Raw genomic sequence first — 56266 nt, forward strand, 5'->3', positions numbered from 1 at the left:
TTCCCTATAGCGGCCCTGCGTCGGCCTACGGCATCATCGGGAAGATGGAAGAAGCTTACTTCAAGATGATCAACGATCAGGGCGGCATCAACGGCCGCAAGATCAGCTTCATCAGCTATGACGACGCGTACAGCCCGGCCAAGGCCGTGGAACAGACCCGCAAGCTGGTCGAATCCGACGAGGTTCTGTTCGTGTTCGGCCCGCTCGGCACGCCCTCCAACACCGCGATCATGAAATACCTGAACGCGAAGAAAATCCCGCAGCTGTTCGTCGCCACCGGCGCGACCAAGTTCGGCGAATACAAGACCTCGCCATGGACCATGGGCTGGCAGCCGGCCTATCAGAGCGAAGGCCGCATCTTCGCGCAATATGCGATCACCGAAAGGCCGAACGGCAAGATCGCCGTGCTCTATCAGAACGACGATATGGGCAAGGACATGCTGAAGGGCCTGAAGGACGGCCTCGGCGACAAGGCATCGATGATCGTGGCCGAGGACGGCTACGAAGTATCCGAGCCGACCATCGACTCGCACATCGTCAAGCTGAAGGCGTCCGGCGCCGACATTTTCCTCTCGATCTCGACGCCGAAATTCGCCGCCCAGGCGATCAAGAAGGTCGCCGAGATCGGCTGGAAGCCGATGTATTTCCAGAGCAATGTCGGCTCGTCCGTTGGCGCGGTGATGCGTCCGGCAGGCGTCGATAACTCCCAGGGCGTGTTGTCGCTGGCCTATGCCAAGGATGCCATCGATCCGCAGTGGAAGGACGACGAGGGCATGAAGAAGTATCTGGATTTCTTGGCCAAATACGCCCCCTTCGCCAATCCGGCCGAAAGCTCGGCCGCCTATGGCTACGGCCAGGCGCAGACCGTGGTGCAGGTGCTGAAGCAGGCCGGCGACGACCTGACCCGCGCCAACATCATGAAGCAGGCCGCCAGCCTGAAGGACTTCGCACCCGACACGCTGCTGCCGGGCGTCAGGATCAACACCTCGGCGACCGATTTCTACCCGATCGAGCAGCTGCGCATGATGCGCTTCACCGGCGAGAAGTGGGACGTGTTCGGCCCGCCGATCGACAGCAAGCTCGGCGGCTAGAGGCTGGTATCTCGTCATTCCGGGATGCATGCAGGACGGCGAAGCCGGCCGGAGTGCAGACCCGGAAGCTGGATGTGTTCAACCACTGCAAGATTCCGGGTTCGCACGCGCGAAGATGCGCGCCCGCCCCGGAATGACAGCGATTCTGCCCAATAAAACAGCCCCTTGCGACGAAAGTCGTGAGGGGCTTTTTCTTGCTAGTTGCAGGGGAAAAGTATTCAATCCGACGCGCCGCAGCATTCAACAAGAGCAAGAACCCGCGCGGCTTCATCAAATGATCAGGGAGATCAGAAATGCCTTCGTTCAGCTCGCGTGCAATGACGTTCACGGTTGCCGCAGCCCTCAGTGCGGCCCTTGGCAGCACTGCCTTCGCCCAGAAAAAATACGACACCGGCGCCAGCGACACCGAGATCAAGATCGGCAACATCATGCCCTACAGCGGGCCCGCATCCGCCTATGGCGTGATCGGCAAGATGGAAGAAGCCTATTTCAAGATGATCAACGATCAGGGCGGCATCAACGGCCGCAAGATCAATTACATCACCTATGACGATGGCTACAGCCCTCCGAAAGCGGTGGAGCAGGCACGCAAGCTCGTCGAATCCGACGAAGTGCTGTTCATCGCCAGCTCGCTCGGTACCGCATCGAATTCCGCCATCCAGAAATACATGAATGCCAAGAAAGTCCCGCAGCTGTTCGTCGCCACCGGCGCGACCAAGTTCGGCGACTACAAGGACTTCCCCTGGACCATGGGCTGGCAGCCTGCCTATCAGAGCGAATCCAGGATCTATGCGGCCTACCTGCTGAAGGAAAAGCCCGACGCCAAGATCGCGGTCATGTATCAGAACGACGACTTCGGCAAGGATATGCTGAAGGGTCTGAAGGATGGTCTCGGCGCCAAGGCAGCATCGATGATCGTGGCTGAAGACAGCTATGAAGTGTCCGAGCCGACGATCGACTCGCACATCGTCAAGCTGAAGTCGACCAATGCCGACACCTTTGTCAGCTTCACCACGCCGAAATTTGCCGCGCAGGCGATCAAGAAGGTGGCGGAGCTCGGCTGGAAACCAACCTATATCCAGAGCAATGTCGGCGCGTCGGTCGGCGGCGTGATGAAGCCGGCGGGTTACGAGATCGCGCAGGGCATCCTGTCGGCGAACTACGCCAAGGACGGCGCCGATTCCAGCTGGGACAATGACGAGGGCATGAAGAAATTCTACGCTTTCCTCGCCAAATACGCCCCCTCCATGGACAGGAACGACGGCTCGGTCGTCTATGGCTATGGCCAGGCGCAGACCATCGTTCAGGTGCTCAAGCAGGCCGGCGACAACCTGACCCGCGCCAACATCATGAAGGAAGCGGCGAACCTCAAGAACTTCGCGCCAGACACATTGCTGCCCGGCGTGACGATCACGACCTCGCCCACCGACTTCTACCCGATCGAGCAGTTGCAGATGCAGCGCTTCAAGGGCGAGAAGTGGGAGCTGTTCGGCCCGATCATCACCGGCAAGATCGAGGGCTAAGGCTCTGATCTCTCCCCGCCGATTGAAGCCAGGCTTCACCAGGCGGGGAGAGATCGAGATCAGTAATAATCCCGGAACGCATCCGCGAGACTGTCGGGCTGCCAGTCGATCTGGTCCGACGCGATCGGATCGTCTGATAGCAGTGCGCCCGCCTGGGTCTTGTAGTCCGGCGCCACGTCATCCGCCTGCGGCAGGCCGCGGCGCGCGATATCCTGATAGTTCAGGTAATTGTCGCGATTGCCGACAAAGGTGCACACGCATTTGCCGGGATCGGCATAGAGATAGCGCGGGCCGTTCGGCGTATTGTGCACAACGAAGCGATAGGCCGGCAATTTGCTCAAGGCCATCTTGCCCGCCGCATCATTGGCGAAACGCGCCTTGAAGCCGGCGGCCTCCATGTCGAAGCCGACCTTCTGCAGCACCGGCGCGCTCGGCAATTCGCGCGCCACCAGCAGCGTCACATCGAGCAGCGCCAGCACCGCGATGACAGCAAGCGCCGTGCCGCACGGGCGCAAGGCAGGAAGCGTCGTCATTGTCACTGCCCGCATGTCGCAAAACTCCGGCTGCAAGCGCGCATCGCCGCGCTCTGTTGCGCTCGACCATACCGGCCCGCGCGCGTGGTGTCACGGCAGCGCTGCCGCAGCGCGCGGTGCCGGTTAACGCATTCATGCCTTGCCGTCGCTCAGGCGTGTCTTCGTCCACTAGGCACTGCAGCTCGCACAGACTGGACGTTCGATCGCGCTAAATCGACCAAGCGTCACGCCTCCGACGTCCCATATCCTCGCCCTCCCATGTCCTGCGTCTCGCGATGCCTGATCAACGTCGGGCGCATGACCATCGGCCTGATCGCAGCGACTATCATCGCGCTTGGGGCATGGGAGTTCTACTGCAGCTCAGCAGCCGCAGGTCGGGCAAAGGCGCCCATGCGCGCCCGCCACCATCGTCGCGTCGATCGTCTGTTGTGGTGGGCTCGCTTCGCTTGGCCCACCCTGCAGCTGATCCACCCATGGCTATGACTGTCAGCGCCTGAGGCTTTGGACCAATTGCGTCACATGCGCTTTCAGCTCGGGCAGCGCCTCATCGGGACGCGCCACGTCGATGTCATGGACATGCCAATAGGTCACGCGATTTTCCCAGCCCGGAAAGCGCTCGGTGAGCAAAGCACGGTGCTCGGCCTCTTTCACGGCCACGATCATATCGGACGCTTCCAGCGCATCGAGGGTGCAGACCGCCGGCATCCGCGACGCGCCGATGGGCGAGATGCCATCGATGGTCAGAGCGTCGATGGTCTGTCGCGCCATCGGGCCGACATTGTCCCTGCCCCGCTCGATGGCCAGGGCGTGTGACGTCGCCTCCCAGTCCAGACCTGCGCGGCGCGCCAGGTGATTGAAGAGCTCTTCCGCATAGCGGCTGCGATAGTAATTTCCGGTGCAGAGAAAGAGGACGGTCCTGGCCATGGCTCAGTGTGTTTTGTGGAGCTCGCATTTGTCAATTGCAGCGCCGCGCCGCCCGCACAGCGCCGAAGGCCCATGGACCCCGCTATCATTTTGCTGGATTGTGGCCGCCTCGCCTTGCGCCAACGAATCATCCCTCGGAGGACACCCCAATGTCGCGCTCGCTTTTCCGCACCACCCTCGTCGCCGCTCTCGCACTGATCGGCGCCAGCGTTTCTTCTGCCGCTTTCGCCGATAGCGGCACGATCCGCATCAACGTGCTGAAGGGCGGCTGGTTCATCGGCGCATCGGGCGGTTCGGGCACGCTGACCTTTCGCGGGCGGACCTATCCGCTGTCGATCGGCGGCTTGAGCGCGGGCCTCGTCTTCGGCGCATCGCAGACCTATCTGTCCGGGCGCGTCAGCCGCATCAACAGCCCCCGGGATGTGGCCGGCGTCTATGGCGCAGGCGGCGCGGGAGCAGCCGTGGGCCGCGGCGTCAGCGCCATCGTGCTCACCAACGAGAAAGGCGCGCTGCTGGAACTCAGCGGCCGCCAGACCGGCCTGATGGTCAATGCCGATCTCTCCGGCCTCGCCATTGCACTGAAGTAAGCGGCGAACCCATCAGCAGAGCACGGACGCCTTGCTGCAAGGCGCCCGTGCAAGTGCACCCATTCCGTGTGTTCTCTCTTGATCCCCCGCGCTGTTTGCCGCGGCGCGATCACTCACCCGTCCGCAATCGCGCGCATCTGCACGCCACCTCATTGCGGCCTCACACATGTGAAAGATTTTACCGATCTTTTTAATACACTTGCGTGCAGCGCAATGCGCGCGGCGCGATGTCACGCAACACTGCAAAAGGTTCAGCGCCGACACTTCAAAACAATGTCACCGGCTGTCATCGACGTTTCATCGCACGGACTAAGATAGGCCCCAATGCGCCCGCATCGTCCGCGCAGCTCGAGAGTACGGAGTGGATCATGACAATCGACCCGACACCGAAATTCGACGCAAACTATGTGGCCACGCTGCGCCTGGTACTGGACATGGCCGTGGAGCGGATCGCCGTGCAGCATCGCACGCCGGCAACGAAGGCGATGATGGCGGAGACCATCATGCGCCATGCGGCCGGCGGCATCACCGACACCCATGCGCTGATGTCGCATGCCGTGAGCGCAGGCGCGAACGGCGCGCCATAACATTCGTTGCGCAATCTTTCGCCACGCAAAGAGCGGGACCTGCCATGTATTTGATGGTGTCCCGCCACGTCTTCGCCAAACCGGGCAGCGAAGTTCCATCGGAACCGATGGAAAACGATACCCATGATCATGGCGGAAAATTATTTCAAAGACCGCGCCGACGATTGCAACCGCCTCGCCGGTGAGGAGAGCGATCTGGAGATGCGCGGCATGCTCTGCGATCTCGAACTGGATTATCGCGCCAAGGCGCTCCATGCCGCAGCCCATGGCTGGCGCGATGCGCCGCGGTATTTCGAACCGGCGGAAGTGTAAGCGCGCCACGCTGGCGAGGCTTGCAGGGCGCGATCCTGAAACACGACGTCCGCTAACTCGTCATTCCGGCGCGAGGCGACGTTCAAGTGCCGGTCGCGCTCCGGAATGACAGTATGTGGCTTCCTGGAAGTTACTCGCCCCAGGCCGCAAATGCGTCGTTGAAGGCGCGATCGCCGGGCGAGCCCTTTTCGATAGCGATGATGGCGCGGCGCTGGTTGGTATAGACCAGCGGGATGTCGAACCACGACCGCTCCTTCAGGAGCTGCAGGTTGCGGGTCCGGTCGCTTTCGACATTGCTGAGGCCGACCAGGAAGAATCCGTCGGTGACCTTGACCGCGAGACCGGCCAGCGGCGTGCCGCGGGCCTGCTCGTTCGACTTCATCAGCACGCCCGGCACATTGGCGACACCACCACCGGCGAAATCGGGCGGCAGCACGAAAGTGAGTTCGGCCGTGTGGCTGGCGGGCAGCGACGTATCGGTGTTGCGGCGGAACGACATGGTCATCTTGAACTTGCGTTCAGGAATCTCGATGTCCGCGCGCACGGCGATATCGCCGGGCTTGCCGCCCGAGGCCTTGATCTGCTCGGTGCGCCAGACCACCGTGCCGACATATTGCCGGCCCTTCGGCTCGGCCGGATCCTCGTCATACAGAACGACGCGCTGGGCGACTGGCGCGATCTGATCCGACGACGACGGCTGGCCGACGCGATCGGCGATCTTCGGCCGCGGCGCCAGCGGCGCATCCTTGTTGTCGGTGACGACGGGCGCCGAACCGCCGGCGAAACCGCGCACCATCTTGTTGATCGTCGGCCAGCCCAGGATCACGGCACCGATCAGGATCATCACGATGCCGATGAGCAGCGCGGTCTTGAACGGGAAACCGCCGCTGACGCGCTTCGGCTTCGGGGGCTTGGGCGGCTTCTTGGAATCCTTGATGCGCGACGGCGGCACCTGCGGCTCGTCGCCGGCCTGGTCATCGTAAGCCGTCTCGTCATGGCCGAAGACTTCGTTGCGCGTTTCCATGCTGGGTTCGAGACGATCGAATTCCGGCGTGGGCGACGGCACATTGGCGTAGGTCTTGCGGGCCGCGCGATTGGCCTGGGCGGCGGCGCGGCCGAGATCGTCGACATCGGCGGTGACGTCGCGGAAGCCGCGCATGGCGGCATCGCCCTGGTCGCCGCGATCGTTACGGGCGGGCGGCGGTGCTGCCGGATTGTTCTCGAAGCGGCGCGGCGTGCCGTTGCGTTCACGCGTTGGCGGACCGTTTGGATCCTGCGCGCCGGCATTGGGGGACTGCGGCTTCGGAATCGGCGGCGGATCGACGCGCAGCGTGCGCGGCGGACGCGGCTCTTCCGGGACGCGCGGAGACGGCGGTGTCGGCGTGACCGGCTGACGACCGCGCGGCGACGAATCGGCCGGGGCAGCACCGGCACGCGGGCCGGCATTGCGGAAGGCATCGCCGGCGCGTGGCTTGCCCTCGGACGGCGGCCGCGACGCGTCACGGGCACGCTGGGCGGCCTCGGACTCGACCTTGCGGACGGCTTCCTCGAGCGACAGGCGCTCGCGGGTGATTTCGGACTCCGAGAGCGGCGGCTCGACGCTGCGCAACTGGGCGATCAAGGCGGTGCGGGCGCGCTCATAAAGCGCACGCCGCTGCTCACCGGGAGCACTGGGGTCCAGTCCGGCGATGGCGCGGGCGATCAGCGGGTAGTAATCAGCCATCTCGACTCAATGTTGCGGGTGCATCAATTTGGAGGCTATCCGGTAACAGTTCGTTAAGCCTCAAACGGGTTTTGCACGAGAATAGTATCTTCACGTTCCGGGCTCGTGGAAAGCAAAGCAATCGGGCAGCCCACCAGTTCCTCGATCCGGCGCACGTATTTGATGGCCTGCGCCGGCAGATCAGCCCAGGAGCGTGCATTGGCGGTCGGCTCTTTCCAGCCCTCGATGGTCTCGTAGATCGGCTCAATCCGGGCCTGGGCGCCTTCGCCGGCCGGCAGATAGTCGATTTCCTTGCCGTCGAGCTTGTAGCCGACGCAGACCTCGATGGTGTCGAAGCCGTCGAGAATGTCGAGCTTGGTCAGCGCCAGGCCGTTGATGCCGCAGGTGCGGACGGTCTGCCGCACCAGCACCGCATCGAACCAGCCGCAGCGACGCTTGCGGCCGGTGTTGACGCCGAATTCCTTGCCGCGACGGCCGATCTCTTCGCCGATCTCGTTGAGCAGTTCGGTCGGGAACGGGCCCGCCCCCACGCGCGTGGTATAGGCCTTGCAAATGCCGAGCACATAGCCGACCGCGCCCGGGCCCATGCCGGTGCCGGTCGCGGCCTGCGCCGCCACGGTGTTGGACGAGGTCACATAGGGATAGGTGCCGTGATCGACGTCGAGCAGCGCGCCCTGCGCGCCCTCGAACAGGATGCGCTTGCCTTCGCGGCGCTTCTGGTCGAGCAGATTCCACACCGAGTCCGCGAACGGCAGCACGCGCGGCGCGATCTCCGTCAGCTCTTTCAGAATCTCCCCGCCGTCGATCTCAGGCAGGCTGAGCCCGCGGCGCAGCGCGTTGTGATGCGCCAGCAGGCGGTCGATCTTGTGCGGCAGCGTCTGCGGATCGGCGAGATCCATCAGCCGGATCGCGCGGCGGCCGACCTTGTCTTCATATGCCGGGCCGATGCCGCGCTGGGTGGTGCCGATGGCGGTGGCCTTGTTGGCATTCTCGCGCAGCGCATCGAGTTCGCGGTGCAGCGGCAAAATCAGTGTGACGTTTTCGGCGACGCGCAGATTGTGCGGGCCGACATCGACGCCCTGGCCGCGGAGCTTGGCGACTTCATCGACGAAGGCCTGCGGATCGAACACCACGCCATTGCCGATCACCGAGAGCTTGCCGCCGCGCACTACGCCCGACGGCAGCAGCGCCAGCTTGTAGGTCTGACCGTCGATGACCAGCGTATGGCCGGCATTGTGGCCGCCCTGGTAGCGAGCCACGACATCCGCCTGGTCCGACAACCAGTCAACGATCTTGCCCTTACCCTCGTCGCCCCACTGGGCGCCGACGACGACAACATTGGCCATTTGGCGCTAGTCCTCTGAAAATACACGCGTCGAAGCGTGATCAGCGCGGAAAACGGTCTGCCGTTTGCCGGATCACGCCCAGGCATCCGCCCAAGCGCGGCCAATGTTTGCTGAGAGGCCGCCTGTCTGCGATGCAAACCGGGAATAAAGGATGCGCGGGGGGAAAACAAGCGCGAAGGGCCCCAGAATGCCCCTGTCAAGCACGCGCAAACCTTTGATATCCCCTGAAAATCCCCCCATGTGTGGCGAGATTGGGGCAACCAGTACGGGATAACCGGACGGTGCGGCGGATCAGCCCGCCGAGGCGGCGGCAGCAGCACCCGCTACCGTCTTGCCGTTCAGTTCCGGCCGGTAGCGGCCGAGCGACAGGAACAGCACGGCAGGCTCGGCCTTCCGCCCTGCACGCAGCAGATGATGATCGACGAAATCGAAGCCAGCACCGAGGACATGAGCCAGGCTGTGACCTATGCGCGGGGCCGCTCCTTTGCGCTCGGCATCGATCCTGATCGTATCGCCATCGGCGGATTTTCGGCGGGCGCCATCATGGCCATCAATGCAGCCTTCGCCGAACGCGCGCCGGTCGCCGCCGTCGTGGCCCTGTCAGGGCGCATGTCGATGGGGGCGGCCAAGGCTTACGTCACCGGCGCCAGATCCGAGCCGGCGATCCTGATGTTCGTGGGTGAAAACGACCTGCCGGCGATGCTCGATAATCTCGACGGCCCGACCCGTCACATGACCAGCATGGGTCTGCCGCATCACGTGGTGCGGATCGCCGGCGCCACGCACTTCTATCCCCGCACCGCGACTGTCCCCGGTCCCGATGGCACATCGACCGATGTCGAAAGCCTGATGGCAGACTTCCTCTACAATCACCTTCGGCTAACCGACCTTTGATCGCAGAACTTTCAGCACGATGAATTTCGGATAGCGTGCGCTGACGGGCCAGAGGCTGACTGGATAGAGAAAGCCGTTACGAAGCAGCCTGTTCGCCCGCGATGGCGCGATCGATGGCGTCGATCACGCTCTGCATCTCGACGAACTTGCTGCGGGCCCGTTCCGCATTGTCGCGATTGAAGGGCGCAGCCAGAACTTTCGCGTGCGCATCGCGGTCCTCGATCATGCGCATACGCGCCGCCATGAGCGTATCCAGACGTTCACTCATCTCGATCGGTCCTCATATCGGGCGCTGAATCGTGCGTATGACCACGCCTACAGGATGAAGCCCGCCGGTGATGATCACCGACGGGCTTCAGTCATTCCAAATCTATGAGACGCAAAACTTGCCGGTCGAGAAATCCCAGTACATCCGTGGAAATTTCAGGACCTTCAAGCTCAGATAGCGCGCAGATCTTCCGCGCTGGTCTTTCCGCGCATCTTGTCAGCCTTGGCTTCGAAGGAAACCTTCTGGCCTTCATTGAGCGAACCCAATCCAGCGCGCTCGACTGCACTGATGTGAACGAACACATCCTGGCCGCCGTCATCAGGCTGAATGAAACCGAAACCCTTGGTCGCGTTGAACCACTTAACTGTACCGACTGTCATAACTATTCTCCAAGATGCGCGAATGCGCGAACCCTACGCGACATCGCGTGAGCCCGATCCGATTTCAACGATGTCTTGGGGAATGGAGCCGATTACGGCGCGGTCAACAAGCCAGAGCATATATTCGAATAACTGCAATATAGATGATTTCAGCCGAATTACAAGAACAATGATTCCAGAGCGTGTTTAACGAGCATTTACAACGGTGAACTTCAGATCGAAGCTGGCTGCGGAACTCTGATTTACCGTTGCTGCAGCGGACACACGAATGGACAGATCGAGGCGACGCACACCGGTTCTGGCCGAAATTCGCTTCGCCGAAAGGCGGCGTGATTTCGCGGAAGCTGGTGGCGACTATGCCGACAAATCACTGGCGCTGTGGCGCGTGAGCGACCTGCCGGGAGAGGCGTGAAGTCGTGCCAACTGAAAGCAAGGGGCGCATGGCTAGACGTCGATACGCCCCTGCATCACCGGCACGCAGCGACCGGCGATCCGCACGCTTTGTACCTGGTCGTTCGTCTTGCGCACCTCGACCTCGATGAGGCTGCGACGGCCCATCTCGACGCCCTGCTCGATGGTGATGTTGCGGACCGCGTCACGGCGCGGGTCGAGCGTGACGAGATAGGCCGCCAGCGCTGCGGAGGCGCTGCCAGTGGCAGGATCTTCGGGGACGTTGTCGAGCGGCGCGAACATCCGCGCGCGCAGGTGATCGAAACCATCACCGGTGCGGACATAGATGAAGGCCGAGAAACGATCGTCCGGAGACCGGTGTCTCTGCTCGGCCTGCGCGAAGGCCGTTGCGTTCGGCCGCGCGGACGCCAGCGCATCGAGGCCGGCCAGTTCAGCCACCGCGAACGGCAGGCCGACGGACACCATCCGCGGCCCGTGCGTTGACATGGCGATGGCATCGGGCGCGAGCGATATGCAGGCGGCCATCATGTCACGATCGATCTCACCCTGCATCGCGAGTGGCTGCGGTGCGACGAAGCCGGCGCCGACAATCGCGCCGCCATCGCGCAGCAGATCGAGATGGACGAGGCCTGCCTTCTCCTCAAACACCATGCGATCGCCAACAGGCCTGCCGAAGACCGCGCCCTGGCGGCCAAGCACGAAGGCGGTGCCGACATTGGGATGACCGGCGAAAGGGATCTCAGTGGTCGGCGTGAAGATGCGAACGCGTGCGGTGTGCGCGGGATCATCCGGCGGAAACACGAATGTCGTTTCCGAATAATTGAACTCGGTGGCGATCTTCTGCAGCAGCCCCTCGTCGATACCGCGCGCATCCGGAACGACCGCCAGCGGATTTCCGCCGAAGCGCGTATCCGTGAACACATCCACGGTGACATAGTCGATCATCATGCAGCCCTCACCATTGCGTTATTGCAGGGGTCAACGACGTAACATACCAGTCGCCGGACCTCATGCCAGCCTGACACTGCAAGACCGCACGGGAGGTCTCAGGACTTCCCGTGCCTTTCGGCGATCAACCGCCCGCCTGTCCGTCGATTGCGACATCGACGCCTTCATAGTTCTTGCCGCGAAGGCTGACCTTGTCGCCGTCGAATGACAGCGTCCATTTCCGCGATAGCTCGCTCGCGCCGATATTGATCCGCTCGACTTCGAACGCGTGATCATCCAGCCACCGTCCCTTCACGGCAAGCGGCCCATAGGGCGTGTCCTTTCCCTTGCGATACAGTCCGTCGAGCCCGATAGGGCCGCTGATCATCTCGGGCGGCCGCGCCGAATTGCGGCTGTAGAGTTCGAAATCATAATGCGGGTTCGGGCCGACCAGTGTCAGCGTCAGCGATTTCACGCCCAGCGGATTGCGGGCGAACGCATAGGTCTTGCCCGAGATCGTCGATGCGATCTCTGGCGTCGGTCCGACCTCTGACGGCTTCTCTGTCGATATGGCGCGGATGGCGCTCGCCAGTCGTTCTGTGCCGGCCGTGTCCGGCTGTATTGCAGTCTCGGATTTGATAGATGCCGCGATGGACGGCAGGAGAGTCGTCACGGCGCAGCCGTTTCTGCCTGTGGTCACCGCCACGAGATCCAGCGCCGGATAGACCACGATCAACTGACAATGATAGCCGCTCGCCCAATAGAGGTTGCTGTCGGGAAGAGCCCAGAAGAAATTCGAATAACGCCAGGCCGGAGCAAATGAGAGGTGCATGTCCACCGTGGCGTGGTTCACCCTGTCGATCCAGTCCCGTGGCACCAGCGGTTTACCCTCCCACTCGCCATTACGCAGATAGAGATAGCCGAACTTCGCCATATCGCGCGGGTGCAGCGCCAGACCGTATCCGCCGGTCGAGATGCCCTGCGGATCGCGCCGCCATTTCCATGCCGTGATGCCCAGCGGGCCGAACAACCTCGCCCTGGCGTAGTCTTCCGCGCTCATCCCCGTTACCTTGGTGAGGATCGCGGACAACAGATGCGGATTACCGCTGTTGTAGTTGAATCTGTCTCCGGGTGATCCGGCCATCTGTCGATCGAGGATGAACTCGATCCAGTTCCGGCTTCGCTCCATATCGATCACCGAGAGCGGCAGCCCCTCGCCGAGACCTTCCTCCCAGGCCAGTCCGGACGTCATGTCCAACAGGCTCTGAAGCGTGATCGCCTTCTTTTTGTCGTCGAGGTTGATGATGTTGCGGTCGCCAAAGAACGTCGTCATCGGCTGGTCCGTGCCTTTCAGGAGACCGTCCTGCAATGCCATCGATGTCAGCGTGCCGATCACGGCCTTGGTGACGGAATTGACCACGTGCGGCAGATCAGGAGTGTAAGGCGCGTAATAGGCATCCAGAACGATCTTGCCATGCCGCACGATTAGCAGGCTGTCGAAATCATTGCGACTTCCGAGCTCCAACAGTGTGGCGAGCGCTGCCGGGTCCATGCCCTGCTCTTCCGGCGTGGATGTCTGCCAGCCTTGCGTCGGCCACGCCGGAGCCGGACCTTCGCCGGCAACCGCACTGCCGAGCAAGGCCACAAACATGGCTGAGCCAAGCACATGCTTCAGACCGGGGAGTCGTGAATATCCCATGACGGCCTCGTTGCGGGTTTTAACGCTGCGCAAGGACCATATCTGCAGCTACAGATTGTTCAACCGAATTGCTGCTTCATTCCGTCTGCGGACTTGCAGGTGCGCGATCGCCTACACGGCAACAGGAACAAGCTTCGCGACGGCGCTGAGCAAATCGGTCTGGGTGATCAGCCCCTGAATCATGCGGTCCTGATCGACGATGATGACGGCGTGCGTTCGTCCATCGGTCAGCGTCGGCAGCAAGGTCACCGCGGGCGTCTGCATCGTCGCCGTCGCTGCGGGCGACATGGATTTTCCGACATCGCCCGATTCTTTCATCAGCTCGCGCAGGCCGACCGTTCCGACGAGCTGTCCCTGCATGCCCAGGACGGGGAGCGTGCGAACATTGTGCAGGAGCAGCCGCGAGCGGGCCAGTTCGGCACTGTCGCGCGCGCCCACCGTGACGACATCGCGGGACATGATGTCTCCGCAAAGGATCGTGCCGTGCGAGCGCAGCATGGCCTGCAGTTCGACCTGCCGCAGCAGTGTTTCGAGATCATCGGGGTTGATATCAAAGGTCTCGCTCAGCGCTTCCAGCGCCTTGTCGATATCCTCGGCGCGAAAGCCGACCCGCAGCTCCGGGCTGATATCCGATGTCTGATGCGGGTTCGCCGATGGCACCGGCGCCCTGTGCGGATAGGTCCGCCGCGCGATCTTGTGGAACAGATAGCCCAGCCCGACCAGAAGCACCGAGTTCAGACCAACGGGCACGAATGGAAACAGATAGCCCGAAGCGGTCACGACAGGTCCGCCGATGATGGCCGTCAACGCCGTGGCGCCGCCGGGCGGATGCAGGCAGCGCGCAAAGGACATCGCGGCGATGGCCAGCGATACGCCGAAGCCGATCGCCAGAATCTGATCGGGAATGAGATGCGCGACAGCGACGCCGATCAGAGCCGAGATGGTGTTACCGCCGATGATCGCCCAGGGCTGGGCCAGCGGGCTGGCAGGGACCGCAAACAGGAGCACAGCAGATGCGCCAAGCGGGGCCACGATCAGCGGCAGGCTGGAGCTGTTGCCCAGCACAGATCGGCAGATCAATCCCGTGAGCACGATGCCCAGCAATGCACCCAGGCAAGCGATCATGCGCTCGCCGAGCCGTGCTCCCGCCAGGATGGGGACGAACAGCCGAATACCTGTCTTGCGAGGAGAAACGCCCCTTGAGAAGTCGCTCGAAACGTCCTTTGGGTCTTTTCTTTTTGTCATTGAATCGGGACCAACGCACGGCTCTGCCAGAATGGCTGACGCCCCCTTTGATCACTATGTGCAGGCGCCCGCAATGTTGAATACGACACGCGGGCCTGACGATCGCGATCTGGCAGAGCTATCCCTGCTCGGTTACAACATCCCGGCCATTCGCCAGAACGCGCCCCATCAGGAGGGCGCGACGGCGATCTCAAGGGAGGACCCATGGCCCGCATCGACTATAGCGATCCCGCCTCTGCCAGCGAGCGCACCCGCGAGATTCTTGGCAAGAATCGCAATGCCAATATCTTTCGCATGATGGCGCATTCGCCTGCCTATCTCGAACAATATTGCCGGCTCGGCGGGGCGATCCGCAACAAGGGCGAGCTCGATCCCGTGATCCGCGAACTGGCCATCACCCGCACCGGCATTCTCTGCGAGGCGCCCTATGAAGTGGCCGCGCACAAGCGCATCGGCGGTTATGTCGGCGTATCAGACGAACAGAATGCCGCGCTGGACAACTGGCAGGCCGCGACATGTTTCGATGACACGCAGCGCGCGGCGCTGGCCTTCACCGACGAGATCGTCGCACGGCATCGCCCGACGGACGCGACCTTCAAAGCCATCGCAGCAAGACTGACGCCGGGCGCGCTGGTGGAATTGCAGCTCGCGGTCGGCTTTTACATCATGACCTCGAAATTCCTCGAAAGCTTTGCTATCGACATGCAGCCCGTGTCCGAAGTCGTCTGAGTTCACCACCCTCTTGAGCGTTCCAATTCCCTTGAGTCTCACATGTCAAAAACCACCCGCGCAACGCAGGCGCTGAGCAAGCTCGGCGCCGGGTTCACGTTGCATAGCTACGACTACGATCCGAACGCCGACAGCATCGGCCTGCAGGCAGCAGACGCGCTGGGTATTCCGCCGCAGCGCATGCTGAAGACGCTGATGGCCGAAGTAGACGGCAAGCCGGTTTGCGTCGTGGTGCCCTCCGACAAGGAGGTCAGCATGAAGAAGCTCGCCGCAGCATTTCACGGCAAGAGCGCGAAGATGATGCGCCCGGCCGACGCCGAACGCATGACCGGCTATCACGTCGGCGGCATCAGCCCGTTCGGACAGAAGAAGCGCGTGCCGGTCGCGATTGAGCAGGCGGCGTTGTCGGAAAATACGGTCTATCTCAATGGCGGCCAGCGCGGGCTGCAGATCGAGATTGCACCGGAGGCCGCGCGCGCGGCGCTGGATGCGATGGCCGCCACACTGACGGACTGATGCGCATCACCGCTGTTTGAAGCTCGGGCATGCCGGCGTGATCACGACGCGCTGTCGCAGGCGGGAACCGCGATGTAAGCTGCGCATTATCGATCTTGGACCTCAAGGGAGAATCGACATGCGCTCGATCCTGGCAGCAACCGCACTTCTGGTCGTCATGGGCGCAACGCCCAGCATGGCCCGCGAATATCCATGGTGCTCGCGCACCTCGGCGACCGGCTTCAATCCGAGCTGTACGTTCACCTCCTATAACCAGTGCATGGCCACCGTGAGCGGCCAGCGCGGCGACTGCATGCAGAACCCGATGCTGGCCTACGGCGACCAGCGCCGCGGCAGCCGCGCCATGCGCGGTCAGCCGGGCGACTGGGACAATGGATGGAATAACGGCTGGAACAATAATTGGGATCGCCGCTGGTAGCGCGCCGCGCCTGCATCCGTAGCCGTAGGATGGGTAGAGCGAAGCGAAACCCATCACCTCAAATCTTGCCATGATGGGTTTCGCGAAGACGCTCTACCTATCCGGCGATACCCATCTACGATTTCCGCCACCACGCCCATGCCACGACCGCGATCGGAAGCCCGCCCCCGAACCACGCAAAATAGCGGCCGGGATCGCCGGCGAGCAGCGCCGACAACAAGCCTGCGAGCGACAGCACGCCGACGACGATCGGCGCACCGAACACCCGCCACCAGCTCGCTTTGTGCTGCGGCACCTCGCTCATGACGAGGGCCCGAGGGCGGCAGTCGCGCCCGCAGACAGCCGCGCCCCGCGCCTGACCTTGCTGCGCTTGACCGCCCACAGATACAGCCCGCTGCCGAGCACGATGATCGTGAACATGGTCAGCAGCGCCCAGATGATCTTCAGCGGCATGCCGCCATAATCGCCGAAATGCAGCGGTTGCGAGACCAGCACGGCCTTCAGATAGGTCGGCAACTCGCTGGTGTCGGACACCTCACCGGTCTCGCCATCGAGCAGCACGGGTTTCACCAGCCGCGAGGTCAGCGGCGTGTCGCCGCGCAGGAAGACCGCGAAATGATGCGTCGATGTGAACGGCGTGCCGGGGAATGCGATGAAGGCTGGATCCATGCCGGGCGTCGTCTTCACGGCATTGCCGACGACCTTATCCAGCGATGCCAATTGCGTTGGCGTCGGCTTGCCGGCATAGGGCGTGGCCATGGCAGCCAGCTCGTTACGCTGCCAGATGCCGAGCATGACTTCGGCATAGGCGTTGATGACGCCGGTACCGCCGACCACCAGTGCCCACACGATGGTGATCACGCCAAGCAGATTGTGCCAGTCGAGCCACAACACCCGGCGCGATTTCTGTCTGCGGATCGCCGCGAAGTTCAGGCGGCGGGTGAACGGCCAGTACAGCACCACGCCGGACACGACCGCGATCATGAAGAGAAAGCCCATGACGCCCATGAACCACTTGCCGGGAAGACCGAGATACATGTCGGTATGCAGCCGCAGCATCACCAGCATCGGGCCGGTGCCGAGCAGACCCACCGGCTTTGCCGTATAGGCATCGAACGCCTTCACCACCGTGGTCTGTGGATCGGAGGTCACCGACGCATTGGTGAAGGTCGAGACCATGCCGGGCTCGTCCTTGTCCCAGGCCATATACAGCAACACGTTGCCGGGATGATCCGCGATCGCCGCGCGGCCGATGGCGTCCAGACTCAGTTTCGGCGCGCCGGGCGCATGCACATCCATCTTCGGCGCATAACCGAGCGCCTCGTCGATCTCATGATGAAAGATCAACGGCAGGCCGGTGAGGCACAGCAGCAGCAGGAAGACGGTGGAGACAAGGCTGGTCCATTTGTGGATCAGCGACCAGATGCGAGCCGTACGCGCTTTCAGGGGATCGATCCTTCTTCAACTACTGAAAATGTCGTCCCCGGAAAGCCGGGGACGACATCAGCAGATCATTTCGACGTGGCGACCATGCGGCAAGCGGAACGCGCTGCGACCTATTGCCGAGCCGTCTCACTGGCCTGCGCCATTACCACTTGTAGCCAATGCTGCCGGTAATACGGCGGCGATCACCATAGAAGCAGGCATTCGCGGTCGAACAGCTGGCAATATAGATCTCGTCGGTGACGTTGTTCGCGTTCACCGCGAAGCGCCAGTTCTGCCAGTCGTAATGCACGGCGAGATCGCCGAGCGTGCGCGACGGCACCGAAAGGGTGTTGGCCGTATCGGCGTAGGACGCACCGACGTTACGCACGCCACCGCCGAAACCGAAGCCACGCAGGATGCCGTCCTGGAAAGTGTAGTCAGCCCAGCCCGACGCCAGTTGGCGCGGCGTGTTGGTCGGTACCTTGCCGATCAAGGCCGGATCGGCATTCGAACTGTTGAACAGGTTATAGGCGGTGAACGAGCCGACGACCTTGAGGCCCGGAGCCAGATTGGCGACGGCTTCGAGTTCGAGGCCGCGCGACGTCACCTCGGCATTCTGCATCTGCAGGTTCGGCGGGATGCTGTTCGGATCTGTCGTCAGCACATTCTTCCGCTTCAGGTCGAAATAGGCGAAGCCGAAGTGACCATCGAAGCCGGCGGGCTGAAACTTGACGCCGATCTCGGCCTGTTCGCCGGTTTCGGGCAGCAGCAACTGACCGGACGAGTTGGTGCCGATGATCGGATTATAGCTGGTGGCATATGACACGTAAGGCGCGACGCCGCTGTCGAAGTTGTAGATCAGGCCGGCGCGACCCGAGAACTTGCTGTCGCTGCGACCGAGCGGCGCGGTACCGGTGATGCGGCTGACGTCGTTGACGTCGACCCAGTCGTTACGGCCCGACAGCACCAGCGTGAAGCGGTCAAGCTTGATCTGGTCCTGGACATAGACACCAAGCTGCTGCTGCGTCAGCTGCGTATCGCGATAGGGCGCGGCAGTCAGCGGCGGAGCACCAGTATAAATCGGGTTCAGCACGTTGATCGACGGATTTCCGAATGCGAAGGCCTGGGTGTCGCTGATCGAGTAATATTTCAGGTCGAGGCCGAACAGCGTGGTGTGGCTGAGAATGCCGGTGTTGAAGCGATACTCGACCTGGCTGTCCATCTGCGCCTGGTCGGCGATTCCGCGGGTGCCGAACGAATAACGCGCGAAGTCACCCGTGGTCTGGTTGGCGTAGCCGTTGCCGGTGACGCCGGTGTAGTTCACGTCGACATGCGAGAAGCGTGCATTCTGGCGGAATGTGACACTGTCGGACAGCTTGCGCTCGAACTGGTAGCCGAGCATTTCCTGCTCGCGCTTGAACTTGTCGAAATTCGGCTCGCCACCGAAGAAGCTGGTGGGAATGCGGCCGAACGGTCCGTTGGTCACCGTGCCGACATAGGGCAGGAATTGCGCTGCACGGGTCTCGTTATACGACGCCGAACCGAGAATGGTCAGCGTGGTGTCGACGTCCGGCTTCCAGGTCACCGATGGCGCGATGAAATAGTTGTTGTTCGGCGTGAAGTCGGTCTGCGTTCCGCCATTCTGAACCTGGCCGACGATGCGGGTGTAGAGCTCGCCATTGCCCGGCGCCAGCTTGATCGGCGTATTGATATCGAAGCCGAAATAGGCGTTGCCGAAATTATCGACGCCGGTCTCGATGTAGCGGATCGGCTCCGCCTGCGGCATCTTGCTGACGACGTTGACGAGACCGCTGGGGCTCGAACCACCATACAGGATCGCCGAGGGACCGCGCAGAATCTCGACGCGCTCCATGTTGAACGGCTGCAGCTTCCAGCTTGCATAGGACGTGTAGAACAACTGCATGCCGTCGAGAAACACGCTGTTGTCGTCCGACTTGAAGCCGCGGATCAGGAACCAGTCGTTGCGGAAGTCGGAGCCGAATGTGCCGGCCGCCACGCCGGGCACATAGCGCAGCACTTCGTCGAAGCTACGAGGCTTCTGATCGCGGATCTGTTCTGAGCCGATCACCGAGATGGCCTGCGGCGTTTCGTTGATCGGCGTGTTGGTCTTGGTGCCGGTCGAGCTACGATTGGCGACATAGCCCTGAATCGGGCCGCGCGGGCTCTCGACAAATACATTGGTCTGGCGCGGAGCGACCGGACGCGGCGCGACTGCCGTGCGGGCACGCGGCGTGCGGCTCGGCGTCGTCGTGGCACGGCGGCGTTGCTGCGGCTGATTGACGACCACGGGTGGTAGCGGTTGAGCACCGGTCTGCGTGGAACTGGACTGCGCCGACGACGTATCGAGTGTGACGACGCTGAGCGCGCAGACCGACGACAAAAGCGCGAGACGCGACAAACCAATAATATTGTTCAAGGTGATCCCCCGAAATCTCATCCACATCGACATATGCGATGATGGATGGCCTCATATGATGGATCGGGGTTAGAGCGACGGCGGCGTCACCGCCAATAGAAGCGCTCCAAACAACAAGCAATCTGCGGCAGTGTGACATCGCTGCCGCAGATTTTACTGGTTCTAAATTGAGCGGATATCTTTCTCAGCCGGATATCGTTCCCGGCGCCCATTCGACACTCGTACCGAAGCTTGCTCCCCGCGCGTGCATAGACGCTGCGCGCCAGCATGGCTTGTGCCGCCCTGCGAACTGCCGCCTATGGAAGGCTGCATTGACCCCCGAGCCGATGACCCCTTCCGCTGCGCCGCGACAAACGATCGTCGGCTGGTTCGCCAACCAGCCCTATCTCCTGCTCAGCCTCACCTCGCTGTTCTGGGCCGGCAATCTCGTGCTTGGCCGTTATGTCGCCGGCCATGTGCCACCGGTGACACTGGCCTGCGTCCGCTGGATCGGCGCCTTCTTCCTGCTGCTGCCCTTCGCCTGGACGCATCTGCGCACCGACTGGCCGGTGCTGCGTGCCCATCTGCCGATGATGTGGATGCTGGCCCTGACGGGCTTTGCCGCCAATACGGCGCTGGCCTATTGGGGCCTGAAATACACGCAGGCCCTGAACGCGCTGCTGATCCAGTCGTCCGGCCCGCTCTGCGTTGCGCTGTGGACGCTGATCCTGTTCGGCGTGCGGCTGACGCTGGCGCAATTGCTCGGCATCGTCGTCTCCATGGCCGGCGTGCTCATTATCATCCTGCGCGGCGATGTCACTGCGCTGGCCAGCATCCAGATCAACAAGGGCGACGCGATGCTGTTCGCGGCGCTGCTGGTGTTCGGCATCTATTCGGCGCTGATGCTGCGGCGACCGGTGACCCACCCGATGTCGCTGGTTGCTTTCACCACAGCCGGCGGCGCGATTCTAACCGTGCCGGTCAGCATCTGGGAACTCAACTCCGGCTCACCGCTGATTTTCGACACCGTGACGCTGCTGACGCTTGCCTATGCCATGATCTTTCCGTCCGCGCTGGCCTATCTGTGCTTCAATCGCGGCATCGCGCTGATCGGCCCGAACCGGGCCGCACCATTTCTGCATCTGATGCCGGTGTTCGGCTCGGTATTGGCCATCGCGTTTCTCGGCGAGCAGCCGCAACTGTTTCACCTCATCGGCTACGCGCTGGTGCTGTCGGGCGTATTCATCGCATCACGGCGATGACTCTCACGCGCCTCCGATCAATATTCCCACCGCCAGAACGATGACGCCGCCAAGCACCACCTGAAAGACGGCCTGCAGGAACGGCGTATCCATATAGCGTGCCCTGATATAGGCGATGGCCCAGAGTTCGAAGAAAACGACAACACCCGCGATGGCCGTCGCGATCCAGAATGCATTCGGCCAGCTGTCCGGCACGAGATAAGGCAGGGTATGGCCGAGACCGCCCAGCGTGGTCATCAGCCCGCAGATGCCGCCGCGCAGCCACGGCGAGCCGCGTCCGGTCATGGAGCCATCGTCCGACAGTGCTTCGGCGAAACCCATGCTGATGCCGGCGCCGATCGATGCCGCAAGGCCGACAAGAAACGTCTGCCAGTTGTGGTGTGTCGCAAACGCGGCGGCAAACAGCGGCGCCAGCGTGGACACCGAGCCATCCATCAAGCCCGCAAGACCTGGCTGGACATATTGCAGGACGAACATCCGGTGGCGGGTTTTGTCCTCCATCGTGCGAACGTCGGACGTCAGGATTGCATCCGACAGTTTGGACGCAAGATGCTCGTGTCCTTTTTCCAGCTCGGCCAGATCGCCGAGCAACTTGCGGACGCCGACATCCGTCGCCTGCTCGGCCGCCTTGACGTAAAAGCGCCCGGCCTCGAACTCCATCCTCTCGGCCTCCTTGCGGATGGTGTCGAGCGACAGGTTACGTGTGAGCCAAATCGGTCGGCGGCGGATGAAGCCCTTGACGTCTTCACGCCGGATCGGCGGAAGGTTCGGTCCGAAGCGCTCCTCATACATCTGCAACAGCAGATGCCGATGGCCTTTTTCTTCCTCGGCCATCTCGCTGAAGACTTTCGCCGAATCGGGATAGCGCGCTGCCAGATCCTCGGCGAAGCTGAGATAGATCCGGCTGTCCTCTTCCTCGCTGGAAATCGCAACCGCCAGCACCTCACGTTCGGTGAGCTCCGAAAACGCCTTCATATCAACGCCTTAATTAGTTTAGAATTATTCTAATCTATATAGGACCTGCATTGCGTTTGTCAAAGAGCTTTGCGCCTGCGCAGGCGCTGAATCTTGCGCTGGCCGGGAAGCAATAACGGCGACGCGAAGGACGGCGATGAAACAACCCTGCGTGCTCCGGACGTCGCCCCGGCATTCGCACCACCCTCGACGCGGAGCTGCGGATCAGCCACCGCCTGCGCGTGTTCTCGCTAACGAACGCGATAACGTCGGCACGGTGCTACAGAAGTCGATGCATGGCCTGCACCGTCGACAGTGCGCCAACCTGAACCGCATAGCTTTCCGCTTCCGTGCGTCACCGACCTCGGCTAGCGTGCCCGCAACAAATACGGGCCACCAAGGCCGACTCAGGGAGAAAAGCGGAATGCACGGACTTTCAGTTCTTCGCGGTGTGGCGAGCGCATCGTTTATCGGAGCGCTGCTGTTGGCGAGCCCCAATGCCATCGCACAGACTGCGAACTATCCGAACCGGCCGATCACGCTGGTCCTCCCTTTCGCCGCCGGCAGCGGCACCGACACCACAACGCGCCTGATCGCCAAGGAACTCGGCACCGCACTGAACGCCAACACCGTGATCGACAACAAGGCCGGTGCCAACGGCTCGATCGCCGCCAGCTTCGTCGCCCGCGCCCCGGCCGACGGCTATACGCTGTTCGTGACGACCAACACGACGCATTCGGCCAATCCCTATCTGCTCAAGAATATGAGCTACGATCCCATCAAGGATTTCACCCCGATCGCGCGCACCGGCGACCTGCCCTTCATGCTGGTGATCAATCCCGAAATTCCCGCCAACTCCGTGGAAGAGCTGATCGCGCTCGCCAAGAAGGAGCCGGGCAAGTACTCCTACGCATCGGGCAGTTCGTCGGCGATCGTCTCGGGCGCGACCTTTGCCCGCCTCGCCAAGCTCGATCTCCTTCACGTGCCTTACAAGAGCTCTCCACCCGCGCTCACCGATGTCATCGCCGGCCGCGTCAGCATGATGTTCGTCGACGTGCCCACCGGCTTGCCGCACGTCAACGCCAAGGCGCTGAAGTCGCTTGCAGTGACCACCAAATATCGCTCCAAGCTGCTGCCGGATCTGCCGACCATGGACGAGGCTGGCGTGAAGGGCTTCGACATCACGTCATGGCAGGGTTATCTCGGCCCGGCCAACATGCCGAAGGACATCGTCGTCAAGCTCAACGCGGAAATCCGCAAGATCGTGGAGCGCCCCGAGATCCAGAAAGACCTCGCCAATCGCGGCATGGAAGCCTTCTCCGGGACGCCGGAAGAATTCGACGCCTTCCTGAAGGATCAGCTCAAAGTGTGGGAGAAGTTGATCACGGATGCGGGGATCGAGAAGCAGTAGGGTTGGTCTACCGACTTCCCGGGTGTCGTCCCCGCTTGCGCTGGGACGACAGGGGAAAGGTTGTGACCTAACCCGCAGCCTCGGCGACCCGATGCCGCAGAGTTTTCCCGCCCGGTCATCTCCTCGTCATGGAACTGTCAGCGCAGCGTAACTCCCGCGCCTCAGAACACCGCGCATGGTCACCACAAAGGAGACAACCATGCGCAGCACATTCCTCTGCTCCGTCGCTTCCCTCGTCATGCTCACATCCGCCGCTTTCGCGCAGACGGAAGGTGAATTCCCCGCCAAGCTCGCCGGCCATGCCGTGCTGCCGGCCGCCTCGACCATCGACGCGCCCGCGGATGCGCCGAACGACCTGAAGACCTCGGGCAAATACACCACCGGCAAGCGCGTCGACGCGCTCGGCACGGTGATGGGCAAGTCCTATGAGCGCGCCACCGGCATCGCGCTGCCGATGAAGGGCCAGCCGCTGCAGGGCCATTCCGGCATCAAGGTGATGCCCGACGGTTCGTTCTGGGTGCTGACCGACAACGGCGCCGGCTCGCGCTACAATTCGGCCGACTACATGATCTATCTCAATCACCACAAGATCGACTGGAAAAACGGCAAGGTCGAGCGTCAGGCCACCGTGTTCCTGCACGATCCCGACAAGAAGGTGCCGTTCCGCATCGTCCATGAAGACACCGCCAAGCGCTATCTGACCGGCGCCGATGTCGACACCGAAGGTTTCCAGATCATCGGCGACAATTTCTGGATCGGCGAGGAATTCGGCCCCTACATCATCAAGGCCGACAAGACCGGCAAGGTGCTGGCCGTGTTCGACACCGTTGCCGACGGCAAGCCGGTGCGTTCGCCGGATCATTGGTCGGTGCAGTCGCCAGGCGCGCCGGGCGCCACCTACACCACCGTCAACCTGCGCCGCTCCAAGGGCTATGAAGGCTTCGCCTCCTCGAAGGATGGCAAATTCCTTTACGGCCTGCTCGAAGGTCCGATCTGGGATGCCGAGAAGAAGGACTGGGAGAAGGTCGACGGCAAGGAAGCGTCGCGCATCCTGGAATTCGACGTCGCCAACGAGAAGTTCACCGGCCGCTACTGGCAGTATGTGTTCGAACAGAACGGCAATGCCATCGGCGACTTCAACATGATCACCGCCGACAATGGCCTGATCATCGAGCGTGACAATGGCGAGGGCACCAAGGACAAGGCCTGCGCCGAGGGCAAGCGCGGTGAGGACTGCTTCCCGGATCTCGCCAAGTTCAAACGCGTCTACAAGATCGAACTGAACGATGCCAATGTCGGCAAGCCGGTGCGCAAGGTCGGCTTCATCGACCTGATGAAGATCCAGGACCCGAACAAGCTGGCCCGCAAGCCGCTCAATGACGGCGTGCTGACCTTCCCGTTCTTCACCATCGAGAACGTCGACCAGGTCGATGCGACCCACATCATCGTCGGCAACGACAACAACCTGCCGTTCTCGTCGAGCCGCGAGCCGAACAAGGCCGATGACAACGAGTTCGTGCTGCTCGACGTCGCCGACTTCCTGAAGGCGAAATAAGACACATCCCTGGCTTCGGCCTGAACGCGAAGGCCCTCCCGCAAGGGAGGGCCTTCTTTCGGTTTGGCTCTGCTTTCTTCCCTTTCTCCCTGTGGGAGAAGGCGGCGCGGCCGAAGGCCGTACCGGAGTGATTTGACTTTAGGCCGCTCTCACCTTGGTGAGGAACTCATCCACTGCCGTGCGCAGCAGGCCGGACTGGCTCTCGAGTTCCTGCGCATTCAACAGCACATGCGATGCCGCCGAACCGGTTGCTTCGGCCGCGCTGCTCACGCCGCCGATATGATTGCTGATCTCATTCGCGCCGGCCGACACCGACTGAATGTTGCGCGCGATCTCCTGCGTCGCTGCACCCTGCTGTTCGACCGCCACCGAGATCGTATTGGTGATCTGGCTCATCTGCGCGATGGTCCCGGTGATCGCGCCGATCGACGCGACTGCCTCGCTGGTCGATGCCTGCATGGCCGCAACCTGCGCCGAGATTTCCTCGGTGGCCTTGGCGGTCTGGCTGGCCAGCGCCTTCACTTCGGAGGCCACCACCGCGAAGCCACGACCGGACTCGCCGGCGCGTGCAGCCTCGATGGTCGCGTTGAGCGCCAGCAAATTGGTCTGCGAGGCAATGCTGTGGATCAGTTGCACGACTTCGCCGATCTTTTCCGCACCGCTCGACAGGATCTGAACGGTGGCATTGGTGCGCTCGGCATCGCCCACCGCCTTGCTGGCGATCTCGCTGGAGGCAGACACCTGACGCAGCACTTCACTCACTGACGCCGACAATTCCTCCGCAGCCGCCGCAACCGTGCTGACATTATCGGACGAGCGCGTCGAAGCCGCGCTGACCGTCGCGGCGCGCGAGCTAGCGTCGCTCGCCGTCGCGGTCATCGACTGCGCGGTGCTCTGCATGCCGACAGCCGCGGTGGAGACCGAGCGGACGATGCCGGTCACGCTGCGTTCGAAGTCGGCCGCCATGGCTTCCATCGCCGCGCGGCGTTCGGCAGCAATACGACCCTGCGCGTCTGCCTCGACCTGTTCGAGCGAACGGATACGGAGTGCATTGTCCTTGAACACCTGAACAGTCTTGGCCATCGCGCCGACCTCGTCGCCGCGGCCGACGCCGGGAATCTCATCATCGAGCGCGCCATTGGCAAGCGACTCCATACGCGATCCCAGCATGCCCAGCGGCTTGGTGATGCTGCGGCCGATCAGCCATGCGATCGCGCCCGCCACTGCGGCAATGGCCAGCATGGCCAAACCGAGCGCCCAGATGATGGGCTTCAGATGGGCGTCGAGGTCGTCGAGATAGGCGCCGGTGGCAATGAACATGTTCCAGCCGGGGAGCGCCGCCGCATAGCCCATCTTGCGCGACGGCACCTGCTCATTCGGCTTCTGGAATTCATAGGTCAGGATCTTCGTGCCGTTGGCTGCGACGCCGTCGCGGAATTCACGCGTAATCGCCACGCCGCTGACCTTGACGTCGAGACGGTTGGATCCCGCCTTGAAGCCCGGCAGATGAACTACCTCACCGTCCATCGTGTAGATGAACAGATAGTTGCCGTTGTCATAAGTCATCGGCTCGATACGGCGCACCAGCTCGGCGGTCGCGGCTTCCTTGGTGAGCTTGCCTGCTGCGACGTCCTTCTGGATGCTGGCCGCTACGTTGGTTCCGATTTCGACGATCGACTTCAGCTGCTCGGTCCGCGCCGAGAGCATCTCACTCTTGACCATATAGGCGGCCAGGATGCCGGCGGCGCAAAGGCCGATCATCGTGACCGCCACCAGGATGACGAGCTTGTACGTAATACGGATATTGGCGAGCTTCACGGCTAGATTTCCCCCGAACGTGCGATTTTCGATCGATTCCTCGCAGTAAACGTATCGGGGTAGTCTTCCCAAATCCTTACACCTGCGGGCGGGGCAAACGCGCAGCACCGACCTGATGCCAGAATTTTCCGCATAACGAAAAATCCCCGCCTTTCGGGCGGGGATTTTGGCAATGTCGGTTCAGCTGAGGAACACTCAGAACGTCAGCGCCTTGGCCTGCTTCACCTGCGGCAGCGCCTGCACCTTGCTCAGCACGTCAGCCGGCACGGGGCCGTCGATCTCCACCAAGGCGATGGCGTCACCACCCTGTTCGTTGCGGCCGAGATGGAAGGTCGCGATATTGACCTTGGCGTCGCCGAGCAGCGAGGCGAACTTGCCAATGAAGCCCGGCTTGTCCTCGTTGGTGATATAGATCATCGACTTGCCGAATTCGGCATCGACACGGATACCCTTGATATCGACCAGCCGCGGCTTGCCGTCATGATAGACGGTGCCGGACACCGAGCGTTCCTGTCGCTCGGTGATAACGGTGACGGTGATCAGGCTTTCGTAATCGCTCTGCGCCGCGCGCACCACTTCATCGACCACCATGCCGCGCTCCTTGGCAACGACCGGCGCCGAGACGACGTTGACGTCGCCGAGCATCGGCCGCAGCAACCCGCTCAATGCTGCAGACGTCAGGGCCTTGATCTTCATTTCGGCAACCGCGCCTTCATAGGTGATCTGCACCTTGGCAATGCCGGTCTCGGTGAGCTGGCCGGCGAAGGAGCCGAGCTTCTCGGCGAGTTCGATGAACGGCTTCAGCTTCGGCGCTTCTTCAGCGGTGATCGACGGGAAATTCACCGCATTGGAGATCGCGCCGCTCAGAAGATAGTCCGACATCTGTTCGGCAACCTGCAGCGCAACGTTCTCCTGCGCTTCCGTGGTCGCCGCGCCGAGATGCGGCGTGCAGATCACGTTGGGATGGCCGAACAGCACGTTCGTGGTCGCCGGCTCCTCGACGAACACGTCGAAGGCGGCACCGGCGACATGCTTGGAATTCAGCGCATCGACCAGCGCCTGCTCGTCCACCAGGCCGCCGCGCGCGCAATTGATGATGCGAACGCCCTTCTTCATTTTGGCGATCGCCGCAGCATCGATGATGTTCTTGGTCTTCTCGGTGAGCGGCGTATGCAGCGTGATGAAATCGGCACGCTTGAGCAGGTCGTCGAGTTCGACCTTCTCGACGCCGATATCCTTGGCGCGCTCGGGCGACAGGAACGGATCGAAGGCGATGACCTTCATGCGCAGGCCGAGCGCGCGGTCGGCCGCGATAGCGCCGATATTGCCGCAGCCGATCACGCCCAGCGTCTTGCCGGTGATCTCGACGCCCATGAAGCGGTTCTTCTCCCACTTGCCGGCTTGCGTCGACGCATCGGCCTGCGGAATTTCGCGCGCCAGCGACAGCATCAGCGTGATCGCATGTTCGGCTGTGGTGATCGAATTACCGAACGGCGTGTTCATCACGATGATGCCCTTGGCGGTGGCCGCGGGAATTTCGACATTGTCGACGCCGATGCCGGCGCGGCCGATCACCTTCAGGCGCGTCGCCTTTTCGAGGATCTTAGCAGTGGCCTTGGTGGCCGAGCGGATTGCGAGGCCGTCATAGTTGCCGATGATCTCGGCGAGCTTGTCCTTGTCCTTGCCGAGGTTCGGCTGGAAGTCGACGTCGATGCCGCGATCCTTGAAAATCTGCACGGCAGCGGGAGAGAGAGCGTCGGAAATGAGAACTTTGGGGGCGGTCATGATGAGGCTCCTTCACCCTCCCCTTGAGGGGGAGGGTCGGCGCGAAGCGCCGGGGTGGGGTGAAGCAACGGGCTGATCATTGAATGAGAGGACGGGGAGAGGATGTCACCCCACCCCGCCGAATCCTGACGACGCTGCGCGTCGCCAGTCCTCGTCGACCCTCCCCCTCCAGGGGAGGGTAAGAAGCCGCCTTACGCCGCCTTGGCGAGCGAGGCCTTGGTCTCGGCAAAGGCCCAGTCGATCCACTGTGTGAGGATCTCGACGTCCTTGGCTTCGACCGTGGCACCACACCAGATGCGCAGACCGGCCGGCGCATCGCGATAATGCGCGAAATCGAAGCCGGCATTTTCCTTCTCGACAACGGCGACCAGCTTCTTGGCGAAGTCGGCCTGCGCGTCAGCGGAAAGCGCGGTGATCGCAGGATCGATCACCTTCATGCACACCGACGTGTTGGAGCGGATCGCAGGATCGGCTGCGAGGAAGTCAATCCACGGCGTCTTCGCCTTCCAGTCGGCGAGCGCCTTGGTGTTGGCATCCGCACGCGCGATCAGCGCCTTGAGGCCACCGACCGACTTGGCCCAACCGAGCGCATCGAGATAATCCTCGACGCAGAGCATCGACGGCGTGTTGATGGTCTCGCCGACGAAAATGCCTTCGTTGAGCTTGCCGCCCTTGGTCATGCGGAAGATCTTCGGCAGCGGCCACGGCGGCGTATAGCTCTCCAGACGCGCCACGGCGCGCGGCGACAGCACCAGCATGCCATGCGCGGCTTCACCGCCCAACGCCTTCTGCCAGGAGAAGGTGACGACATCGAGCTTGGCCCAGTCGAGCGGCTGCGCGAAGGCGGCAGACGTCGCGTCGCAGATGGTCAGGCCTTCGCGATCGGCCTTGATCCAGTCGGCATTCGGCACGCGCACGCCGGAGGTGGTGCCGTTCCAGGTGAAGACGATGTCCGAATTCGGATCGGCCTTAGACAGGTCGGGAAGCTCGCCATAGCCGGCATGCAGCTTGGTGACGTCCTTGAGCTTCAGCTCCTTGACGATGTCCGAGACCCAGCCCTCGCCGAAGGACTCCCATGCGATTGTCGTGACGGGACGCGGCCCGAGCAGCGACCACAGCGCCATTTCGACGGCGCCCGTATCCGAGGCCGGCACGATACCGATGCGGTAATCGGCGGGCACTTCAAGCACTTCACGCGTCAAATCGATCGCGAGTTTGAGCTTGTTCTTGCCGATCTTGGCACGGTGCGAACGACCGAGCGCGGCATCATTGAGTTTTTCGGGGGCCCAGCCGGGGCGCTTGGCGCAGGGGCCGGAGGAAAAATGCGGCACGTTGGGCCGCGAAGAAGGCTTCACTGCAGTCATAATCTATCCTTCCAGATAGCTAGCCTCCCGTTGGGGGGAGGTGTCCCACTGGCGTGGATATGGGAAGCGCCCCGAAGCGTCAAGCGACTTCGGAACTATCACGCGTCATTGATGGCCGGATAACATTGCCTGACGCAGGATCATTGTCCGCTGAAACGCAGCGTCATGCCCACATGGCTATCGGCGAAACCGAGCCGTTTGTAGAAGCGCTGGGCATCGACCCGGGTCTGATGTGTCAGCAGTTCGACAAGCTTGCATCCCCTCGCCTTTGCCTCGCCGATGGCCCATCGCACCAGTTCTTCGCCGATGCCCTGGCTGCGCAGCGTTGTCGCGACGCGAACATCCTCGATGAGCGCACGCGAAGCGCCCTGCGAGCTCAGCCCCGGCAGGATGCAGAGCTGCAGACATCCGACGACGCTGCCGTCGTGGCCTTCTGCAACCATCAACTGGATGTTGGGATCATCCGCGAGTCTGTTAAAGGCCTCGTAATAGGATTGCGGCAGCGGATCCTCGATGCGCTCGCGGCCACGGCCGAGCGCATCATCGGCCAGCATCGCAACGACCGCTGCAACGTCTTCGCGGCGCGCCGGCCGCAGTACGATCTTCGTGCTCATACGAGGCCCAGTGCCTTCTCGCTGTCGGCGATCCAGCGCCGGATGGATGCATAACCGTCGAGATGGAAACCACCCTCATGAGCCACGCGCGAATAGGCCAGCAATGACACATCGGCCAACGAGACGTGATCGCCGACGAGGAAACGCGACGTCGTCAGATGATGCTCCATGCGCGCCAGCGCGAAATAGCCGCGCTTGAGCTTCTCGGGATCGAGATCCGAAATGGCCTTGCGGAGATAGACGATCTGATAGCGGCATACCGCGATATAGGGCTCGTGGCTGTATTGCTCCCAGAACAGCCATTCATCCATCCTGGCGGCATTATAGGCATCAGCCGGAATCAGATCGCTGCCACGCGCGAGATAGCGGATGATGGCGTTCGATTGCGCCAGCGGGCGGCCGTCCTCGAGCACGATGGTCGGTACCTGGCCGGCGCCGTTGAGCGCCAGAAACTCCGGCGTCCGGCTCTCGCCCTTGCTGGTATCGACATCGATCCATGTATAGGGAAGCTTGAGGTGATCGCTCACCCACTTCACCTTCAGGCAATTGCCGGAATTGAGGTCGCCGTAGATCTTCATGACTGCCGCCTCGCGTCATCGGAGACAGTAAGGCACCATTCGTCAAACGGCATGTCAACAGAGACCAAACTCGCGCCGAACCTACGCGACCTGGGCTGGTCAGAATTTGTAGCCGACGCCGGCTCGCACGGTGTTGATGTTGGTATCGACCGATGACGTGAAGCGGACGTACTCCCACTCGGCGCGCGCGAACAATCCGCCGATCAGATTGATGTCAACGCCGAGACCGGCAGTGTAGCCGTAGATGAGATGATTGTATCTGCCTTCGGTCCTACTGTAGTCGAACGGGATGTTCTGGAAGCCCGGCGCTGCGGCTACATTGACGGCAATGCCGTGAATGTGTGCCGACCGAACGATATCGGCCTGTCCGAGCGCGAGACCTCCGAACATGTAAGGCAAGAATGCTCCCACGGCATAGCCGGCACGGGCGCGCAGCGTGCCCATATCCGTAATCGACATCTTCGCAGCGGCATCATAAGTGACACCGTTGGTATAGCCGAGGGCATCGATGAAAGAGCGTCCCATCGAGCCGGTTGTGTCTCCGCCAAACTTGCCGTGCAGATAACTCATTTCGACGCCAATCACGACGTCGTCCCACTGGCTGTTGTAGCCGATGAAGCCGCCCCACCCCTCGCCTCGCCGCGACGTCTTGCCGAGCAAGGGCCATTGCGAGACCTGTCCGGCTGATTCCATTGCGAGACCATCCAGCAGACTACCTGCGAGGGTGCGCGTCGCCCCGGTGAAATTCATGTCGGACTGTCCGACGCCAGCCTGGGCGCCGATGTAGAAGCCTTCCCAGATCGGCCGCGGAGCAATCGGCCCGTCCTGGAGGGAGCCGCGCAAGAATGGAAGATCCGGCATGTCGGCGGCTTGAGCGGTTTGCACTGCGCCCAGCAGCGCTGCAGCGATCAGAAGTCTACGCATCACGACAATTCCCCAACTCACCGAACTGTCCCGATCATCCGCTGTTAACCTTAATCATTGGTTGCAATCATACCGTCTGCGCAAAACAAAACGGCGCGGGAAACTCCCGCGCCGTTAAGATGTCTTAAGATAGTTGAGGCGATCAGCGCTCGCTTAGCCCTTGCGGATCAACGGCGGCGGCGGCGGCGCGTAGGCCGGCGGCGAGTCGAGATTCCAGCGCACGCCGAGCTTCAGGTCATGCGAGGTGATGTCCTTGAACTGCATCGCCACGCCGCGGGTGAAACCGTCATAGGTCGAGACCGGCCCGGTCTGGCCATCGCCGAGGTTCATGTAGCTGTAGCCGAATTCGACGGTCATTGCCGGATTGACCTTGTAAGCCAGGCCCGTGTGCAAGGCCCATGCGAAGTTCCACTTCGACGCTGCCGGTGCGCCGGCATAGCTCGGGAACGGGCCACCGATGAACGGGTTGCCGCTGTTATCGTAGCCGACATTGGTGGCGCCGTTATCCGTATAGTTCGCGATATTGACGCGTGCCATGCCAACGCCGGCACCGACGAACGGCGTCACGCACCACCAGGTGCCGAGATCGACGTAGCCGTTGGCCATAACGACCCATTCGGACTTCGTGGCGCCGTAGTTATTGACGCCGGTACCGACGATTCCGCTCGCAGGGAACGTCACGCGATCGGTGCCCTTGAAATTCGAATTACCGCGATACTGGCCCGTGATGTCGCCGCGCAGCCAGTTATTGAACTGGTAACCGACGCCGAGCTGATAGATGCCGGCAGTATCAAAAGAGGTCGTCTGATTCAGCGACAGGAGATTGGCGTTACGACCGTCGCCCATCTCGATGTTCTTGACGCGCTGGTTGCTGAAACCGATATCGCCGCGCAGGTACCAGCCGCCGAAATCCTCGACCGGCGGCGGCGCATACATCTGAGGCGGTGGAGCAATGGGCATGTCGGCGGCGAAAACGGCGGTCGACATCAGGAAGGCCGCGCCCGCGGCCAGAATGAATTTAACGCTACGCATTGGCTTCGTCCTTTTGGGCCAAAGAGGCAACTGATGGAGGCCTCACACTCGGAAACTCACAGTCGGACGATGACACCAACTCCTTAAGCCGTACTTAACCCTAACTTTTAAGGTTGATATTTGGTGACGAAGATGCAGGCAAGTTCCGCACCGCCTCTGCGCCGCCACAGTCCCTAACAATGTCTTGCTATCAAGACGCGCTGCTACGCATCGCGATATCGCCAGGTGTTAACGAGGAATTACCTGCCTAGAGCGAACTATCAAAACGTAGAAGAGCCGCCTCGCCCGATCAATATTTGGGACAAGACGGCTCTTCATGTCAGTTCGGCAATCATCCGCGCTGGCGCCCTGACCAGAGCGAGCGAACAGGAATCTTACGCCGCGGCTGCGTGGCCCAGCGCGTCGACGATGGCATCCACCACTTCCTCGACCATCACGCGATCATCGCCCTCTCCCATCACGCGGATGACCGGCTCCGTGCCCGAGGGGCGGATCAGGAGACGACCATGGCCGTTGAGCCGCTGTTCACCCGCGGCGATGGTGGACTTCACTTCCGCATCATCGAGCGGCTTGCCACTACGATAACGCACATTCTTCAGGATCTGCGGCAGCGGATCGAACAGATGGCAGACTTCCGACACCGGCCGACCAAGCTTGGTCACCACGGCGAGCACCTGCAGCGCGGCTACGAAACCGTCGCCTGTCGTCGCATGGTCCGACATGATGATATGGCCGGAGGGTTCGCCGCCGACATTGTAACCTTGCTGCAGCATCTGCTCGAGCACATAGCGATCGCCCACCGCGGTGCGGATGAGGTCGATGCCCTGCCCATTCAGGAAGCGTTCCAGACCGAGATTTGACATCACGGTGGAGACGATGCCCGGCTTGGCGAGCCGCCCGTCTTCCTTCCAGCTCTGCGCGATAACGGCAAGCAACTGGTCGCCGTCGACCAGATGGCCACGCTCGTCGACCATGATCAGCCGATCGGCATCACCATCCAGCGCAATGCCGATATCGGCGCGCATCTCGCGCACCTTCCGGCTCAGCGCTTCCGGCGCGGTCGATCCGCATTCCTTGTTGATATTGAAACCATCCGGCTCGACGCCGATGGAGATGACGTCCGCGCCCAGCTCCCAGAGCGCCTCCGGCGCCACCTTGTAGGCGGCGCCATGTGCGCAATCGATGACGACGCGCAAGCCATCGAGGCTGAGATTTCGCGGCAATGTGCGTTTGGCGAATTCGATGTAACGATCATGCACCCCGTCGATGCGGCGCGCGCGACCGAGGCTGGCGCTCTGCGACAGTTTCTTGTCGAGATTGTCGTCGAGCAATTCCTCGATCTGCTTCTCGACATCGTCCGACAGCTTGTAGCCGAGCGGTCCGAACAGCTTGATGCCATTGTCCTCGAACAGATTGTGCGATGCGGAAATCATCACGCCGAGATCGGCGCGCATCGACTTGGTCAGCATCGCCACGGCGGGCGTCGGCATCGGCCCGACCAGCAGCACGTCCATGCCGACCGACGTGAAGCCTGCCACCAGGGCATTTTCGATCATGTAGCCGGACAACCGGGTGTCCTTGCCGATCACGACTCGATGGCGGTGTTCGCCGCGTTGAAATACAAGACCTGCTGCCTGTCCGACCTTCAGTGCCAGTTCCGGCGTGATCAGACCATTGGCGCGGCCGCGAATGCCGTCTGTCCCGAAATATTTACGGCTCATGGTAACCCCCAATGCCTCGCGCTTTACGCGAGAACTCAAACCCGTCTCCGGCGACCACCCATTGGCAGCGCCATATATGTGACGGACTTATAAGGCTCCGGCCCCTAAAATCGCTTCAAAAAATATGATGAATCATTACCGAGGCCCGCAGCCCGCGATCAGCCACAAGTCATTGATATCACTTATATACCACCCTTTGATGCACACCTTCGATAGCATCGACTGACGGAACCCAGCCAGCTCAGCCCTTTCGCTTGATATGCGCGTCCGCCTTTGAATGGGCAGGTTGGGTCACACTGACCGGATCGGAGCCCGGAAAAGTCTCTTCCAATCCTTCATCCAGCGCAACTTCCAGCTGTCGCTTTTCTTCGTCCGAGGCTGCCCTGCCGTGAGCTTTGCCGACCTTGGGGGCCGCTGGATCTGTCTTGGAGCCCGACATTCTGCCCTCCTTCAATTTCGACGACATCCCGATGACAAGGATGATATGGCGGACCGCCTAACCATGCTAGATGACACCGAAACAAGCAAATACAAGCAAAGAGAAGAACGGCTGGGACATCTCATGAAGCATATCACCTGCATCGAAGATCTTCGCCTCGAGCATAAGCGCAACGTGCCAAAGGCGTTCTTCGATTATGTCGACCATGGCTCCTATAGCGAAGACACGTTCCGTGCCAATTGCGAGGACCTGCAGAAACTGAAATTCCGCCAGCGTATTCTGGTCGACATCGCCAATCGCGACACCTCAACAACGATCCTCGGCGAAAAGGCCACCATGCCGCTGATCTGCGCGCCGGTTGGCTCCACCGGCATGCAATATGGCGACGGCGAAATTCACGCCTGCCGCGCAGCGCAGGCGGCAGGCATCCCCTACACGCTCTCGACAATGTCGATCAATTCGATCGAAGACCTCGCCGAGAATGTCGAGAAGCCGTTCTGGTTTCAGCTCTATGTCATGAAGGATCGCGGCTTCATCAAGGAGCTGATCGAACGCGCTATCAAGGCGAAGTGCAGCGCGCTGGTGCTGACCGTCGATCTGCAGGTGATCGGCCAGCGTCATGCCGACATCAAGAACGGTCTGTCCGTGCCGCCGCAGCTCTTCAACCTGAAGAACATCATCGACTTCGCCAGCAAGCCTGGCTGGCTGATGCGCACGCTGAAGGCCAAACGGCGCAACTTCGGCAACATCGCCGGCTTCGTGAAGAATACCGACGATCTCGGCTCCGTCGCGCAGTGGACGGCATCGCAATTCGATGCGTCGCTGAACTGGAAGGACCTCGACTGGATTCGCAGCATCTGGCCCGGAAAGATCGTGATCAAGGGCATTCACGATGTGGAGGATGCCCGCGAAGCCGTGAAGGTCGGCGCGCAAGCCATGGTCGTCTCGAATCATGGCGGACGTCAGCTCGACGGTGCGCCGTCGTCGATCTCGGTACTGCCGGGGATCGCAGATGCGGTCGGCTCGGATATCGAAGTGATGTTCGACAGCGGCATTCGCTCCGGTCAGGACGTGATGCGTGCGCTCGCGCTCGGGGCGAAGTCCTGCATGATCGGCCGCGCCTATATCTACGGTCTCGGCGCCTATGGCGGCCCCGGCGTGACCAAGGCGCTGGACATCCTGCGTAACGAACTCAGCGTGACCATGGGCCTGTGCGGCGTGAATTCCATCGCCGAGATCGACAGGCACGTGCTGGTGCAGTGAAGCGCGCCTCTTCCTCTCCCCCCGCGTGAAGCGAAGCTTCGCGCGGGGGGAGAGGTCCCGCCTTACATCGGCGGCGTCAGGCCATCCAGCCCGACATTGACCCGCGCCGTCTCGAAGGAGCCATCATCCTTCTTGGTAGCGCCCATGATGATGATCTTGGCGCCGGGCTTGAGTTCATCCTTGTTACCCGGCACGAAAGTGACGATCGGCGTATCGGGCGTCACGGTCACTTTCTTCTCGCCGTCCTTGTATTTCACCGTCACCGTCTGGCCGTCGGTGGCCTGGACTTTCTGATCGACAGTGGCATTGGTCATGCTGCTATTGGGCCGCAGATCCCAGGGGCGCGAGCCCTCGCCGGTGCCGCGCATCGCTTCCGGAAAGATATGGATCGCGATGGCCTTCTGCGTGCCATCGGCCTGCGGCATGCCGGTCACGCCGATATAGGAGCCGGGCTTCACCTCGGCCATTGTCGTTCTGGCAATGCCGGTCACGGTGACATTGTCCGTCATCTTCACTTTCCGCTCATCGCCTTCGCGCGTCTTGATCGTCAGCACCGTGCCATCGACGGCTTCGATGGCCCCGCGAATGCGGAGGGGCTGCGGCTGTTGCGCCGACGCTGCGGATATCAGCAATGAACCAGCGAGAAGCGAGCCCGCGAACAAGCGAGCCGAAGTCGATACGATCGAAACCATAGGGGAATTTCCTTTGAAGACAGCGCCCAGCACTGCAGATGGAAACCCTGTGGTTAAACCGCTATTCCCCGCTCACGCCACTGTGAGATCGGCCTCGACGAGGCGCCGCAGTTCCGGTGTCACTTCGGGGCGCTGCCCGAACCACAGCTCGAAGCCACGCACAGCCTGATACAGCAACATGCCGAGTCCATCCGCCGTGCGGAGGCCTCGCGCGCGGGCGGCGGCGAGCAGCGGCGTGTCGAGCGGCACGTAAACGAGATCGGCGACGACCGCCTGATCGGGCAGCAGATCGAGATCGATGATCAATGGCGGCTGGCCACCCATGCCGAGCGACGTGGTGTTCACCAGCAGGGATGCGCGCGGCAATATGCCGGCGACGTTCTCCCACGCCAGAGGCGCGACCCGCGAACCAAATTGCGCAGCCATCGCCTCGGCGCGATCGAGACTGCGATTGGCGACATGGACATGTTTGATGCCGCGCTCCAGCAATCCGAACACCACCGCGCGTGACGAGCCGCCGGCGCCGAGCACCAGTGCATCGTCGGTATGGTCCCAATCGTGAGCCGCATGATCGAGATTGTCGATGAAGCCTTCGATATCCGTATTGGTCGCGCGCAGCGTGCCGTGGTCGTACCACAGCGTGTTGGCGGCCCCGACCGCGCGCGCGCGGCGATCCGGTGAGGTCAGCTTCAGCACGCGCTCCTTGTGCGGGATCGTGACATTGGCGCCGATATAACCATGCTTGGACAGGTTCATCACGAATTCGGCCACGCCTTCCGGTGGAATCGACTCGATGCTGTAACCGCCCGGAATATTCATGCTGCGCAGCCAGTGATGATGGATCAGCGGCGAGCGCGAATGCGCGGCAGGCCAGCCGATCAAACAGGCGGCGCGGGGCTTGGTCTCGTTCGACATCATTCATCCTTCGCTTCAAGCGGAAGCGTGCCTAGCATAAAAATCAAGCAGGGGCTCTTAATCATCGGACAGTTTTGTGGCGCACGGCAAGTCCGACAACCATGCAGACGATCAATACTGCAGCTGCGAGCAATGACCGATACCGTCAGATCGATGCCTTGTGGATCGCTGCAGCGCGCCGGATCCTGATCTCGCTGACGGCCGCAGCAACATCGGCACGGTATTTGACCAGCGGTGGTCGCGCGCCGTGGGTCAGCAGCGCCCGGCGCACGCCCTGCGAGGTTCCGGTGAGAATGACGCGGACGCCTTGGCGCCTGGCCTTCTCGGCAATGCCCTTGATCGCATTCGCAGCGGTGGAATCCAGGAAGGGCACCGCGGCAAAATCGATCACGAAAGCCTTGTGGCGACTGGAGAAGCCGTCGAGCACCGACCCGACGGTCGAGGCAGCGCCAAAGAAGAACGCACCGGTGATGCGATAGACCAGCACATCCGGATCGCTCGCGAGGTTCGCATCATATGGCGCGCGGTCGCCATTGGCATCATCTGCGCGATCGGCAGCGACCAGCGGCCCTTCAGCCTCTATCCCCGTGACCTCCGCCATGCGGTGGATGAACAGCACGGCGCCGAGCGCGAAGCCAACCAGGATGCCTTCGGTGAGATCGCGAAAAATGGTCAGCAGGAACGTCGCCAGCAGGACCAGCGCATCACCCCATGACGAACGCAGCAGCGTGATGAACTCATGCTTCTCCGCCATATTCCACGCCACCACCGCCAGCACGGCAGCCAGCGACGCGAGCGGAATGTAGCTCGCCAGTGGCGCTGCAATCAGGATGAAGGCCAGCAGGAACATAGAATGCAGCATGCCCGAGACCGGCCCGTGTGCGCCCGCCCGGACATTGGTCGCGGTCCGCGCAATGGTGCCGGTCACGCAGATTCCGCCAAACAAGGCTGAGCCGATATTGGCAACGCCTTGCGCCACCAACTCGCAGTTCGACCGGTGCCGCCGCCCGGTCATGCCATCGGCAACAACCGCCGACAAAAGCGATTCAATGGCGCCGAGTAGTGCGAAAGCGATGGCATCGGGCAGGATGGCTTGCAATTTGGCGACGGACATCGCGGGCAGCGTCGGCAACGGAAACGATTGCGGAATGCCGCCGAAGCGGGTGCCGATGGTTTCCACGGGGAGCGCCAACAAAGCTGTCACGACGGCGCTCGCGACCACTGCAATCAGAATGCCGGGCCATGATGGCCGCAGCGCCCGGAGCCCGACAATGATTACAAGCGAGACGATGGTAACGGCAACGGCCGCGGCGTTCACCGTCGGCAACGCTGAACCCAGTGCCTCCAGCTTGGGAATGAGATCTCCCGGCTCCTTGCCGGCCAGCGTCAGACCCAACAGATCCCTGATCTGGCTGGCGAAGATGATGACGGCGATGCCGGCCGTGAAGCCGACCGTGACCGGATAGGGAATGAACTTGATATAGGTGCCAAGCCGGAGATAGCCGGCCGCCATCAGAAAAACGCCCGACATCATGGTGGCGAGGATCAGTCCGTCCACGCCATGGCGGCTCACGGTGGCAGCCACCAGCACGATGAAGGCGCCGGCCGGGCCACCGATCTGGAAACGGCTGCCACCGAGCGCAGAGACAAGGAAGCCGCCGATCACAGCGGTGATGAGGCCACGATCCGGCGACGTCCCCGAGGCAATGGCAATCGCCATAGACAACGGAAGCGCGACGATCGCCACCGTCAAACCGGACAAGATGTCAGCGCGCAGATCGGCGATGCCGTAGCCTTCGCGCAGCACGGTGATCAGTTTCGGCGTGAACAGTTCGACGAAGGTCGGCTGATGTGCCGCCCGCGCGCGATTTCTGGACATGTCCATTCCCGACTCGCCCCTGTCACCCGCCGCTGATCTCGATCGAGGCCGCGGCCCGCTCTCAACCCGTCAGCTTGGCTCTTCCGGTTTCGGAGGCGGACCGGGTTGTTTCAGCCTCACGCCTCTCCCGCCGGAATCGCTGCGAACATTTTCGCCGATCAGATCGACGCCCGAGCGATTCAGGGCATCGACAACCTTGATCAGTGAATCCACCACGCCTCTGACGTTGCCATCACTCGCTTCCATGCGCTGAATCGTCGGTAGCGAGACGCCGGCCAGTTCCGCCAACCGCTTTTGATCGATCCCCAACAGCGCCCGCGCCGCGCGCATCTGAAACGATGTGATCAAGTTAATCTTCCTGTTTAGAGAGTCTTATATCAAATATAAAATGGCTTCAATGATGCATAAAACATCATTACAGCCGTCTGGAATCGATGCCTACAGCAAACCGTCCAGGGCCCGGCGAACGCAAGGTTACTCCGCGAAGTCAGCATTATCCGGGATCGTCCCCCGCCGGCCGTCACATCTGTTTCAAGAGCGATACCAGATGGGCAAGGGCGTTCGGGATGGGCAGATACGTGCTGGCGACCGGGAAGCGCGGAGCCTCACGGGCTGATCCCGCCGAGATTCGCCACAAAATCATCCACGGCGGCGCGGCCTTCGAATCTGATTTTGACGTTCGGGAACTGCGCGAACAGCGCCTGATGGCCAGCATACGACGTGGACGTCGTTCGCTGCCAATAACCATCCGCCCATCCGAGAAAATCTGCATGCTGCTCGGCTGTTGCGCCGCGCCAGGGACCACGTAGCGCCAGGCTGTCGCGGCAGACCTGTGGGCTCATGTCGAGCCAGATCAGCGCGGTCGCGCGCGGAAACGCCGCTTCGGCCAGCCAGCCATAGACGCCTTCGATGATCCAGTTCGGCCTGGCAGCAAGGGCGGCAACCCGCTCCTTTGCGTCCTCCTCGTCGCGCTTCACACCGACCCTGTCCAGCCAATGGATATGATCGAGATCGGTGCGTTCGCCGCCGACGCAGCTCTCAAGTTGCCGCGCCAGCGTGCTCTTGCCCGAGCCGCTATTGCCAATAATCACAACCCGCGGCCCAAGCCTCATGGGCCACTGTACTAAGCCGCCACCCGATGCGCTGCAACGATCTGTTCGGCGGCGCGGCCACTGACTTCCGCCATGTGATCGAAGCTGCGCGTAAAGCTGCCGGCACCGGCGGTGGCCGAGCGCAGCTCCACGATCAGGTCGCCGATCTCCGCTTCCGGCAGGAGTGCGCGCACCGTGTCCCAGCCCGGCCAGTTGTCCCGGGTGTCGAAACCGAGGATCTGGCCGCGCCGTCCTGACAGGATGGCATTGACCTTGGCCGTGGCCTCGGTGGGACAGACGATTTCCACCGTGTGGATCGGCTCGAGCAGCACCGGCTGGCATTGCGGCAGCGCTTCGGTGAAACCGATGCGGGCCGCTGTCCGGAACGCCTGATCGGATGAATCGACGCTGTGATAGGAGCCGTCGGTGAGCGTCACCGTCACGTCGATAACGGGGAAACCGAGCGGACCACGCTGCAGCCCGTCGACAATACCTTCCTGCACCGCGGGAATGTAGTTGCGCGGCACTGCGCCGCCGACCACCTTTTCCTGGAATGCGAAGCCTTCACCGCGCGGCAACGGACCTATCTCCAGCACAACGTCGCCAAACTGGCCGTGACCGCCGGACTGCTTCTTGTGCCGGCCGCGCTGGGTGATCGGTTTGCGGATGGTCTCCTGATAGCCGATCACCGGCGCATGCGATTTGACGTTGATGCCGAAGCGTTCGTGCAGGCGCTCCATCGCCACGCGCAGATGCATCTCGCCCTGCCCCCACAACACCACGTCATGGGTCCGCGCATTATTGACCACAGTGAGCGACGGATCTTCCTCGGTCAGCCTCAGCAGCGCCTGGCCAAGCTTGACGTCATCCTTGCGATCGGCGGACGCCAGCGCCATGGCCAGCACCGGCGACGCAGCGATGACATTCACCAAAGACGCAGGCGCAGTCTTGCCGGTCGAGATCGTGTCGCCGGTCCTGACATGATCGAGCTTGCCGAGCGCGACGGTCTCGCCCGCATCGGCCGATGCGCGCTTGCTGTCATGTCCGCCGTTCACCGCAAGAATGCCGGAGAGACGTCCGCTTTCGCCGGACGAAGACAGCAATGTTGCGCCATCATCGAGATGACCACTCAGCACGCGCGCGTAAGACAGCTTGCCGCCATGCTGCAGATGGCTGGTCTTGAACACGTAACCGATCGCATCCTTGCTGTCGGGGACGCCAAGGCGCTTCGCCGTCTCGACCACGCCGGGTGCCTCGTGGCGCAGCGCCTTCATCAGCCGCAACACGCCGTTCTCGCGCATCGCCGAGCCGAGCATCACCGGACAGATCAGGCCCTCGCGCAATTCGCGCGCGAGATCGTCGAACACCGCGTCGGCCGGCGGCGCGATGTCTTCGAGCAGTTGCTCCATCAGCGCGTCGTCGTGATCCGCAAGCTTCTCCAGCATGGAGAAACGCGCCTCCCTCTCGCGGTCCAGATCGCCGCCTTCAAGCTTGATGACTTCGGACGCCTTGTGTTCGCGATAGACGAAAGCGCGCTCCAGTGCGAGATCAACGAAGCCGGCGATCAGATCGCCGTTCCAGATCGGGATCTGCCGTAGCACCAGCGGCACGCGCGAGGCCGGCTGCAATGTGGCCAGAGTCTCGCGCACGCGCCTGTGGGCGCGGTCGATCTTGTTGAGAAACAAGAATCTGGGAATGCCGAGGTCTTCGAGCTCGCGCAGAATCAATTGTAGTTGCGGCAGTTTTCGCGCATCTGCTTCGCAGACCACGATCGCCGCATCGACGGCGGGCAGTGCCGCGCGCATGTCATGCGCGAATTCCACCGAGCCCGGACAGTCGATGAACGTGTAGCTGTCACCCATGAAGGTGGTGGTGGCAACGGTGAGGCCGACGCCCATTTTGTGGGCTCTGGCTTCCGTATTGGCATCGCCGATACTGGTGCCATTATCGACGCTGCCAGCCCGCGGGATCGCCCCGGTGCGGGCCATGATCGCTTCAAGCAGTGTGGTTTTTCCGCTCTGGAAAGGGCCCACCAGTGCAATGCATTTTGCATTGCCTTGTGGACCGCGGGGACTTCTCAGGTCTTGTCCCATTGCCGCCTCCTCATGTGGAGCTCGGCCCATGATTGGGTCGGCGGCTGATGCTCCGCCCGGTCCGGATATTTGGCAAGATGGAAAAGTTGCTGCGCTGCGATGGTTGCAGCAGACGTCATCCAACACATCGTGGCACAAAAAAATCCGGCTTCACGCGAGGCGAAGCCGGATTGAACCCGATGGATGATCCGAGGACGCGGTCAGCGGCCCGGACGCAGTTCCAGACTCTGCAGGCCGGCGGCAATGTTCAGGCCGGTCGAGCCCTGCAAGCTCAATGGCTGCAGCGCGATCGAGTTGGAGGACCCGCCTACCAGCACATTCGCGCCAAGGCCGACACCGAATGACGCACTGCCCTGCGCTCCCGCGTAATTGCCGGAGAGATCGCCCTGACCGGCATAATTCACTGGCGCGAATACGGCCCATGACAATGCGGTTTGCTCGGTAATGCCGAGATCAAGTCCGACCTTGCGAACGGTCGCGACATAAGGCTGGTCCGGACGACCGGCATTGGTGAGTACGCAGCCAAGATTAGTGACCGATCCGACGACGAAGCCCATGCTGGCACCACCACGGCAATTCAAGACGCCGAGCTGAATCGTCTGAGGAGATTGCGCCTGCGCGCTGGCGGCAACGAAGGTCGTGGCGGCAAGACCGAGAAGAAGCGAGAGGCGGCTCATCGTGTGATCTCCGGGCTGAACGGTGTGATGCAGGATCGCCGACGCGGCAGTCTCCATCAATTCCGCGTCAATACAACTATCCATAGCCAATGATACCGTTCAATGACAGTGACACACGCGCGAAGCGCGCAACAAAAAAGGCCCGCTCGCGCGGGCCTTTTCGTTAACCTTGCCGATCACCAGCGATCCGCGCGTCGCGCGGACTGCGCTTGCGATTAGTGATGACGGCGATGACGCTTGTGGCCACGCACCGGGGCAGCCGGCTGCAGGTCGAGCTGCACGATGCCGCTGGCGACGTTCAGGCCGGTCTGGCCCTGCACCGAGATCGGCTGCAGCGAATAGGTGTTGCCCTGACCGCCAACCAGGAAGTTGCCGCCGAAGCCGACGCCAACCGATGCATTGGTGCCGACGCCGCCGTAGCTGCCGGCGAGCGCGCCGCGCGGCACGCGGGTGGTCGGAGCGAAAGCAGCCCACTGCACAGTGGTGTTTTCGGTGAAGCCGAGATCGAGGCCGAAACGGCGGATATTGGCAATGTAACCTTCAGCGCGGCCGCCGGCGCTCTGGAAGACGCACTCGAGGCGCGCATTCGAGCCGAGCACGTAGCCGACATTCTGGCCGCCACGGCATTCCAGCACGCCGACCTGCACGCTGCCGGGCTGCTGTGCGTTTGCGGTCGCAACGGACGCCGCAAAGGCCACGGCCGTCAGGCCGAACATCTTGGAAAGTCGCATAGTCTTACTCCACCTTGGGGTTTTGATAGCGAGGGGACAAGAAGGAAGCGCCGTGTCGAAAACAAGGCGCTTCCCGAAATAAGCCCCGAAATCGTCAAAAGTTTCGGAGCAGGTTTTGTTACCGGAGATTTCCGCAGAAGCGCTGGATGCGCTTGCAGGCATCTTCGAGGTCCGACGTCTTCGTCGCATAGGAGATGCGGAATGCCGGGCCAAGGCCAAAGGCCGACCCCTGCACCACCGCGACGCCTTCGGTTTCCAACAGTTCTGTGACGAAGTCTTCGTCATTGGCGATAACCTTGCCCGAAGGCGCAGTCTTGCCGATGGTGCCGGCGCAGGACGGATAGACGTAGAACGCACCTTCCGGACGCGGGCAATTGATGCCCGAAGCCTGATTCAGCATCGCAACCACGAGGTCGCGGCGTTCCTTGAACACGGCATTGTTCTTCGGGATGAAATCCTGCGGACCGTTCAAGGCTTCCACCGCCGCCCACTGCGCGATCGACGACGGGTTCGAGGTCGACTGCGACTGGATGGTCGCCATTGCCTTAATCAACTCCGCGGGACCACCGGCGTAACCGATGCGCCAGCCGGTCATGCAATAGGCCTTGGAGACGCCGTTCACGGTCAGCGTGCGATTGAACAGAGACGGTTCGATCTGCGCCGGCGTGGTGAACTCGAAGTCGTCATAAACGAGGTGCTCATACATATCGTCGGTCATCACCCAAACGTGAGGATGCTTCACGAGGACATCGGTGAGCGCCTTGAGCTCCGACTTTTTGTAGGCGGCGCCGGTCGGGTTCGACGGCGAGCAGAGGATGATCCACTTGGTCTTCGGCGTGATCGCCGCTTCCAGCGCGGACGGCTGCAGCTTGAAGCCGAATTCGGCGGTGCAGACCACGGATACGGGCGTGCCGCCAGCCAGGGCCACCATTTCCGGATAGCTCACCCAGTACGGCGCCGGGATGATGACTTCGTCACCCGGGTTCAGCGTCGCCATCAGCGCGTTGTAGAGCACCTGCTTGCCGCCGGTGCCGACGATGATCTGGTTCGGCTTGTAGGTGAGGCCGTTCTCGCGCTGAAACTTGCCGATAATGGCTTCCTTCAACTCGGGAATACCGTCCACCGCGGTGTACTTGGTCTTGCCGGCCTCGATGGCGTGAATCGCTGCCAGCTTGATGTTCGCGGGGGTGTCGAAATCGGGCTCGCCCGAACCAAGGCCGATGACGTTGCGGCCGGCTGCTTTCAGCGCGCGTGCTTTATCCGTCACCGCGATCGTCGCGGACGGCTTCACACGGTCGAGCGCAGCGGACAAAAACGACATCATCTTCTCCTGGGAAAGGTCGCAGACCCGCGGCCGGCGACGTCAAAATGGCTGATCCTGCTGGGATCGGCGCACCCTAATGCGTGCGACGTTGCATCGCAAGAAGCTTGGGCAAAAACACATCTGGAAGTGATGCAATTCAGCAAGCGTTAAACGGAGGACGGTAGCGTCATTCGCACGCCGCAATCGACGATTTGAGCCAAAATGCACCCTTAGAATGATCCGGATCTGGCAGCACATTGAAAGCGGCGCATGGCTGACCCTCGAACGCGTGCGGGCTTACAGCCTGATCGTGCTCGCTTTGGGCGCTTTGGGTTTCGCTGGATGGATTGCGGTCGCGGACGGCGCGGTCGACCGCAATGGCAGGCCGATCGGGACTGATTTCTCAAGCTTCTATACCGCGGGAGCGCTCGCCCTCGAGGGCAAAGGCCTTGATAGTTATACGGTAGCGGCGCACTACGCTCGCCAGCAGCAACTTTTCGGTAGCGATACCCCATATTACGCCTGGTTCTATCCGCCGATTTTTCTGCTGGTCGCAACTCCGCTGGCAATGCTCCCTTACCCGCTCGCACTTGCTGTCTGGCAGGGCGGCAGCTTCGTATTCTATCTGCTCGTGATCTCGGCGATCCTGAAACGAGCCGCCCTACCTGATGCGGTCCATCGCCTTTGGCTACCGGTAGCGATGGCGTTCCCAGCGGCGTTCATCAATCTCGGTCATGGTCAGAACGGCTTTTTGACCGCGGGCCTGTTCGGCAGCGCCCTGCTCGCACTTCCGCGACGCCCTTATCTTGCAGGCATCCTGTTTGCGCTGATGGCCTACAAGCCGCAATTTGCCATGGTCATTCCGCTGGCGTTATTCGCGGCGGGCCAATGGCGATGCATCGCTGCAGCAACTATCACCGTCATCGCTCTCACGGGTATCACAAGCGCCTTGTTCGGCATCGACTGCTGGATCGCTTTCGCATCCGTTACCGAGACGTCTCGTCAGCTCCTGCTCGAACAGGGACAGGTCGGCTTCGAGAAACTGCAAAGCGCATTCGCGGCAATACGGATGTGGGGAGGAAATATCACATCCGCGTATCTCGTCCAGGGCATCGTCTCGGTGGCCGTGATTGCCAGCGCAGTCTGGGCGTGGCGCGTCGCACGCGACACAAATCTCAAGGCCGCAATCCTGTTGATCGCAACCCTTCTCGCTTCGCCGCACGTGCTCGATTACGATCTGATGCTGCTCGGTCCAGCCATTGCATTCATGGTCGTAACCAGCTTGGGCAGAGGATTTCGCGATTATGAGATCAGCCTGCTCGCACTGACCTGGATCATGCCGCTGCTGACGCGCAGCATCGCAGGCGCCATCGAACTGCCGCTCGGTTTCCTGGTGATGATCGCTTTTTATATCATCGTGCTGCGGCGCGCCCTCGCCGACAACAGCACCTCACCGCGCCTTCACACACGGATCGCGGCAGCGTGATCTTCCATTGCGGAATGCTGCCGGACATACATTTTTCTCAATCCAGATTGCCGCAGCCGTTTTCGACTTTTTCCACTGTTCGGGCCTTGCGACAGGCTCGCATCAGCATCATTGTCTAACCGCGATATGCGTTAGCCGATCGCGCAATTGCCTCGACCTGAAATGAATTGAACACCTGCGAATGTACAAACTCTATTCGATGCAGCGCTCCGGCAATAGCTACAAGGTTCGCCTCGCGCTGGCGCTCTTGGGCGCGCCCTATCGCGCCATCGAAGTGGACATCCTGCGCGGCGAGAGCCGCACGCCGGAGTTTCTGGCCAAGAACCCGAGCGGCCAGGTGCCGTTGCTCGAGATCGCCGAAGGCCGCTATCTCGCCGAGTCCAACGCCATTCTCTGGTATGTCGCGATCGGCACGTCGCTGGCGCCGGAATCGCGGATGGACCGTGCCGAGGCATTGCAGTGGATGTTCTTCGAACAGCATGCGCTGGAGCCGAATCTGGGTGCCGCCTATTTCTGGCTGTGCCTGGTGCGCGGTGGCCGCGACCTGCAGACCCACGCGCTGGAAGACTGGATGGAGCGTGGCTATGCCGCGCTGCAGGTGATGGAAAATCACCTCAAGACCAACGACTTTTTCGCCGCCGGCCAGCTGACCATCGCCGACATCGCGCTGTACGGCTACACCCACGTGGCCGAGCAGTGCGATTTCGACCTCTCCAGCTTCCCATCCGTGCAGCGCTGGCTGCGCCTGGTCGAGGCTCAGCCACGCTTCGTCACGATGGACTGGCACCCGGTCTCGCTGGAATACGATACTTTGGACGTAGCTGCCGGGGCATAAGCCGCAAATAGCGGGCATAACGGCGCGGAATGTCATTTTTTCGCCACAGTCGCGTCAATTCCCGCCCAAATCTCGCCTGCCGTAGCTGCGAATTTGTAGTACGCGGGTGATTCGCCCGCGATTTGAAGGATTTACGGCCATGATACGGTCGCTTCGCGTGGGTGCAGGATTTCAGGCACGCCCCACGTCCATTGCATCCACCCGGTTGACCCACGCCGTTGCGGCGTCGCTCGCGATTGGCTGCCTGTCGCTCTGCTTCATCCTCGCTCTCACCGTGATGTCGATCCGGGTAGCGAGCGCGATGCCGCTCTGACGATCCCGACACTCCATAAACACTCACCCGCGATGCCGCGCATCGTCCATGCAACCCGCGACTCCGTGATGGAGCCATTCCGATGAAAAGGCCCGTGGTCTGGGTCACTGTCACGCTCACGGCCGCCATCGTCGTGACCGCGACCCTTCTGATCGCCACGACCACCCGTGGCGAAAACACGTCGTTCGGCTCGTCGGCCGGCAGGCTGGAGGTGCAGACCATCGCCTCCGGTCTCGCTCATCCATGGGCACTCGCCTTCTTGCCCGAAGGCCGCATGCTCGTCACCGAGCGGCCCGGCCGCATCCGCATCGTCTCGCCGCAGGGACAGTTGTCGCCTGCCGTGAAAGGCGTGCCCGATGTGATGGCCGTTGGCCAGGGCGGTTTGCTCGACGTCATCACCGACAAGGACTACACGCAAAATAATACGATCTACTTCTGCTACTCGGAACGCAGTGGCAGCGGCGGTCGCACCGTGATCGCGCGCGGCAGGCTGCTCGAGGGCACCACGCCGAAAAATGAGTCAGGAAATGAGCCAAGACTCGACGACATGAAGGTGATCTTTCGCCAGGACGGTCCGCTGTCGTCGGGCTATCACTTCGGTTGCCGCATCGTACAGGCCCCCGACGGCAACCTGTTTGTCACGCTCGGCGAACACTATAGCGGCCGCGATCAGGCGCAGACTCTCGATAACCATCTCGGCAAGCTGATCCGCATTGCGCCCGACGGCTCGGTGCCGAAAGACAATCCCTTCGTCGGCCGCAACGGCGCGAAGCCGGAGATCTGGAGCTACGGTCATCGCAATCCCCAAGGCCTCGCCATCAATCCCGCGACCGGCGACTTGTGGGAGACCGAGCACGGCCCGCGCGGCGGCGATGAAGTCAACATCATCGGCAAGGGCAAGAACTACGGCTGGCCGGTGATCGGCTACGGCATAGATTATTCCGGCGCCAAGCTGCATGACAGCGCGTCGAAGCCCGGCATGGAGCAGCCGGTGAAATACTGGGTGCCGTCAATCGCCCCGTCAGGCATGACCTTCTATACCGGCGATCTCTTTCCGCGCTGGCGCGGCAGCCTGTTCACCGGCGCGCTGGCCGGCCAGATGCTGGTGCGGTTGCAGCTCAACGGAAACACGGTCGCGTCCGAAGAGCGTATCCTGCAGAATCTCAACGAGCGCATCCGCGACGTCCGGCAAGGACCGGACGGCGCACTGTGGCTGCTGACGGATAGTTCGGCGGGACGGATTCTGCGGATCACGCCAGCCGCAAAGTAAGCGGTCGTTACGACCACTTGTGGAAAATGAAGAACGCCCCGAGCGCGATGAAGGCAAAGCCCAGCGCGTGATTCCAGCCGAGCGGCTCCTTCAGATACAGCACCGAAAATGCCGCGAACACGACCAGCGTGATGACTTCCTGCATCGTCTTCAGCTGGGCGGCATTATAGACCTCGCTGCCCCAGCGATTGGCGGGCACCGCCAGCCAGTATTCGAAGAAGGCAATGCCCCAGCTCACCATGACGACGAGGGGCAAGGAGTGATCCTTGAATTTGAGATGGCCATACCAGGCGAAGGTCATGAAAATATTCGAGGCCAGCAGCATCAGAATCGGCAACAGCAGCGGCGGAACGGTGAACGGCATTCGATCGGGATCCTTTTGAAGTCTCGGCGCTAACATCTGGGGGCTATCGCCGGTTCCAGTAGCATCGATAGCATTTGAAGCGAACAAGAGGAAAATAATGCCCGGCCTATCCACGCGTCCTTAGCGATACCATCGGGAAACTGTGGGCCTTTCTGCAACCAGCGGCCAACCTGTGCTTCTTACCTATGTACGGACACAGGTACAGCCGATGCAGAGCGACTGGCGAGTTCTTCTCGATCCGGGAGTTGAAACGGTGATCATCGTGATCACAGCCGTCGGGATCACTTTGGCAATCCGCCTCCTTCGGCTGCGGCGCGCAGCCCGGGCCCGCGAATACGAGCAGCATGCCACCGCCCAGCGCCTCTCCGCCGCACTCGACCGCATAGATATCGGCGTCGTCCTCCTGAATGCCGACACCCGCGCCGAATTCATCAACCGCGCCTTCCGCGACTACTTCACGCTCCCCGACGAGAAAGCCGACAGCAAGCCGCCGCTGATCGCGCTGATGTATCATGCGCGCGATACCCACGTTTACGCCCTACCCGACGACGAGGTCGACAGCTTCATCGCCAGGCGCGTCGAGATGATCCGCGCCGGCACTTCCACGCCGACGACATTGCGCCTCTCCAATGGGCGGGTGCTGCGGATGAGTTGCGCTGTGCTGCCCGATGGCGGGCGGATGCTGAGCTACACTCCGGTGACCGACCTCATTCGCCACACTGACGACCTCTCGGAGCGCGATTACTATCTGGCGTTGCGCGAGGGCGACGTGTTCGGCCCGCACCGGCTGAACGCAGCCGAATAGGGCGCAAGGCCACCTGTGGATATCTCGGGTTGTCATGGCGATGTCACTCGCCCCGGCTAGGCTCCTCATGCAGCCGGTTGCTTCCCCCCGTCGCCGATCGGGTGCTTCCCCAGCGGTCTCCGTCAGTTGCCGCGCTGACCGGGACCGCTTCTTTTTGCCTCGCAGCTGACTTTGCCTGCGGAAGCCGGCCTCGGTATAAGAAACTCATGATCCGTTTCGCCGCCGTCCTGCTCTCCTTGACCATACTGACGCTGCTGCTGGCGCCGTTTCAGCTCATCGCGCTCGCTTTCGGGCTGCGCTGGCAGACGAGCATTCCGCATCTGTTTCACCGCATCCTTTGCGCGCTGATCGGCGTGCGCATTCACGAGGTCGGCAAACGGACGACAGATACACCTGTCCTGATCCTCTCCAATCACGTCTCATGGCTCGACATCATCATCATCGGTGCAAGGGCGCCCGTGGTATTCGTCGCCAAGAGCGAAGTCGCCAAATGGCCGGTGTTCGGCTGGCTCGCCAAACTGCAGCGGACGATTTTCGTCGAACGCGAGCGCCGCCAGAAGACGGGCGCGACGGCGCAGGAAATCGGCGACCGCATGTTGTCTGGCGACGCGGTCGTACTGTTCGCGGAAGGCACGTCCAGCGACGGCATGCGCGTGCTGCCATTTCGCTCGGCACTGGTCGGCTCTGTGCATCATGCGCTCGGCGATTCCACACGTCACAGGCAGATCACCGTCCAGCCGATGTCGATCGCCTATGTGGGCTTCGGTGGCTTGCCGGTCGGCCGCGCCTTTCGTGAGAACGTGGCGTGGTATGGCGACATCGATCTGATCCCGCATTTCATCGGCATCCTGTCGTCGGGCGCCATCGACGTCGTCGTGAGCTGGGGCGAAGCTGTCGCCTATGACACGTCCGCCGACCGCAAGACCATCACGCGCAACGCGGAAAACGCCGTGCGGCGCATGACTTCCGCAGCCTTGCGCGCCGGTCCGCCCAGGAAATCCGCCGCTGCGCTCCCGGCGCCGGCTGCGCCGGAGCCGGCAGTCGCCTGATCTGCTGCGCGACTGCCATGACGCCCCGCGCCTTGCTGCACGACGAGGCGCGCGCCATAACCCTGTCCCGCGCTTCTCTCACAGGGCACCATCATGGAAATCCGCAATCTCGGCCGCTCCGGCCTTCGCGTCTCCGCCGTCGGCCTCGGCTGTAACAATTTCGGCCAACGCACCGACCTGGAGACCTCGCGGAAGGTCATCCACAAGGCCATCGATCTCGGCATCACGCTGTTCGACACCGCCGACATCTATGCCGGCATGGGCGGCTCCGAGACGGTGCTCGGCGAAGTACTGGGCGATCGCCGCAAGGACATCGTGCTCGCGACGAAATACGGCAAGCCGATGAGCAATGACGGCAGCAAGCAGGGCGCCTCGCGCCGCTACATCATGAGCGCCGTCGAAGCGAGCCTGAAGCGGCTGAAGACCGACTATATCGACCTGTATCAGCAGCACGACTACGATCCGCTGACGCCGATTGAAGAGACGCTGCGCACGCTCGACGACCTCGTGCGTCAGGGCAAGGTGCGCTACATCGGCAATTCCAACTTCCCGGCATGGCGCATCGCCGAAGCCGAGATGGCCGCGCGCCAGATGGGCGTTGCTGCCTTCGTGTCGTGCCAGGATGAATACAGCCTCGTCGTCCGCGACATCGAGAAGGACCTGCTCCCGGCCGCGCAGCATTTCAATCTCGGCCTGCTGCCGTTCTTCCCGCTTGCCAACGGCCTCCTCACCGGCAAGTACAAGCCCGGTGCCGAACCTCCGGCCGACTCGCGCTTCGCCAAGGCCCCTGCCTTGCGCGACCGCTCGGCCACGCCGCGCAACCAGGCCATCGTCGAGAAACTCGACGCCTTTGTGAAGGCTCGTGGCCACACGCTGCTGGAACTCGCCTTCTCCTGGCTCGCCGCAAGGCCGCAAGTCTCCAGCGTTATCGCCGGCGCCACGCGCGTGGAGCAGATCGAGCAGAATGTGAAGGCGGCGGAGTGGAAGCTGACGGCAGAGGAGATGGCCGAGATCGACGGGATCACGCTGGGGTGAGCGCTTTCTTTCCCTCCCCAAGCCCGGCATAGCCGCGCGCAACGGGGAGGGATTAAGCAGCCACCAATCCCTTAGCCGGCTTCACCATCCCGCTATCCGGAAACACCCGCTCTGCAAGCGCGCGCTCGCTGATGCCGAGGTGGTCGTGCAGCACGCCCTTGAAGATCGCGCGCAGATCCGTGGTCGGCGCAAGATCGCGGGCTTCATAGAGCTTTCCATTCGCGAGGCCCGGCCAGTCCGCAATCACCCGGCCGCCCATGATCGCACCGCCAGCCAGGAGCGCAATCGTGCCCGTGCCGTGATCGGTGCCAGCGGTGCCGTTGATCTTGGCTGTGCGGCCGAACTCGGTGGCGACCACCACCACCGTGTCCTTCCAATGCGCGCCAAGACCGCTCTCGAACTCCGCCAGCGCGCCATCGAGGCCGCCAAGCAATTGCGCGAGACGTCCGACCGGGCCGCCTTCCTGCGCATGGGTGTCCCAGCCATCGAAGGCCAGTGCCGCAACGCGCGGACCGTCATCGGCGGCCATCAGCTTGGCGGCGCCGCGCGCGACCTGGCGCATTGCCTCGACGGGATTGCCACCACCCCTCGGTTTCATCGCATCCCCGACAGCGAGCTTGTCGAGCTTCAGGCCCTGCGACAGCGCCGTGGCGAGTGCGGGATCGCGATCCTGATAGAGCTGCATCAGCCGCATTGCGGTGTCATCGGCCGCATTCGGCAGATTGACCGGCGCCCAGCCAACCGTCGGTGCGGCACCGCGGAGCACCAGCGGAGTCGTGGGCCCGATCGCGAGACCGGACGAAATGCGCTCGCCACGCGGCAGCGATTCGATGGCGCGGTTGAGCCAGCCGGACTGCACCCGGCCTGGGCCGGCATAGCCGCTCTCCAGCACATCCTGGCCGTCGAAATGCGAGCGCTCACGATAGGATGTTGCCACGGCATGGACCACAGCCGCCTTCCTGTCGCGATACATGCGGGCGAATTCCGGCATCGCCGGATGCATGCCGAAGAACCCATCGAGCGCGATGGCCGCGTTCGGTCCATCTTTCGCCAGCGCGATCGAGCCGTGCAAACCGGCGTAGTCGGGATCAGCAAGTGGTGCGACAGTCGCGAGACCATCGAGCGCACCGCGCAGGATGACGACAACGAGGCGCGGATCGCGCGCGTCGGCCGCGCGCGCGAATTTCGGCAGATAGGCCCAAGCGGCAAATGCTGCGCCCGATAGCAGAAGCGAGCGGCGCGTGGGGCCGAGCATGCGGCTTTCACAGCAGTCCATCGTCATCTCCTCTGGAATTCCGGCGACATCAGCAGCAGCGTCAAGGCCTGCTGCCGCGTCTCCGCGCGCGCGATCGTCTGTCGCGTTTCGGATGATGCCGCCTCGCCGGCGACCACGTCCAACATCTCGCGCGGATCGATACTGTCGGGCAGCCGCATAGAAACCTGCGCCGCAAGATCGAGCCGCAGCTTCATGCCTTCGGGGACCGCCCAGGCGGCATTGCTGTCCGGAAAGCCGTTCGGCCCCGGCGGCGTCCACAGCGGCTGGCCGAGCGTCTGCAGGCCTGCGAAGTAACGACCGGGATCTTCGGGAATGCGCGCCAGCAAGCGGCCGGTGGAGATCAGATATTCATAGGGCGTGCGCAGCTTGGCCATCGGCATCTGCCACGCTTCGTTGGAGTCCAGCAGCGCGAGCGCCAGCGCCTTCAGATCGCCATCGGTCTTTCTGAACACACCTTCCAGCCGCGCCAGCAGTGCCGCCGGCGGCGCATCTGTCACGAAATGCTGCGCGAATTTCCGCGCGATGAATTTCGCCGTCGATGGATGGCGCGCAAGATCGGCAAGTGCCGCTTCACCTTGCGCCACGCCCGTGTCGTCATAGATCTTGCCGAGCAATTGCTGTGGCCCCGGCTCGTGTGCATTGGCGTTGAAGGCGAAGCTGCCAGGTGTGCCGATCTTTCCTTCGCGCCCGGCAAAGGTCCAGCCGGTGATGATGCGCGCCAGCGACGTCACGTCGGCTTGCGTATAGCCGCCTCCGACGCCGAGCGTATGCAGCTCCATGATCTCGCGCGCGAGATTTTCGTTGAGGCCGCGCTTGCCCCTCTCGCCAGCTTTCGAGGTCGGCCCGATCGATTGCTGGTTGTCGAGAAAGAACAGCATCGCCGGATGCTGTTCGACGGCCTTCAGCATATCGGCAAATTTACCGAGTACATAAGGACGGATCGCCTCCCGCTCGAACGAGCCGGCCCACATCCGCGCAGGATCGCCCTTGCTGGCCGAGATGCAGAAATGGTTCGACCAGAACACCACAAGGCGCTCGACAAAGCCGCCCTCGGCAATGGTCGCGCGCTGGATCCGCGCCAGCGCTTCCACACGATAGGTCTTCTGCACCACATTGGGCGGCAGCGCGACGGTCGGCGGCGGCTTGGCCGCATCGGGCTGCACGGTCATGGTGGTGTTGCCGGTCATCGCGGGAGCTTCCGGCTTTCTGTCCATCGCGGCCGGACTCGCTTCCACCGGAACGAGTGCCGGCGTTTTCAATGCCGCCTCGCGCGCCGTCTTCACCTCGAGTTGATAGGCGAACATCGCCTGCCCCAGCTCCGTCGTCGATTGCAGGCCGGGCAATTCCAGCAGCGCCGCATTGGGGCGCGCGAGCTCGGCTTTCACGAAGCCGCGGGGATCGGAGGCCGCATTGACGATGTCGCCGGAGGCGCCCCCGCGCGCGCCAAAGCCGAATCGGTTCAGCGCAATCAGCGCGCCTTGCGGGTCGCGGGCCATCGGGTTTCCCTCACTCTGCCTTCGTCCTATGATGGATCTGGCCATCACCGGCGCCACCCCCGATATTCGGGTGGAACAGATGAACCCGGCATGAAAATCGCGCTGAAATTTGGGCTGCTTTCATGAATTATCGGATAGAAACCGCACAGCCGCTCAGCCGCAGCCTGATCTGCTCGGACTGCGGGACTGAATTCGGATGCGACCTGTCAGGCAATTGCTGGTGCGCCGAGGAGACCGCGAAACTGCCAATGCCGACCACAGGTGCCGATTGCCTGTGTCGCG

General features: G+C 62.2%; 56 protein-coding genes (1 of these 56 cut by a window edge). 22 read left to right on the plus strand and 34 right to left on the minus strand.

Annotation, left to right across the window (positions count from 1 at the left end):
- Positions 1-1091, plus strand: a 1091-nt coding sequence (locus ACEK02_RS07205; RefSeq protein ID WP_371421114.1) for an ABC transporter substrate-binding protein, incomplete at its 5' end; no start/stop codon positions are given.
- 317 nt (positions 1092-1408) lie between these two features.
- Positions 1409-2614: an ABC transporter substrate-binding protein gene (locus tag ACEK02_RS07210; protein WP_371421224.1), complete on the plus strand. Its 1206-nt coding sequence runs from the start codon at positions 1409-1411 to the stop codon at positions 2612-2614.
- A gap of 59 nt (positions 2615-2673) precedes the next feature.
- On the opposite strand, the gene ACEK02_RS07215 is transcribed toward ACEK02_RS07210, so the two are convergent.
- Together ACEK02_RS07215 and ACEK02_RS07220 are read right to left on the minus strand one after the other, a co-directional pair.
- The gene (locus ACEK02_RS07215; RefSeq protein WP_371421115.1) at positions 2674-3162 is read right to left on the minus strand and encodes a hypothetical protein; all 489 of its coding nucleotides are present in this window, start codon (positions 3160-3162) and stop codon (positions 2674-2676) included.
- 471 nt (positions 3163-3633) lie between these two features.
- The gene (locus ACEK02_RS07220; RefSeq protein ID WP_371421116.1) at positions 3634-4071 is read right to left on the minus strand and encodes a low molecular weight phosphatase family protein; all 438 of its coding nucleotides are present in this window, start codon (positions 4069-4071) and stop codon (positions 3634-3636) included.
- Positions 4072-4220: 149 nt separating this feature from the next.
- On the opposite strand from ACEK02_RS07220, the gene ACEK02_RS07225 reads away from it, so the two are divergent.
- The 3 genes from ACEK02_RS07225 (at position 4221) to ACEK02_RS07235 (ending at position 5557) form a co-directional block, all read left to right on the plus strand.
- The gene (locus ACEK02_RS07225; RefSeq protein WP_371421117.1) at positions 4221-4658 is read left to right on the plus strand and encodes a hypothetical protein; all 438 of its coding nucleotides are present in this window, start codon (positions 4221-4223) and stop codon (positions 4656-4658) included.
- Between the two features lie 368 nt (positions 4659-5026).
- Entirely contained in the window at positions 5027-5245 is a 219-nt protein-coding gene (locus ACEK02_RS07230; RefSeq protein ID WP_371421118.1) for a hypothetical protein, read from the plus strand.
- A 123-nt stretch (positions 5246-5368) separates the two neighbouring features.
- Positions 5369-5557 carry a hypothetical protein gene (locus tag ACEK02_RS07235; protein ID WP_371421119.1) on the plus strand — a complete coding sequence of 63 codons (189 nt, stop codon included), beginning with the start codon at positions 5369-5371 and terminating at the stop codon, positions 5555-5557.
- A gap of 130 nt (positions 5558-5687) precedes the next feature.
- Here ACEK02_RS07235 and ACEK02_RS07240 read toward each other — a convergent pair whose 3' ends face one another.
- Both ACEK02_RS07240 and ACEK02_RS07245 read right to left on the minus strand, forming a co-directional pair.
- Entirely contained in the window at positions 5688-7280 is a 1593-nt protein-coding gene (locus ACEK02_RS07240; RefSeq protein WP_371421120.1) for a hypothetical protein, read from the minus strand.
- 53 nt (positions 7281-7333) lie between these two features.
- Positions 7334-8626, minus strand: coding sequence for an adenylosuccinate synthase (locus tag ACEK02_RS07245; protein ID WP_371421121.1), 1293 nt, complete (start codon positions 8624-8626; stop codon positions 7334-7336).
- A 411-nt stretch (positions 8627-9037) separates the two neighbouring features.
- Here ACEK02_RS07245 and ACEK02_RS07250 point away from each other — a divergent pair, with 411 nt between their 5' ends.
- Positions 9038-9520, plus strand: coding sequence for an alpha/beta hydrolase (locus tag ACEK02_RS07250; protein WP_371421122.1), 483 nt, complete (start codon positions 9038-9040; stop codon positions 9518-9520).
- Positions 9521-9596: 76 nt separating this feature from the next.
- Here ACEK02_RS07250 and ACEK02_RS07255 read toward each other — a convergent pair whose 3' ends face one another.
- Positions 9597-9788 carry a hypothetical protein gene (locus tag ACEK02_RS07255; RefSeq protein ID WP_371421123.1) on the minus strand — a complete coding sequence of 64 codons (192 nt, stop codon included), beginning with the start codon at positions 9786-9788 and terminating at the stop codon, positions 9597-9599.
- 170 nt (positions 9789-9958) lie between these two features.
- The gene (locus ACEK02_RS07260; protein ID WP_092138872.1) at positions 9959-10168 is read right to left on the minus strand and encodes a cold-shock protein; all 210 of its coding nucleotides are present in this window, start codon (positions 10166-10168) and stop codon (positions 9959-9961) included.
- A gap of 268 nt (positions 10169-10436) precedes the next feature.
- On the opposite strand from ACEK02_RS07260, the gene ACEK02_RS07265 reads away from it, so the two are divergent.
- Positions 10437-10580 (plus strand): hypothetical protein, encoded by a 144-nt coding sequence (locus tag ACEK02_RS07265; RefSeq protein WP_371421124.1) that lies wholly within the window; start codon positions 10437-10439, stop codon positions 10578-10580.
- A gap of 32 nt (positions 10581-10612) precedes the next feature.
- Here ACEK02_RS07265 and ACEK02_RS07270 read toward each other — a convergent pair whose 3' ends face one another.
- The 3 genes from ACEK02_RS07270 to ACEK02_RS07280 all read right to left on the minus strand — a co-directional run bounded on the left by ACEK02_RS07270 (position 10613) and on the right by ACEK02_RS07280 (position 14330).
- Positions 10613-11527 (minus strand): PhzF family phenazine biosynthesis protein, encoded by a 915-nt coding sequence (locus ACEK02_RS07270; protein ID WP_371421125.1) that lies wholly within the window; start codon positions 11525-11527, stop codon positions 10613-10615.
- 124 nt (positions 11528-11651) lie between these two features.
- Positions 11652-13205 carry a serine hydrolase domain-containing protein gene (locus ACEK02_RS07275; protein WP_371421126.1) on the minus strand — a complete coding sequence of 518 codons (1554 nt, stop codon included), beginning with the start codon at positions 13203-13205 and terminating at the stop codon, positions 11652-11654.
- A 111-nt stretch (positions 13206-13316) separates the two neighbouring features.
- A complete protein-coding gene (locus tag ACEK02_RS07280) occupies positions 13317-14330 on the minus strand; it encodes an HPP family protein (RefSeq protein WP_371421127.1) in 1014 nt (337 codons plus the stop codon).
- Positions 14331-14654: 324 nt separating this feature from the next.
- On the opposite strand from ACEK02_RS07280, the gene ACEK02_RS07285 reads away from it, so the two are divergent.
- From ACEK02_RS07285 to ACEK02_RS07295, 3 genes are all read left to right on the plus strand, one after another.
- Entirely contained in the window at positions 14655-15179 is a 525-nt protein-coding gene (locus ACEK02_RS07285) for a carboxymuconolactone decarboxylase family protein (RefSeq protein ID WP_371421128.1), read from the plus strand.
- 42 nt (positions 15180-15221) lie between these two features.
- Positions 15222-15695 (plus strand): Cys-tRNA(Pro) deacylase, encoded by a 474-nt coding sequence (gene ybaK / locus ACEK02_RS07290; protein WP_371421129.1) that lies wholly within the window; start codon positions 15222-15224, stop codon positions 15693-15695.
- A 118-nt stretch (positions 15696-15813) separates the two neighbouring features.
- A complete protein-coding gene (locus ACEK02_RS07295; RefSeq protein ID WP_371421130.1) occupies positions 15814-16113 on the plus strand; it encodes a DUF3551 domain-containing protein in 300 nt (99 codons plus the stop codon).
- A 115-nt stretch (positions 16114-16228) separates the two neighbouring features.
- Here ACEK02_RS07295 and ACEK02_RS07300 read toward each other — a convergent pair whose 3' ends face one another.
- The 3 genes from ACEK02_RS07300 to ACEK02_RS07310 all read right to left on the minus strand — a co-directional run bounded on the left by ACEK02_RS07300 (position 16229) and on the right by ACEK02_RS07310 (position 19996).
- Positions 16229-16417, minus strand: a complete 189-nt coding sequence (locus ACEK02_RS07300) for a hypothetical protein (RefSeq protein ID WP_371421131.1) — start codon at positions 16415-16417, stop codon at positions 16229-16231.
- Positions 16414-17568 carry a PepSY-associated TM helix domain-containing protein gene (locus ACEK02_RS07305; protein WP_371421225.1) on the minus strand — a complete coding sequence of 385 codons (1155 nt, stop codon included), beginning with the start codon at positions 17566-17568 and terminating at the stop codon, positions 16414-16416. The genes ACEK02_RS07300 and ACEK02_RS07305 overlap by 4 nt, the downstream gene beginning before the upstream one ends.
- A gap of 133 nt (positions 17569-17701) precedes the next feature.
- Positions 17702-19996 (minus strand): TonB-dependent siderophore receptor, encoded by a 2295-nt coding sequence (locus tag ACEK02_RS07310; protein WP_371421226.1) that lies wholly within the window; start codon positions 19994-19996, stop codon positions 17702-17704.
- A gap of 305 nt (positions 19997-20301) precedes the next feature.
- On the opposite strand from ACEK02_RS07310, the gene ACEK02_RS07315 reads away from it, so the two are divergent.
- Positions 20302-21216 (plus strand): DMT family transporter, encoded by a 915-nt coding sequence (locus tag ACEK02_RS07315; RefSeq protein WP_371421227.1) that lies wholly within the window; start codon positions 20302-20304, stop codon positions 21214-21216.
- 3 nt (positions 21217-21219) lie between these two features.
- Here ACEK02_RS07315 and mbfA read toward each other — a convergent pair whose 3' ends face one another.
- A complete protein-coding gene (mbfA, locus tag ACEK02_RS07320) occupies positions 21220-22191 on the minus strand; it encodes an iron exporter MbfA (RefSeq protein WP_371421132.1) in 972 nt (323 codons plus the stop codon).
- A gap of 403 nt (positions 22192-22594) precedes the next feature.
- On the opposite strand from mbfA, the gene ACEK02_RS07325 reads away from it, so the two are divergent.
- Together ACEK02_RS07325 and ACEK02_RS07330 are read left to right on the plus strand one after the other, a co-directional pair.
- Entirely contained in the window at positions 22595-23581 is a 987-nt protein-coding gene (locus ACEK02_RS07325) for a Bug family tripartite tricarboxylate transporter substrate binding protein (protein ID WP_371421133.1), read from the plus strand.
- 199 nt (positions 23582-23780) lie between these two features.
- Entirely contained in the window at positions 23781-25136 is a 1356-nt protein-coding gene (locus ACEK02_RS07330) for an esterase-like activity of phytase family protein (RefSeq protein WP_371421134.1), read from the plus strand.
- Between the two features lie 138 nt (positions 25137-25274).
- Here ACEK02_RS07330 and ACEK02_RS07335 read toward each other — a convergent pair whose 3' ends face one another.
- The 9 genes from ACEK02_RS07335 to ACEK02_RS07375 all read right to left on the minus strand — a co-directional run bounded on the left by ACEK02_RS07335 (position 25275) and on the right by ACEK02_RS07375 (position 35411).
- Positions 25275-26954, minus strand: coding sequence for a methyl-accepting chemotaxis protein (locus ACEK02_RS07335; RefSeq protein WP_371421135.1), 1680 nt, complete (start codon positions 26952-26954; stop codon positions 25275-25277).
- A 195-nt stretch (positions 26955-27149) separates the two neighbouring features.
- Entirely contained in the window at positions 27150-28739 is a 1590-nt protein-coding gene (gene serA, locus ACEK02_RS07340; protein WP_371421136.1) for a phosphoglycerate dehydrogenase, read from the minus strand.
- Between the two features lie 191 nt (positions 28740-28930).
- Positions 28931-30103, minus strand: a complete 1173-nt coding sequence (locus ACEK02_RS07345) for a phosphoserine transaminase (RefSeq protein WP_371421137.1) — start codon at positions 30101-30103, stop codon at positions 28931-28933.
- Positions 30104-30243: 140 nt separating this feature from the next.
- Positions 30244-30717, minus strand: a complete 474-nt coding sequence (locus tag ACEK02_RS07350; protein WP_371421138.1) for a GNAT family N-acetyltransferase — start codon at positions 30715-30717, stop codon at positions 30244-30246.
- Entirely contained in the window at positions 30714-31295 is a 582-nt protein-coding gene (locus ACEK02_RS07355; RefSeq protein WP_371421139.1) for a glutathione S-transferase family protein, read from the minus strand. The genes ACEK02_RS07350 and ACEK02_RS07355 overlap by 4 nt, the downstream gene beginning before the upstream one ends.
- Before the next feature lie 99 nt (positions 31296-31394).
- Positions 31395-32219: an outer membrane protein gene (locus ACEK02_RS07360; protein WP_371421140.1), complete on the minus strand. Its 825-nt coding sequence runs from the start codon at positions 32217-32219 to the stop codon at positions 31395-31397.
- A 153-nt stretch (positions 32220-32372) separates the two neighbouring features.
- Complete coding sequence (locus ACEK02_RS07365; RefSeq protein WP_371421141.1) at positions 32373-33251, minus strand: outer membrane protein; 879 nt, start codon at positions 33249-33251, stop codon at positions 32373-32375.
- Between the two features lie 374 nt (positions 33252-33625).
- The gene (gene glmM / locus ACEK02_RS07370; protein ID WP_371421142.1) at positions 33626-34972 is read right to left on the minus strand and encodes a phosphoglucosamine mutase; all 1347 of its coding nucleotides are present in this window, start codon (positions 34970-34972) and stop codon (positions 33626-33628) included.
- Positions 34973-35213: 241 nt separating this feature from the next.
- Positions 35214-35411, minus strand: coding sequence for a hypothetical protein (locus tag ACEK02_RS07375; protein WP_371421143.1), 198 nt, complete (start codon positions 35409-35411; stop codon positions 35214-35216).
- 123 nt (positions 35412-35534) lie between these two features.
- Here ACEK02_RS07375 and ACEK02_RS07380 point away from each other — a divergent pair, with 123 nt between their 5' ends.
- Positions 35535-36674: an L-lactate dehydrogenase gene (locus tag ACEK02_RS07380; RefSeq protein ID WP_371421144.1), complete on the plus strand. Its 1140-nt coding sequence runs from the start codon at positions 35535-35537 to the stop codon at positions 36672-36674.
- A 62-nt stretch (positions 36675-36736) separates the two neighbouring features.
- Here the strand turns inward: ACEK02_RS07380 and ACEK02_RS07385 are convergent, their stop codons facing one another.
- The 9 genes from ACEK02_RS07385 to ACEK02_RS07425 all read right to left on the minus strand — a co-directional run bounded on the left by ACEK02_RS07385 (position 36737) and on the right by ACEK02_RS07425 (position 46073).
- A complete protein-coding gene (locus ACEK02_RS07385) occupies positions 36737-37366 on the minus strand; it encodes a hypothetical protein (RefSeq protein WP_371421145.1) in 630 nt (209 codons plus the stop codon).
- A gap of 72 nt (positions 37367-37438) precedes the next feature.
- On the minus strand, positions 37439-38284 hold the full coding sequence (locus ACEK02_RS07390; protein ID WP_371421146.1) for a shikimate dehydrogenase: 846 nt from the start codon (positions 38282-38284) through the stop codon (positions 37439-37441).
- A 142-nt stretch (positions 38285-38426) separates the two neighbouring features.
- A complete protein-coding gene (locus ACEK02_RS07395) occupies positions 38427-40166 on the minus strand; it encodes a SulP family inorganic anion transporter (RefSeq protein WP_371421147.1) in 1740 nt (579 codons plus the stop codon).
- A gap of 63 nt (positions 40167-40229) precedes the next feature.
- Positions 40230-40508, minus strand: coding sequence for a helix-turn-helix domain-containing protein (locus ACEK02_RS07400; RefSeq protein WP_371421148.1), 279 nt, complete (start codon positions 40506-40508; stop codon positions 40230-40232).
- A gap of 257 nt (positions 40509-40765) precedes the next feature.
- Positions 40766-41251, minus strand: coding sequence for a hypothetical protein (locus tag ACEK02_RS07405; RefSeq protein WP_371421149.1), 486 nt, complete (start codon positions 41249-41251; stop codon positions 40766-40768).
- Between the two features lie 32 nt (positions 41252-41283).
- The gene (locus tag ACEK02_RS07410) at positions 41284-43344 is read right to left on the minus strand and encodes an elongation factor G (RefSeq protein WP_371421150.1); all 2061 of its coding nucleotides are present in this window, start codon (positions 43342-43344) and stop codon (positions 41284-41286) included.
- Between the two features lie 200 nt (positions 43345-43544).
- Positions 43545-44021 carry a DUF992 domain-containing protein gene (locus tag ACEK02_RS07415; protein WP_371421151.1) on the minus strand — a complete coding sequence of 159 codons (477 nt, stop codon included), beginning with the start codon at positions 44019-44021 and terminating at the stop codon, positions 43545-43547.
- Positions 44022-44236: 215 nt separating this feature from the next.
- Positions 44237-44752 (minus strand): DUF992 domain-containing protein, encoded by a 516-nt coding sequence (locus ACEK02_RS07420; protein WP_371421152.1) that lies wholly within the window; start codon positions 44750-44752, stop codon positions 44237-44239.
- Positions 44753-44870: 118 nt separating this feature from the next.
- The gene (locus ACEK02_RS07425) at positions 44871-46073 is read right to left on the minus strand and encodes a pyridoxal phosphate-dependent aminotransferase (protein ID WP_149531834.1); all 1203 of its coding nucleotides are present in this window, start codon (positions 46071-46073) and stop codon (positions 44871-44873) included.
- Positions 46074-46290: 217 nt separating this feature from the next.
- Here ACEK02_RS07425 and ACEK02_RS07430 point away from each other — a divergent pair, with 217 nt between their 5' ends.
- The 4 genes from ACEK02_RS07430 to ACEK02_RS07445 all read left to right on the plus strand — a co-directional run bounded on the left by ACEK02_RS07430 (position 46291) and on the right by ACEK02_RS07445 (position 49959).
- A complete protein-coding gene (locus ACEK02_RS07430) occupies positions 46291-47541 on the plus strand; it encodes a glycosyltransferase family 87 protein (RefSeq protein WP_371421153.1) in 1251 nt (416 codons plus the stop codon).
- A gap of 181 nt (positions 47542-47722) precedes the next feature.
- Positions 47723-48376 carry a glutathione S-transferase family protein gene (locus tag ACEK02_RS07435; protein WP_371421154.1) on the plus strand — a complete coding sequence of 218 codons (654 nt, stop codon included), beginning with the start codon at positions 47723-47725 and terminating at the stop codon, positions 48374-48376.
- A 139-nt stretch (positions 48377-48515) separates the two neighbouring features.
- On the plus strand, positions 48516-48689 hold the full coding sequence (locus tag ACEK02_RS07440) for a hypothetical protein (RefSeq protein ID WP_371421155.1): 174 nt from the start codon (positions 48516-48518) through the stop codon (positions 48687-48689).
- Positions 48690-48771: 82 nt separating this feature from the next.
- Positions 48772-49959 carry a PQQ-dependent sugar dehydrogenase gene (locus tag ACEK02_RS07445; RefSeq protein WP_371421156.1) on the plus strand — a complete coding sequence of 396 codons (1188 nt, stop codon included), beginning with the start codon at positions 48772-48774 and terminating at the stop codon, positions 49957-49959.
- A 7-nt stretch (positions 49960-49966) separates the two neighbouring features.
- Here ACEK02_RS07445 and ACEK02_RS07450 read toward each other — a convergent pair whose 3' ends face one another.
- Positions 49967-50323 carry a DMT family protein gene (locus ACEK02_RS07450; protein ID WP_371421157.1) on the minus strand — a complete coding sequence of 119 codons (357 nt, stop codon included), beginning with the start codon at positions 50321-50323 and terminating at the stop codon, positions 49967-49969.
- Positions 50324-50531: 208 nt separating this feature from the next.
- Between ACEK02_RS07450 and ACEK02_RS07455 the strand changes: the two genes are divergently transcribed.
- The 3 genes from ACEK02_RS07455 (at position 50532) to ACEK02_RS07465 (ending at position 53212) form a co-directional block, all read left to right on the plus strand.
- A complete protein-coding gene (locus ACEK02_RS07455; protein WP_371421158.1) occupies positions 50532-51128 on the plus strand; it encodes a PAS-domain containing protein in 597 nt (198 codons plus the stop codon).
- 206 nt (positions 51129-51334) lie between these two features.
- Positions 51335-52177, plus strand: a complete 843-nt coding sequence (locus tag ACEK02_RS07460; RefSeq protein ID WP_371421159.1) for a lysophospholipid acyltransferase family protein — start codon at positions 51335-51337, stop codon at positions 52175-52177.
- A gap of 93 nt (positions 52178-52270) precedes the next feature.
- Positions 52271-53212, plus strand: a complete 942-nt coding sequence (locus ACEK02_RS07465; protein WP_371421160.1) for an aldo/keto reductase — start codon at positions 52271-52273, stop codon at positions 53210-53212.
- 52 nt (positions 53213-53264) lie between these two features.
- Here the strand turns inward: ACEK02_RS07465 and ACEK02_RS07470 are convergent, their stop codons facing one another.
- Both ACEK02_RS07470 and ACEK02_RS07475 read right to left on the minus strand, forming a co-directional pair.
- Complete coding sequence (locus ACEK02_RS07470; RefSeq protein ID WP_371421161.1) at positions 53265-54494, minus strand: DUF1501 domain-containing protein; 1230 nt, start codon at positions 54492-54494, stop codon at positions 53265-53267.
- Positions 54491-55984, minus strand: a complete 1494-nt coding sequence (locus tag ACEK02_RS07475; RefSeq protein ID WP_371421162.1) for a DUF1800 domain-containing protein — start codon at positions 55982-55984, stop codon at positions 54491-54493. The genes ACEK02_RS07470 and ACEK02_RS07475 overlap by 4 nt, the downstream gene beginning before the upstream one ends.
- A 122-nt stretch (positions 55985-56106) precedes the next feature.
- Between ACEK02_RS07475 and ACEK02_RS07480 the strand changes: the two genes are divergently transcribed.
- Positions 56107-56266: the 5' portion of a hypothetical protein gene (locus tag ACEK02_RS07480; RefSeq protein ID WP_371421163.1), read on the plus strand. 41 nt of this gene lie beyond the right edge of the window; only the first 160 of its 201 coding nucleotides appear in the window; the start codon lies at positions 56107-56109; its stop codon lies beyond the right edge, outside the window.

Origin of the sequence: Tardiphaga sp. (assembly GCF_041424195.1) — a bacterium.
Classification (GTDB): domain Bacteria; phylum Pseudomonadota; class Alphaproteobacteria; order Rhizobiales; family Xanthobacteraceae; genus Tardiphaga.

Coding starts and splice junctions, on each gene's coding strand:
- ACEK02_RS07210 (WP_371421224.1), top strand. CDS start 1,409: ATGACGTTCACGGTTGCCGCAGCCCTCAGTGCGGCCCTTGGCAGCACT.
- ACEK02_RS07215 (WP_371421115.1), bottom strand. CDS start 3,162: ATGCGGGCAGTGACAATGACGACGCTTCCTGCCTTGCGCCCGTGCGGC.
- ACEK02_RS07220 (WP_371421116.1), bottom strand. CDS start 4,071: ATGGCCAGGACCGTCCTCTTTCTCTGCACCGGAAATTACTATCGCAGC.
- ACEK02_RS07225 (WP_371421117.1), top strand. CDS start 4,221: ATGTCGCGCTCGCTTTTCCGCACCACCCTCGTCGCCGCTCTCGCACTG.
- ACEK02_RS07230 (WP_371421118.1), top strand. CDS start 5,027: ATGACAATCGACCCGACACCGAAATTCGACGCAAACTATGTGGCCACG.
- ACEK02_RS07235 (WP_371421119.1), top strand. CDS start 5,369: ATGATCATGGCGGAAAATTATTTCAAAGACCGCGCCGACGATTGCAAC.
- ACEK02_RS07240 (WP_371421120.1), bottom strand. CDS start 7,280: ATGGCTGATTACTACCCGCTGATCGCCCGCGCCATCGCCGGACTGGAC.
- ACEK02_RS07245 (WP_371421121.1), bottom strand. CDS start 8,626: ATGGCCAATGTTGTCGTCGTCGGCGCCCAGTGGGGCGACGAGGGTAAG.
- ACEK02_RS07250 (WP_371421122.1), top strand. CDS start 9,038: ATGATGATCGACGAAATCGAAGCCAGCACCGAGGACATGAGCCAGGCT.
- ACEK02_RS07255 (WP_371421123.1), bottom strand. CDS start 9,788: ATGAGTGAACGTCTGGATACGCTCATGGCGGCGCGTATGCGCATGATC.
- ACEK02_RS07260 (WP_092138872.1), bottom strand. CDS start 10,168: ATGACAGTCGGTACAGTTAAGTGGTTCAACGCGACCAAGGGTTTCGGT.
- ACEK02_RS07265 (WP_371421124.1), top strand. CDS start 10,437: ATGGACAGATCGAGGCGACGCACACCGGTTCTGGCCGAAATTCGCTTC.
- ACEK02_RS07270 (WP_371421125.1), bottom strand. CDS start 11,527: ATGATGATCGACTATGTCACCGTGGATGTGTTCACGGATACGCGCTTC.
- ACEK02_RS07275 (WP_371421126.1), bottom strand. CDS start 13,205: ATGGGATATTCACGACTCCCCGGTCTGAAGCATGTGCTTGGCTCAGCC.
- ACEK02_RS07280 (WP_371421127.1), bottom strand. CDS start 14,330: ATGATCGCTTGCCTGGGTGCATTGCTGGGCATCGTGCTCACGGGATTG.
- ACEK02_RS07285 (WP_371421128.1), top strand. CDS start 14,655: ATGGCCCGCATCGACTATAGCGATCCCGCCTCTGCCAGCGAGCGCACC.
- ybaK (WP_371421129.1), top strand. CDS start 15,222: ATGTCAAAAACCACCCGCGCAACGCAGGCGCTGAGCAAGCTCGGCGCC.
- ACEK02_RS07295 (WP_371421130.1), top strand. CDS start 15,814: ATGCGCTCGATCCTGGCAGCAACCGCACTTCTGGTCGTCATGGGCGCA.
- ACEK02_RS07300 (WP_371421131.1), bottom strand. CDS start 16,417: ATGAGCGAGGTGCCGCAGCACAAAGCGAGCTGGTGGCGGGTGTTCGGT.
- ACEK02_RS07310 (WP_371421226.1), bottom strand. CDS start 19,996: ATGAGATTTCGGGGGATCACCTTGAACAATATTATTGGTTTGTCGCGT.
- ACEK02_RS07315 (WP_371421227.1), top strand. CDS start 20,302: ATGACCCCTTCCGCTGCGCCGCGACAAACGATCGTCGGCTGGTTCGCC.
- mbfA (WP_371421132.1), bottom strand. CDS start 22,191: ATGAAGGCGTTTTCGGAGCTCACCGAACGTGAGGTGCTGGCGGTTGCG.
- ACEK02_RS07325 (WP_371421133.1), top strand. CDS start 22,595: ATGCACGGACTTTCAGTTCTTCGCGGTGTGGCGAGCGCATCGTTTATC.
- ACEK02_RS07330 (WP_371421134.1), top strand. CDS start 23,781: ATGCGCAGCACATTCCTCTGCTCCGTCGCTTCCCTCGTCATGCTCACA.
- serA (WP_371421136.1), bottom strand. CDS start 28,739: ATGACCGCCCCCAAAGTTCTCATTTCCGACGCTCTCTCTCCCGCTGCC.
- ACEK02_RS07345 (WP_371421137.1), bottom strand. CDS start 30,103: ATGACTGCAGTGAAGCCTTCTTCGCGGCCCAACGTGCCGCATTTTTCC.
- ACEK02_RS07350 (WP_371421138.1), bottom strand. CDS start 30,717: ATGAGCACGAAGATCGTACTGCGGCCGGCGCGCCGCGAAGACGTTGCA.
- ACEK02_RS07355 (WP_371421139.1), bottom strand. CDS start 31,295: ATGAAGATCTACGGCGACCTCAATTCCGGCAATTGCCTGAAGGTGAAG.
- ACEK02_RS07360 (WP_371421140.1), bottom strand. CDS start 32,219: ATGCGTAGACTTCTGATCGCTGCAGCGCTGCTGGGCGCAGTGCAAACC.
- ACEK02_RS07365 (WP_371421141.1), bottom strand. CDS start 33,251: ATGCGTAGCGTTAAATTCATTCTGGCCGCGGGCGCGGCCTTCCTGATG.
- glmM (WP_371421142.1), bottom strand. CDS start 34,972: ATGAGCCGTAAATATTTCGGGACAGACGGCATTCGCGGCCGCGCCAAT.
- ACEK02_RS07375 (WP_371421143.1), bottom strand. CDS start 35,411: ATGTCGGGCTCCAAGACAGATCCAGCGGCCCCCAAGGTCGGCAAAGCT.
- ACEK02_RS07380 (WP_371421144.1), top strand. CDS start 35,535: ATGAAGCATATCACCTGCATCGAAGATCTTCGCCTCGAGCATAAGCGC.
- ACEK02_RS07385 (WP_371421145.1), bottom strand. CDS start 37,366: ATGGTTTCGATCGTATCGACTTCGGCTCGCTTGTTCGCGGGCTCGCTT.
- ACEK02_RS07390 (WP_371421146.1), bottom strand. CDS start 38,284: ATGATGTCGAACGAGACCAAGCCCCGCGCCGCCTGTTTGATCGGCTGG.
- ACEK02_RS07395 (WP_371421147.1), bottom strand. CDS start 40,166: ATGGACATGTCCAGAAATCGCGCGCGGGCGGCACATCAGCCGACCTTC.
- ACEK02_RS07410 (WP_371421150.1), bottom strand. CDS start 43,344: ATGGGACAAGACCTGAGAAGTCCCCGCGGTCCACAAGGCAATGCAAAA.
- ACEK02_RS07415 (WP_371421151.1), bottom strand. CDS start 44,021: ATGAGCCGCCTCTCGCTTCTTCTCGGTCTTGCCGCCACGACCTTCGTT.
- ACEK02_RS07420 (WP_371421152.1), bottom strand. CDS start 44,752: ATGCGACTTTCCAAGATGTTCGGCCTGACGGCCGTGGCCTTTGCGGCG.
- ACEK02_RS07425 (WP_149531834.1), bottom strand. CDS start 46,073: ATGTCGTTTTTGTCCGCTGCGCTCGACCGTGTGAAGCCGTCCGCGACG.
- ACEK02_RS07430 (WP_371421153.1), top strand. CDS start 46,291: ATGATCCGGATCTGGCAGCACATTGAAAGCGGCGCATGGCTGACCCTC.
- ACEK02_RS07435 (WP_371421154.1), top strand. CDS start 47,723: ATGTACAAACTCTATTCGATGCAGCGCTCCGGCAATAGCTACAAGGTT.
- ACEK02_RS07440 (WP_371421155.1), top strand. CDS start 48,516: ATGATACGGTCGCTTCGCGTGGGTGCAGGATTTCAGGCACGCCCCACG.
- ACEK02_RS07445 (WP_371421156.1), top strand. CDS start 48,772: ATGAAAAGGCCCGTGGTCTGGGTCACTGTCACGCTCACGGCCGCCATC.
- ACEK02_RS07450 (WP_371421157.1), bottom strand. CDS start 50,323: ATGCCGTTCACCGTTCCGCCGCTGCTGTTGCCGATTCTGATGCTGCTG.
- ACEK02_RS07455 (WP_371421158.1), top strand. CDS start 50,532: ATGCAGAGCGACTGGCGAGTTCTTCTCGATCCGGGAGTTGAAACGGTG.
- ACEK02_RS07460 (WP_371421159.1), top strand. CDS start 51,335: ATGATCCGTTTCGCCGCCGTCCTGCTCTCCTTGACCATACTGACGCTG.
- ACEK02_RS07465 (WP_371421160.1), top strand. CDS start 52,271: ATGGAAATCCGCAATCTCGGCCGCTCCGGCCTTCGCGTCTCCGCCGTC.
- ACEK02_RS07470 (WP_371421161.1), bottom strand. CDS start 54,494: ATGACGATGGACTGCTGTGAAAGCCGCATGCTCGGCCCCACGCGCCGC.
- ACEK02_RS07475 (WP_371421162.1), bottom strand. CDS start 55,984: ATGGCCCGCGACCCGCAAGGCGCGCTGATTGCGCTGAACCGATTCGGC.